This is a genomic window from Bacillus sp. RC252 (assembly GCF_044909215.1).
Taxonomy (GTDB): domain Bacteria; phylum Bacillota; class Bacilli; order Bacillales; family Bacillaceae_G; genus Bacillus_A; species Bacillus_A mycoides.
On the sequence record NZ_JBIYDV010000005.1, the window covers coordinates 230,686 to 288,356 of the forward strand.

Annotated in this window: 58 protein-coding genes, 1 pseudogene and 1 riboswitch (2 of these 60 only partly in view); of the genes and pseudogenes, 18 read left to right on the top strand and 41 right to left on the bottom strand. The window is 34.8% G+C overall.

The annotated features are described in order from the left end of the window. From fliF to ABH960_RS09590, 11 genes are all read right to left on the bottom strand, one after another. Positions 1–1,256 carry the 5' portion of a flagellar basal-body MS-ring/collar protein FliF gene (fliF, locus tag ABH960_RS09540; RefSeq protein ID WP_201055944.1) on the bottom strand. Its footprint begins 325 nt before the window's first position, so the window shows 1,256 of its 1,581 coding nt (coding positions 1–1,256); it begins with the start codon at positions 1,254–1,256; the stop codon falls past the left edge of the window. A gap of 22 nt (positions 1,257–1,278) precedes the next feature. Continuing rightward, positions 1,279–1,578 (bottom strand): flagellar hook-basal body complex protein FliE, encoded by a 300-nt coding sequence (gene fliE / locus ABH960_RS09545; RefSeq protein ID WP_002064631.1) that lies wholly within the window; start codon positions 1,576–1,578, stop codon positions 1,279–1,281. Between the two features lie 17 nt (positions 1,579–1,595). Continuing rightward, a complete protein-coding gene (flgC, locus tag ABH960_RS09550) occupies positions 1,596–2,009 on the bottom strand; it encodes a flagellar basal body rod protein FlgC (RefSeq protein WP_002030933.1) in 414 nt (137 codons plus the stop codon). A 20-nt stretch (positions 2,010–2,029) separates the two neighbouring features. Then, positions 2,030–2,515 (bottom strand): flagellar basal body rod protein FlgB, encoded by a 486-nt coding sequence (gene flgB, locus ABH960_RS09555; protein ID WP_050551290.1) that lies wholly within the window; start codon positions 2,513–2,515, stop codon positions 2,030–2,032. A gap of 344 nt (positions 2,516–2,859) precedes the next feature. Further along, positions 2,860–3,132, bottom strand: coding sequence for a hypothetical protein (locus tag ABH960_RS09560; protein ID WP_002126578.1), 273 nt, complete (start codon positions 3,130–3,132; stop codon positions 2,860–2,862). Beyond that, on the bottom strand, positions 3,122–3,490 hold the full coding sequence (locus ABH960_RS09565) for a flagellar export chaperone FliS (protein ID WP_002012050.1): 369 nt from the start codon (positions 3,488–3,490) through the stop codon (positions 3,122–3,124). The genes ABH960_RS09560 and ABH960_RS09565 overlap by 11 nt, the downstream gene beginning before the upstream one ends. Before the next feature lie 22 nt (positions 3,491–3,512). Next, positions 3,513–4,892, bottom strand: coding sequence for a flagellar hook-associated protein 2 (locus ABH960_RS09570; protein ID WP_063226106.1), 1,380 nt, complete (start codon positions 4,890–4,892; stop codon positions 3,513–3,515). A 19-nt stretch (positions 4,893–4,911) separates the two neighbouring features. Then, complete coding sequence (locus ABH960_RS09575; protein ID WP_002168743.1) at positions 4,912–5,775, bottom strand: flagellar hook-associated protein 3; 864 nt, start codon at positions 5,773–5,775, stop codon at positions 4,912–4,914. A gap of 280 nt (positions 5,776–6,055) precedes the next feature. Then, positions 6,056–7,354 (bottom strand): flagellar hook-associated protein FlgK, encoded by a 1,299-nt coding sequence (flgK, locus tag ABH960_RS09580; RefSeq protein ID WP_002168744.1) that lies wholly within the window; start codon positions 7,352–7,354, stop codon positions 6,056–6,058. A gap of 17 nt (positions 7,355–7,371) precedes the next feature. Beyond that, entirely contained in the window at positions 7,372–7,824 is a 453-nt protein-coding gene (locus tag ABH960_RS09585; RefSeq protein ID WP_002064619.1) for a flagellar export chaperone FlgN, read from the bottom strand. 15 nt (positions 7,825–7,839) lie between these two features. Beyond that, positions 7,840–8,304, bottom strand: coding sequence for a YaaR family protein (locus ABH960_RS09590; protein ID WP_002086502.1), 465 nt, complete (start codon positions 8,302–8,304; stop codon positions 7,840–7,842). Between the two features lie 143 nt (positions 8,305–8,447). On the opposite strand from ABH960_RS09590, the gene ABH960_RS09595 reads away from it, so the two are divergent. Continuing rightward, positions 8,448–8,945, top strand: a complete 498-nt coding sequence (locus ABH960_RS09595) for a flagellar motor switch protein FliG (protein ID WP_002086503.1) — start codon at positions 8,448–8,450, stop codon at positions 8,943–8,945. Positions 8,946–8,984: 39 nt separating this feature from the next. Then, on the top strand, positions 8,985–9,767 hold the full coding sequence (locus tag ABH960_RS09600; protein WP_002086504.1) for a CheR family methyltransferase: 783 nt from the start codon (positions 8,985–8,987) through the stop codon (positions 9,765–9,767). Positions 9,768–9,805: 38 nt separating this feature from the next. Here the strand turns inward: ABH960_RS09600 and ABH960_RS09605 are convergent, their stop codons facing one another. From ABH960_RS09605 to ABH960_RS09635, 7 genes are all read right to left on the bottom strand, one after another. Further along, entirely contained in the window at positions 9,806–10,522 is a 717-nt protein-coding gene (locus tag ABH960_RS09605; protein WP_002086506.1) for a hypothetical protein, read from the bottom strand. Positions 10,523–10,549: 27 nt separating this feature from the next. Beyond that, entirely contained in the window at positions 10,550–11,914 is a 1,365-nt protein-coding gene (locus tag ABH960_RS09610) for a hypothetical protein (RefSeq protein ID WP_016362074.1), read from the bottom strand. A gap of 29 nt (positions 11,915–11,943) precedes the next feature. After that, a complete protein-coding gene (locus ABH960_RS09615; RefSeq protein WP_002168747.1) occupies positions 11,944–13,590 on the bottom strand; it encodes a flagellar motor switch protein in 1,647 nt (548 codons plus the stop codon). Positions 13,591–13,798: 208 nt separating this feature from the next. Beyond that, on the bottom strand, positions 13,799–15,769 hold the full coding sequence (locus ABH960_RS09620; RefSeq protein ID WP_002012065.1) for a chemotaxis protein CheA: 1,971 nt from the start codon (positions 15,767–15,769) through the stop codon (positions 13,799–13,801). Positions 15,770–15,898: 129 nt separating this feature from the next. Next, positions 15,899–16,267, bottom strand: a complete 369-nt coding sequence (locus ABH960_RS09625) for a response regulator (protein WP_000940577.1) — start codon at positions 16,265–16,267, stop codon at positions 15,899–15,901. A gap of 150 nt (positions 16,268–16,417) precedes the next feature. Then, positions 16,418–17,095, bottom strand: a complete 678-nt coding sequence (locus tag ABH960_RS09630) for an OmpA family protein (RefSeq protein WP_050000156.1) — start codon at positions 17,093–17,095, stop codon at positions 16,418–16,420. A gap of 22 nt (positions 17,096–17,117) precedes the next feature. Continuing rightward, entirely contained in the window at positions 17,118–17,951 is an 834-nt protein-coding gene (locus ABH960_RS09635; RefSeq protein ID WP_002012069.1) for a flagellar motor protein MotP, read from the bottom strand. A gap of 172 nt (positions 17,952–18,123) precedes the next feature. On the opposite strand from ABH960_RS09635, the gene ABH960_RS09640 reads away from it, so the two are divergent. Next, positions 18,124–18,726, top strand: a complete 603-nt coding sequence (locus tag ABH960_RS09640; protein ID WP_404444702.1) for an HD domain-containing protein — start codon at positions 18,124–18,126, stop codon at positions 18,724–18,726. 38 nt (positions 18,727–18,764) lie between these two features. Here the strand turns inward: ABH960_RS09640 and hfq are convergent, their stop codons facing one another. Both hfq and ABH960_RS09650 read right to left on the bottom strand, forming a co-directional pair. Then, positions 18,765–18,953 (bottom strand): RNA chaperone Hfq, encoded by a 189-nt coding sequence (gene hfq / locus ABH960_RS09645; RefSeq protein ID WP_002012071.1) that lies wholly within the window; start codon positions 18,951–18,953, stop codon positions 18,765–18,767. Between the two features lie 55 nt (positions 18,954–19,008). Then, positions 19,009–19,227 carry an aspartyl-phosphate phosphatase Spo0E family protein gene (locus tag ABH960_RS09650; protein ID WP_002141097.1) on the bottom strand — a complete coding sequence of 73 codons (219 nt, stop codon included), beginning with the start codon at positions 19,225–19,227 and terminating at the stop codon, positions 19,009–19,011. Positions 19,228–19,531: 304 nt separating this feature from the next. Between ABH960_RS09650 and ABH960_RS09655 the strand changes: the two genes are divergently transcribed. The 6 genes and pseudogenes from ABH960_RS09655 to ABH960_RS09680 all read left to right on the top strand — a co-directional run bounded on the left by ABH960_RS09655 (position 19,532) and on the right by ABH960_RS09680 (position 24,230). Beyond that, positions 19,532–19,648 (top strand): YjcZ family sporulation protein, encoded by a 117-nt coding sequence (locus ABH960_RS09655; protein ID WP_000007805.1) that lies wholly within the window; start codon positions 19,532–19,534, stop codon positions 19,646–19,648. Positions 19,649–19,840: 192 nt separating this feature from the next. After that, on the top strand, positions 19,841–20,308 hold the full coding sequence (locus ABH960_RS09660; protein ID WP_033730498.1) for a VOC family protein: 468 nt from the start codon (positions 19,841–19,843) through the stop codon (positions 20,306–20,308). Positions 20,309–20,313: 5 nt separating this feature from the next. Continuing rightward, positions 20,314–21,537 (top strand): annotated as a pseudogene (locus tag ABH960_RS09665) (MFS transporter). 128 nt (positions 21,538–21,665) lie between these two features. After that, a complete protein-coding gene (locus ABH960_RS09670; RefSeq protein ID WP_113938438.1) occupies positions 21,666–22,115 on the top strand; it encodes an ArsR/SmtB family transcription factor in 450 nt (149 codons plus the stop codon). 19 nt (positions 22,116–22,134) lie between these two features. After that, complete coding sequence (locus tag ABH960_RS09675; RefSeq protein WP_000791669.1) at positions 22,135–23,355, top strand: MFS transporter; 1,221 nt, start codon at positions 22,135–22,137, stop codon at positions 23,353–23,355. 149 nt (positions 23,356–23,504) lie between these two features. Continuing rightward, the gene (locus ABH960_RS09680; protein WP_404444708.1) at positions 23,505–24,230 is read left to right on the top strand and encodes a sulfite exporter TauE/SafE family protein; all 726 of its coding nucleotides are present in this window, start codon (positions 23,505–23,507) and stop codon (positions 24,228–24,230) included. 310 nt (positions 24,231–24,540) lie between these two features. Here ABH960_RS09680 and ABH960_RS09685 read toward each other — a convergent pair whose 3' ends face one another. The 6 genes from ABH960_RS09685 to ABH960_RS09710 form a co-directional block, all read right to left on the bottom strand. Further along, positions 24,541–25,152 (bottom strand): flagellar motor switch protein FliG, encoded by a 612-nt coding sequence (locus tag ABH960_RS09685; RefSeq protein WP_404444711.1) that lies wholly within the window; start codon positions 25,150–25,152, stop codon positions 24,541–24,543. A 1-nt stretch (position 25,153) separates the two neighbouring features. Beyond that, positions 25,154–25,699 (bottom strand): sigma-70 family RNA polymerase sigma factor, encoded by a 546-nt coding sequence (locus tag ABH960_RS09690; RefSeq protein ID WP_404444714.1) that lies wholly within the window; start codon positions 25,697–25,699, stop codon positions 25,154–25,156. Positions 25,700–25,885: 186 nt separating this feature from the next. Continuing rightward, entirely contained in the window at positions 25,886–26,470 is a 585-nt protein-coding gene (locus ABH960_RS09695; protein WP_404444717.1) for a type 1 glutamine amidotransferase family protein, read from the bottom strand. An 86-nt stretch (positions 26,471–26,556) separates the two neighbouring features. Beyond that, the gene (gene nfsA, locus ABH960_RS09700) at positions 26,557–27,291 is read right to left on the bottom strand and encodes an oxygen-insensitive NADPH nitroreductase (protein ID WP_063217923.1); all 735 of its coding nucleotides are present in this window, start codon (positions 27,289–27,291) and stop codon (positions 26,557–26,559) included. Positions 27,292–27,480: 189 nt separating this feature from the next. Then, positions 27,481–27,798: a magnetosome magnetite crystal formation protein family gene (locus ABH960_RS09705; protein ID WP_002064599.1), complete on the bottom strand. Its 318-nt coding sequence runs from the start codon at positions 27,796–27,798 to the stop codon at positions 27,481–27,483. Positions 27,799–27,945: 147 nt separating this feature from the next. Next, on the bottom strand, positions 27,946–28,524 hold the full coding sequence (locus ABH960_RS09710; protein ID WP_033708135.1) for a YdcF family protein: 579 nt from the start codon (positions 28,522–28,524) through the stop codon (positions 27,946–27,948). Between the two features lie 160 nt (positions 28,525–28,684). Between ABH960_RS09710 and ABH960_RS09715 the strand changes: the two genes are divergently transcribed. Further along, positions 28,685–29,350 carry a DUF421 domain-containing protein gene (locus ABH960_RS09715; RefSeq protein WP_219301895.1) on the top strand — a complete coding sequence of 222 codons (666 nt, stop codon included), beginning with the start codon at positions 28,685–28,687 and terminating at the stop codon, positions 29,348–29,350. Positions 29,351–29,387: 37 nt separating this feature from the next. Here the strand turns inward: ABH960_RS09715 and ABH960_RS09720 are convergent, their stop codons facing one another. Next, the gene (locus tag ABH960_RS09720) at positions 29,388–30,743 is read right to left on the bottom strand and encodes an MATE family efflux transporter (RefSeq protein WP_219303702.1); all 1,356 of its coding nucleotides are present in this window, start codon (positions 30,741–30,743) and stop codon (positions 29,388–29,390) included. A gap of 89 nt (positions 30,744–30,832) precedes the next feature. Beyond that, positions 30,833–31,663 carry a MerR family transcriptional regulator gene (locus tag ABH960_RS09725; RefSeq protein ID WP_002086530.1) on the bottom strand — a complete coding sequence of 277 codons (831 nt, stop codon included), beginning with the start codon at positions 31,661–31,663 and terminating at the stop codon, positions 30,833–30,835. Positions 31,664–31,931: 268 nt separating this feature from the next. Between ABH960_RS09725 and ABH960_RS09730 the strand changes: the two genes are divergently transcribed. Next, on the top strand, positions 31,932–33,095 hold the full coding sequence (locus ABH960_RS09730) for a cation:proton antiporter (protein WP_002011888.1): 1,164 nt from the start codon (positions 31,932–31,934) through the stop codon (positions 33,093–33,095). 63 nt (positions 33,096–33,158) lie between these two features. On the opposite strand, the gene ABH960_RS09735 is transcribed toward ABH960_RS09730, so the two are convergent. From ABH960_RS09735 to ABH960_RS09770, 8 genes are all read right to left on the bottom strand, one after another. Then, positions 33,159–33,437: a DUF3986 family protein gene (locus tag ABH960_RS09735; protein ID WP_404444724.1), complete on the bottom strand. Its 279-nt coding sequence runs from the start codon at positions 33,435–33,437 to the stop codon at positions 33,159–33,161. Positions 33,438–33,502: 65 nt separating this feature from the next. Beyond that, a complete protein-coding gene (locus ABH960_RS09740) occupies positions 33,503–34,852 on the bottom strand; it encodes an aspartate aminotransferase family protein (protein ID WP_404444727.1) in 1,350 nt (449 codons plus the stop codon). Positions 34,853–35,041: 189 nt separating this feature from the next. Beyond that, positions 35,042–36,592, bottom strand: coding sequence for a solute symporter family protein (locus tag ABH960_RS09745; protein ID WP_113937089.1), 1,551 nt, complete (start codon positions 36,590–36,592; stop codon positions 35,042–35,044). A gap of 2 nt (positions 36,593–36,594) precedes the next feature. Beyond that, positions 36,595–36,936, bottom strand: a complete 342-nt coding sequence (locus ABH960_RS09750; RefSeq protein WP_404444730.1) for a DUF485 domain-containing protein — start codon at positions 36,934–36,936, stop codon at positions 36,595–36,597. Between the two features lie 225 nt (positions 36,937–37,161). Continuing rightward, on the bottom strand, positions 37,162–37,791 hold the full coding sequence (locus ABH960_RS09755; protein WP_219301847.1) for a sterol desaturase family protein: 630 nt from the start codon (positions 37,789–37,791) through the stop codon (positions 37,162–37,164). 76 nt (positions 37,792–37,867) lie between these two features. Then, the gene (locus tag ABH960_RS09760) at positions 37,868–38,161 is read right to left on the bottom strand and encodes a hypothetical protein (RefSeq protein ID WP_002086539.1); all 294 of its coding nucleotides are present in this window, start codon (positions 38,159–38,161) and stop codon (positions 37,868–37,870) included. Positions 38,162–38,180: 19 nt separating this feature from the next. Continuing rightward, complete coding sequence (locus ABH960_RS09765) at positions 38,181–38,813, bottom strand: LysE family transporter (protein ID WP_002086541.1); 633 nt, start codon at positions 38,811–38,813, stop codon at positions 38,181–38,183. Between the two features lie 138 nt (positions 38,814–38,951). Beyond that, the gene (locus ABH960_RS09770; protein ID WP_404444734.1) at positions 38,952–39,680 is read right to left on the bottom strand and encodes a YqcI/YcgG family protein; all 729 of its coding nucleotides are present in this window, start codon (positions 39,678–39,680) and stop codon (positions 38,952–38,954) included. Positions 39,681–39,940: 260 nt separating this feature from the next. Between ABH960_RS09770 and cspB the strand changes: the two genes are divergently transcribed. Continuing rightward, positions 39,941–40,138: a cold shock-like protein CspB gene (cspB, locus tag ABH960_RS09775; RefSeq protein WP_002011904.1), complete on the top strand. Its 198-nt coding sequence runs from the start codon at positions 39,941–39,943 to the stop codon at positions 40,136–40,138. Between the two features lie 119 nt (positions 40,139–40,257). Continuing rightward, a complete protein-coding gene (locus ABH960_RS09780; protein ID WP_002011905.1) occupies positions 40,258–40,506 on the top strand; it encodes a DUF2564 family protein in 249 nt (82 codons plus the stop codon). Positions 40,507–40,539: 33 nt separating this feature from the next. On the opposite strand, the gene ABH960_RS09785 is transcribed toward ABH960_RS09780, so the two are convergent. The 3 genes from ABH960_RS09785 to ABH960_RS09795 all read right to left on the bottom strand — a co-directional run bounded on the left by ABH960_RS09785 (position 40,540) and on the right by ABH960_RS09795 (position 42,025). Then, positions 40,540–40,716, bottom strand: a complete 177-nt coding sequence (locus tag ABH960_RS09785) for a zinc-finger domain-containing protein (protein ID WP_002011906.1) — start codon at positions 40,714–40,716, stop codon at positions 40,540–40,542. Between the two features lie 12 nt (positions 40,717–40,728). Continuing rightward, entirely contained in the window at positions 40,729–41,388 is a 660-nt protein-coding gene (locus ABH960_RS09790; RefSeq protein ID WP_404444739.1) for a ribonuclease H family protein, read from the bottom strand. 148 nt (positions 41,389–41,536) lie between these two features. Then, positions 41,537–42,025: a QueT transporter family protein gene (locus tag ABH960_RS09795; protein WP_002011909.1), complete on the bottom strand. Its 489-nt coding sequence runs from the start codon at positions 42,023–42,025 to the stop codon at positions 41,537–41,539. A gap of 6 nt (positions 42,026–42,031) precedes the next feature. Beyond that, positions 42,032–42,076: riboswitch (PreQ1 riboswitch) on the bottom strand. 131 nt (positions 42,077–42,207) lie between these two features. Between ABH960_RS09795 and ABH960_RS09800 the strand changes: the two genes are divergently transcribed. The 3 genes from ABH960_RS09800 (at position 42,208) to ABH960_RS09810 (ending at position 44,456) form a co-directional block, all read left to right on the top strand. After that, on the top strand, positions 42,208–43,080 hold the full coding sequence (locus ABH960_RS09800) for an aldose 1-epimerase family protein (RefSeq protein ID WP_404444742.1): 873 nt from the start codon (positions 42,208–42,210) through the stop codon (positions 43,078–43,080). A 70-nt stretch (positions 43,081–43,150) separates the two neighbouring features. After that, positions 43,151–43,537: a reverse transcriptase-like protein gene (locus ABH960_RS09805; protein WP_002011911.1), complete on the top strand. Its 387-nt coding sequence runs from the start codon at positions 43,151–43,153 to the stop codon at positions 43,535–43,537. Between the two features lie 13 nt (positions 43,538–43,550). Beyond that, entirely contained in the window at positions 43,551–44,456 is a 906-nt protein-coding gene (locus ABH960_RS09810) for a DMT family transporter (RefSeq protein WP_158664725.1), read from the top strand. A gap of 2 nt (positions 44,457–44,458) precedes the next feature. Here the strand turns inward: ABH960_RS09810 and ABH960_RS09815 are convergent, their stop codons facing one another. Further along, the gene (locus ABH960_RS09815; RefSeq protein WP_001195213.1) at positions 44,459–44,719 is read right to left on the bottom strand and encodes a DUF6123 family protein; all 261 of its coding nucleotides are present in this window, start codon (positions 44,717–44,719) and stop codon (positions 44,459–44,461) included. Between the two features lie 182 nt (positions 44,720–44,901). Here ABH960_RS09815 and ABH960_RS09820 point away from each other — a divergent pair, with 182 nt between their 5' ends. Further along, positions 44,902–45,462 (top strand): cysteine hydrolase family protein, encoded by a 561-nt coding sequence (locus ABH960_RS09820; protein ID WP_002186259.1) that lies wholly within the window; start codon positions 44,902–44,904, stop codon positions 45,460–45,462. 42 nt (positions 45,463–45,504) lie between these two features. Here the strand turns inward: ABH960_RS09820 and ABH960_RS09825 are convergent, their stop codons facing one another. Beyond that, the gene (locus ABH960_RS09825) at positions 45,505–46,365 is read right to left on the bottom strand and encodes a GNAT family N-acetyltransferase (RefSeq protein WP_404444747.1); all 861 of its coding nucleotides are present in this window, start codon (positions 46,363–46,365) and stop codon (positions 45,505–45,507) included. A gap of 122 nt (positions 46,366–46,487) precedes the next feature. On the opposite strand from ABH960_RS09825, the gene ABH960_RS09830 reads away from it, so the two are divergent. Continuing rightward, positions 46,488–57,671: the 5' portion of a DUF7507 domain-containing protein gene (locus ABH960_RS09830; RefSeq protein WP_404444750.1), read on the top strand. 3,849 nt of this gene lie beyond the right edge of the window; 11,184 of the gene's 15,033 nt are visible here — the first part of the coding sequence; the start codon lies at positions 46,488–46,490; its stop codon lies beyond the right edge, outside the window.

Sequence of the window (57,671 nt, forward strand, 5' to 3'; positions counted from 1 at the left end):
TCTGGCTCTTTCTCTTTTTCAACTTTCGGCTGGTCGAACTGAACAGTTACAACGTTAACTTGACCGTTTGTAAAGTTTCCATTCGGATCAGCTTGAAGCCCAGCTGCTGTGCCAATCGCTTCTTTAAATGTTGTCATATCAATTTTTCGTTTTACTAACGTATCGTTATCTACCCATACAACAACATTTGTTTTTGTTAATTCCGGATGTTTCTTAATTGTTTCAACTGTTTTATCTATTTCATAGTTTTCAATTTTGTTACCATTTTTATTATCGTAGACAACTTTACCGTTTTGATTATTGTTCGTACCGTAGTTCGGCACTTCACCGTTCGCTGTAATACCCGCACCTTGCTTCGTATCTGCTCCTTCTTGCGCAGTAGAACTTTCCTCTTGCTCTTGTTTACTGCGAAGTACACCTTTATCGCCATATTTTTCTGACTGACGTGTAACTTCATCGTAGTTTACAGACACTTTCGTATTCACTTTATATTCATTTGATTTAAACATCGTCATTAACGTTGCGTCAATATCTTGCTTTAATTTACCTTCAATTTGATGCTGCATCTCTACTTCTTTTTCATAAGAAGAGGAACTGTTAGAATGCGCTTCATCTGTTCCTTTTGAGATGATACCTTTTTTACTATCAATAACACTTACTTCTTCTGCTTTCACGCCAGGAACTGCCGCACTAATCATTTGCTGTATACCAGCAACTTGATCAGCTGTTAATAATTGTCCACGCTTCACACCAACAGTTATCGCCGCTGTTCCTTTTGCTTTTTCTTCATCAAAAATTGTTTCTTTTTCAGGTAATGTAATTTGCACATTTGCCGTTTCAACTGTCGCGAAGTTTCGTACAATATCTTGCTCCAATTGCTTTTTCGTGCCGACAATCTGCTTCATTTTCTTATCTTGTTCACTTGAACCGAGTGAGCTTTCTAATAGAATTTCCTCACCGCTTTTTGAATTAAACGGCAAGCCCATTCCATTCATTTCTTTTCGAACCCATGGAGCATCGTTCTTTTGCACTCGAATCGAACCATCGGCTGCTAATTGGTAATCAACACCTAGCTTCGATAATTCTGCTGTAATCTCTTGCTTATCTGTATCATTTAAATTTTGATATACAACAACATATTTATCTGGCAAGGTGAAGTATAAAAGTGCTCCTGTTGCAATCGCTAAAAGCGCAGCACCAATCACTAACTTATGCCACGTTTTCAGCGATTGGAAAACATTTTTTATCTTTTCCATTTAAATACACCCGTCCATTTTCCTAAATTTGCATATTAATTAGTGACTTATAATTTTCAATAAGATTATCGCGTACGAGAGCAGCTGTTTTCATTTGTGATTCAGCTTTCTTCTGCTGAATTAAAACGTCATGCGTTTCCCCTACCCCTTTTGTCAGTAAATCATATACTGCTGTTTGGGCATTATTTTGCGTTTGATTCATATCTTCCAATAAATCAATAAACTTTTTGCCTTCAACTACAGATGTTTCTGAAGTTTTCTGTGTGCCAATCGGCTGAATCGCTCCAAATGGCTGTGTATTTAACATTGGTTGAATTTTCATATTTCCCCTCTTCCCCCTTATCCTCGGCCGATTTCTAAATCTTTATCGAGCATTTTTTTGTTCGCATTTAATACGCTTGTATTTGCTTCATACATTTTTTGAGCAACCATTACATTCGTCATCTCAGCTGTCACATCAATGTTCGGATAACGTACATATCCTTCTTCATTTGCATGCGGATGCGTCGGATCATACACAAGGTTTTCATTTCGATCCGTTTCAATACTTTTTATTTTCACTCCGTTAGTAGGAGCTCCATCTAGCATGCTTGCAAAACTATTATTTGATTCCAACACCACACTTCGGCGGTGATACGGCTCTGCGCCCGGTGCTCCCGTCGTATTTGCATTTACGATATTGTTAGAAGTAACTTCCATCCATTTTCTCGCTGTAGTTAGCCCTGAGCCACTTGCATTAATTGCCTGAAACATCGTTGTCTCCCCTTTTACTATTAACGTCCACGTGCTGCTTGGTTAATAGCGTATTGCGTATTAATTGCATTAATTGAAACACCGTATAATTGGTTTGTTTTCATTAAATCTAGCATTTCTGTCGTTACATCAACACTGTTTCCATCTTTATTCGTTTGCATTGATTTCGTTTGAATCTTTGCGTATGTATTTTTCGTATTTGCTGTCGGTAAGTGCATTACATTCGTTTGATATAAATCTGGATTACTCTTTAAATCCGCAGCATTTTTTTTATATAATGCACTGCTCATATTCATTTGCTCAGCAAATGTTACATCTTGTGCTTTATAGCCAGGTGTATTCGCATTTGCAATATTACTAGAAACGGTATTTCGCTTCGTTACTAAATAGTTCATATAATGACTTACATCACTAACTAAATCTGGCATATTCCACACCCTTCCTTTTCCATCATGCTTGTTTAGCGCATGATCATCCACTGATGGAAGTTTCACTTTATTATTCATTTTCCTATATGTATTTATTTATTAAAATATTATCTATTTTGTACCCTTACATATTTTATTCCATTTTTCCATTGTTGTCTTTAGAAAAATACAAAAATATAAAAAAGAATATAAAAAACTGTATACGCGTAGTAATCCATGTAACATTTTGATATATAAACAATAAAAAAAGAGCCTCCATACACTTCTCTCCATAAAATAAAGACATCTTATTTTTCATTGTTTGGATTATTACCATTCTTTTTATTACAGTCATAAAGTGAAACCTCAATCAGCGGAACGCCTTATTCAAACAATGGAATGGATCCCCTTTTAAAAGGGGTATCCATTTCCATATTTCCCCATTAAAATTTACCGTAAAACGAATTCGCTTTCATTCGTCCATCATTTGTCATAATCATTTCTTCCAAAATCTTTTGCTTATCTCGAATATGCTGTGCTGCCTTAATTATTAATGGACTCACTTCCGCTGCAACATCTGCGCGCGTCTTTTCATCCAAGGTCATCATCCAGCGATTTAACATAGCACTTTTCTCAGCAAATTCTTCATCTGACACTTGCAATTCACCGATTTCATTAAAACAGCCGACAAACGCTCGATAAATATCATTGTTCATTTTCGAGTGCTCCGCGGTAACCGTCTATTAAATCTTGTAACACTTGTACAATCGCATCCATGTCTTTTGCTTCACGCGTTACTTTCATCGTCTGAATTTGAATGCTAATCCAATCATATAAACCGAATAGACTATCATATAAATCTTTCGTAATCTCAGGATTTAATTGAAGCTTTAACTCTTCAAAAATACGTTCTAATTTTTCAAGAAGCGCATCTCCTTCTTGTAGTTTAAAAGTATTTAAAAGCTCTTCTAAATTACGAAACTCAACGATACATCTTTCATAAATAAAAATTGTATTTTTAATCGGATTACTCGTCATAATATCATTTTGCATATAACGTTGCCATGCTTGCATACAATCACTTCCTTAACTTTCATTAATCATCACTTTTTTGTTTTGTCATTGCTTTAATAGTTTTCAATTGGCTATCAAGCTCCGCTAGTGTACTTTCTAGTTTTTGATACTTCTTCACGATTTCATCTTGTTTTTGCAGATTTTGTGTTTCAATATCTTTAATCTTTTTATCTAAATCACTTACACGAGAATCGATGTTTTTTACTCGCTCTCCAACTACACCTTTATCACCAAATAGTTTATCAAGTGGCTCTTCCATCATCTTCCCTAAACCGTTAGAACCAAAGAAAAATTGCTTCGCTGCATCCGGCTTGTCTTTTAACGCTTTTGTTAATTGTTCATCATTAACTTCCATCGTCCCGTCTTGCTTTAATTGAATTCCAAATGAAAACAAATAATTACCGTCTTGAGAAAATGTTACGACATTATTCATCGCTTGACGTACACTTTGCATAATAGCTTGACCTTGGAAAGCTCCACCTTTTCCAGCAAAAATATCTATTGTAGAAACAGCTTTATTATAATCAGCCACCATCTTTTTAATAATATTTGATGCGTCTGTTACATTTGAATCACTTACTGTAAACTTCAGATCTATACCTTTTGCTTTTGGATCTGTTGTTGTACCTGCATCTGGTGTTCCTTCTGCTTTTGACTCCGTCACTTTTAGTAATTCAATTTTCACACCAGGAAGAGCTTCAATTGTATTGGTAGAACTTTTACCTGGGATACCGTTTATACTATATATGGCATTTTGCGCTTCATTAATTGTATTGACTGCTGTGCCATCCGCCTTAGCTAAACCAATATCTTGAAACAGTGTAGATGTGTTCTCCTTAAAATTAATTTCTCCATCTGTTCCTTCTTTTTTCGAGGACATAAAAATTTTATCTCCAAGTGTATAAGCCGATACGCCATAATCTCCATCATTAATTTTATTTATTAAATCTTTATATGTCATATCAGTTGTTACTTTTAGATCTTTACCGCCTAGTTTTAATGTTTCATCTTTAGGAAGTTTTGCATTTATATCAGTAATAGGATTAGAAGCTATTTGATGACGCTGTGCAAGCTGTGTAATCGTCATATTAAAAGTTCCTGCAATCGCGCCACCATCAGCTTTTACATTAATATAACCGTCTTGTGTTGTTGTAACTTTTTTCTCATTCCCTTTAAAAGCCGCTAAGTTTTTAAAAGTTTGTGTGAAAGAACTAAATTCTGATTTTAAGCTTGTATATAATAGTTTATCTTGTGAAAGTTGGTTCTTTTCATTAGTATATGGTGTTTTTCTCATATCTAACGCTTGCATTTCTAATTCTACAAAGTTAGAAGTATCGATCATATTATTTCCGAGGTTCCAAATCTGTTGTCTACCACCAATACCTGTTAACGTCCCTGCCATATTTCTCACTCCTTATTGTTTACATATAATCTAAAATACTCGTTTTACTCATCGTGCTAACTGCTTTAAGCGTTGCTTCATAAGTTGCATTAATATACGCTAGGTCTGAAATTGCTACCGCTAAATCAACATCTTCAATTTCTTTACGATTTTCTTGAAGCGCTAAATTTTGCTCACTTAAAATTGTTTTAAATGTCTCCATTGTATTCATTGTTGAACCAACTTCAGTTGTACGGTTAATGATGCCATCTAAGTTTTTCTTATTTTCTCCTAATAATGGTTGCAAAGCTTTTTGATCACCGTTATTCAGCGCTTCACTCATCTGTTTTAACGTTTTTATAACTGGTGATAATAATTCTTCTCCGTTACGAAATGCTTTTAATTGATAACCGTCATTTAGTTGCCAGTTCACATCATTTTTTCCACCTTGATACGTACCGTCCTCTGTAAATGGGGCTTGTTCAGCACTATCCCCACCGAAAATATAACGGCCTTGCTCTTTCGTATTCGCTAAATATACAACTTGTTTTAAAATTTGATCAATCTCTGCACCGATTGCCTTCAATTCTTTTTCACTATTCGTCCCATTTAGCGCTTGTACTGTTAATTGATCCGCTCTTGTTAAAGATTTAAAAACACCTTGTAAAGTATTTTCAGTTTGTGTTAGTACATTTTTCGAATCCGCTAAATCTTTTTGCATTTGTTCAATATTTGCTAGCGAATGTTGAATCGCAAATGATTTACTTGCCGCCAGCGGATCTTCACTCATAAGAAGGTTTTTCTTCCCAGAAGTTACTTGATTTCGGTGGTATTGCTGTTGCACATTCAAATCCATCATCTGATTCTTTGCCCAATTTGCATTTTGAAACGTAGATACTCTCATCTCTATCTTCTCCTTTATCTATATTTGAATTGGCGTGAAGAAGAAACCGCAACTATATACGGCTCTCCTCTTCCCTCATAAAAAAGACTTTTCGTTTTCATTTAATTTATATAGGGGGGACGCTTGCTAAACATGGCTATTCTCTCCCTTAACTTCCCCTTCACCCATCTCATATCTCTGGTCTAACATGGCTTGGTCCACTAAAAGGCTCTGTCCGCTTCTACCTTGCGCCGGATCCTCTCTTCCCTCATAAAAAAAGCTTTTTCGATCCTTCTACATGCTATCTAATAATCGAAAACAAACTATCAAACACTTCATTCATCGTCGTAATAGCTTTAGAGTTTGCAACAAAATATTTTTGGAAAGCCATTAAATTAACCATTTCCTCTTCCATATTAACGCCTTCTATACTCATCTTTTCTTCCTGAATACCTTCTAATAAATCTTTATGAATGTTTTGATAAGCATTCACTGCACTTTTATCAGAAGCTACACCAACTATAAATTGGTCTAATGCTTGTTTATAAGAAAGACCTTCTTTATAATCTCCCTCTGTAATTCCTGCTAGTTTATTTGCTGTTTCAGCAGAGATTTTCATTTTCGAAACATCTTTTGCGAATTCAGGGTTTAACTGAATATCTTTCGCATGATCTCCAACGAAGAAATCTTTTCCCATCACTGTATTCACTTGACCTTTTACAGAACTCATTAATTCTTCAAGGTTTTTCTTATAACTAGCAATCTTCGCTTTCGTATCTATCGCTGATTGAATTGCTCCACCATTTAAAGGAATATCCGATCCATAAATCGCAACAGACATTGGTTCTTTTTCTTTATTTAATTGAAGTGGATATGTATCTTGTCCATTTACTGTTAAAACACCATTCATTCTAACACTCGCGATATTAGGATTCATAGATTCATAAGATACTTCAATATTGGCATACTTAGACATCTCTGTAACGATGCGATCACGTTCGTCTAATAGTTGATTAGGTACTTGTGTCCCTGCTTGTCCAATTTTTTTATTCGCCTCTGCTAAACTAGCACCAAGACGATTAAATTCATTCACATGTGCTTCAATATCTTCTGTCGTCTGTGCTTCTGCTGTATCTAAGTTTTTCGCAAGACGATTTATCTGACTTGTGAACTTCCCAGTTTCAGAAACTAATGTATCGTAGTAGTTTGGTTGTTCTGGATTTTTTGCAACTTCACGAAAAGCATTGAAGAATCCATCCATTAAACTAGATAATGAATTTTTCCCTGTCGTTCCTACCATAGACTCTACTCGTGATAAAGTAGAATTCATATATGCGTAGTAAGAGAACTGTGACAACTGATCATTAAATTGCTTCGTTTTCACTTCATCTGTAATACGGTCAACTCCTAATGTTTGTACACCATAACCGATTCTCTGTTCAGGCGTATGACCGTTACTTGCTCCAACAGATCCGTAATTTACCATTTGACGAACATAACCCGGCGTATGAATGTTAGATAAGTTTTGTTTTGTCGTTTGTAATCCCATTTGGGCCGCTAGCATACCAGATAACGGCGTATTATAATCAGATAATCTCATAATGCTTCACTTCTCCTTTACAATAGTTCATTCATAAAGATTTGCGAATTATTGTTTTTCTCCAAATTGTATTCAGAAACGGAATCCACAATACTTTCTGTAGTTTTTAATAGTACGTTTAAGTAATATTGATTTTTCAAAAGAATCATTTTTACATTTTCTTCTAATTCATTTAAACTTTTTTGTAATTCTTCCATTTTTTCATTTTCTTCCTGTGAAAAATACGAAAATAGCGAACGCATACGCAGCGGTTCAACTTGTTTTTCTTTACAAAGCTGAACAACCATTTCCTCAAAAGATCGCGATAATCCTTTAACACCTTCTATGTACTGCAATTGCTCTACTTGCAACTTTTGAACTGCATTTACATTTTTATTTTTTAAATTCTCATATATTTGTTCCCCAAGCGTTTGAATATTTTCATATGCCTTTTGAATAATAACGAGCTTTTCATATAATTGTATGTACATATAGCTTCCTTTCCTTTACAAGACTAAATTTACAATCAAACCATGAATTTCTCCAATTTGATTTAACATTTCTAAATGCCCTGTTTTCGTATTAATTAAATTCATAACATCTTCTAACTCAGTTAATCCCATTTCAGCTTGTTTTACGATCGTCATTTTCTGCGAATATCCGTAACGCGGATGACGAGACATAACATCTTTATACTGCAATACGTTATCAACGTAAAAATTCAAAAATGATTTTACAGTATTTTTGTATTCCATTACATTATCGAGCGTTAACTCTAATTCGATTTTCTCTTTAATTTCTCCAATGTTATCAACAAGTGCTTCCATTTGTTCTAACAATTTATCTTTTTTCGGATCTGCATGCAAATTATCCGAAAAAGCAAGTCCTGTCCTGACATTTGCTTCTTTCGGCATTTGAGTAGCAGGCGGTATATGCGATAAAATTGGATTATGCGAGATAGAACGCAGCATATATATCACCTATTTATTTTTTTATTTCCTTCCAAACTTAATCGTAAAATCCAGTTATTTATAATTATACTCTGTACAATGATATTTTGCAGTTATTTTTTATAGAAGATATGTTACAATTTAGCATGAGGTGGCACAAATCTATGAATATTTTTCTTTGTGGTTCAAATCAATTAACAGCATTAGATCAGGAAGAAATAAAAAAATTTTTAATTGACTATGCTCACAAACATAAAATTTACATATTATGTTATAAATCTATTGAAAATGAAGTTCTTCGTTTTTTCATTGAAAATGAAAGGCTCGCTCAAAATTTATGCCTTTACACACTGCAACCGTTACATGTATTAACAGACGAATTTCAAGAAGTCGTTGATTATTTAAAAAAACACGGAGCAGAGTATATTGCTTTTGATCATCCTTCCGACTCCATTTATCGATCAGATTATATGTTTTTTGTAAAGCAAATTATCGAAGATACCGATTTAGTTCTCTGTTTTTATAACGGAGATAAACATACGTCTGTCATTCCCGTTGACGTTGCAAAAGAAGCAGGAATTGATGCTGTTATTTATGATTTACCAGGCTTACATGAAAAGCAGCTGAAAAAAAGCTTTGAACAAAAAATTCGTATGATGTAAAGGGGGAGGCACAATATCGTTATTGTGCCTATTGTAAATATGATAACTGAACAAGATTATAATCAATTTGTCGTAAGTTTTAAACAGCACTTTAATATGGATATCGCTTCCTATAAGCAAGATAGAATGCGCCGAAGAATCGACGCTTTCATTTCGAGAAAAGGTTTTGAAAATTACACAAATTTTTTAAATAATTTACGCACCGATCAAACGTTATTTTTAAGTTTTATTGACTATATTACAATTAACGTATCAGAGTTTTTCAGAAATAAAGAGCGCTGGCAAACGTTAGAGACGAAAGCTCTACCAAAGCTACTTGAACAAAATAACGGTAAATTAAAAATTTGGAGTGCTGCTTGCGCTGCCGGTGAAGAACCATATACACTTTCTTTAATATTATCGAAGCATCTAGCTCCGTTTCGTTATGACATTCAAGCAACGGATCTTGATTTTCATGTTTTAGCAACTGCAAAACGTGGTCAATATACAGAACGCTCTTTGAAAGAATTACCTAATGATTTAAAACAACGTCATTTCACAAAAGAAGATGATACATATATATTGCATCAAAATATTAAACAGCAAGTTACATTTAAACAACATGATTTATTAATGCAGACATTTGATACGAACTACGATTTAATCATTTGCCGAAATGTAATGATTTACTTTACAGAAGAAGCAAGAATAAAGCTTTATGAAAAGTTTAGTCGTTCTTTACGAAAAGGCGGCGTACTATTCGTTGGTAGCACAGAACAAATTTTAACACCCGAACGCTACAATCTTCAGCGCTTTGATACATTCTTTTACGAAAAAGTATAAAAGAAGGTCGTCATAATTAAAATGACGACCTTTTTTTATTATATAATACGAATCAATATGATACCTATAACCCACATGAAGAGAAATAGAGCCGTAACAGACCATTTATGCTCTTGAATCGTATGTTTCAACGCATGAGATAATTGCGTCATATTCATTTCTGCAAGTGCTCTCCACACGCTCACATCACGTTCTTTAGAAATACGATCCGTACCGCTAATTAAAATTGTTTCGTTAGACAATTTTGTCATGTAAGCTGTAATAACTGTTATCATTAAATTCGTATTTCCTTCTGATGTATCTTGTTCCACTCTAGAAATGAGCGCACTTACATCAAGTAACGGAATATGCACTTTTCTTCCAAACGAAAGCTGCACTTCAGCGAAATCATATGTTCCGTCTAATAACGGAACTCCCTTTATATGAGCTTGTTTAATAAGCCCCTGCAAACTTTTAACAATTTGTTCATATATTTTTTCCGATTGCTTTCCTTCCTCAGACAACATATGTAGCTTTGAAAACAACTGCAACACCGTATCCATTTCCTTAGAAAGCATATCTTTTACAATCTTTCCATCACCTAAACTCGCAAGTAGAATCCCTATTTCATTATTTTTCGAAATGATTTGGGACCGCCCGGTAAACACAAGATTACTCCGTTTTCGCTCTTTTTGAATTTCATGTTCTGAAATAGCTGCAGGCTGTTTTAATGGGTGTAGCGTCTTATTTTCAATTGTAGTACGTTTAATTTCCATCTAAGCGCCTCCACTACTATCAAATTATTAGCCCCACTCTTTATTACTCTTTAAAACTAAAAATAGTACAAATAATCCTGACATAACAGCAAACACATTAGAAGCCTGTACTCCCTGCTCACTTTTTTCCTCTTTCTTTTCTTGTTGTTCTTCTATTTTCTCTTTCTTTTTAGAAACGACTTGATTGTCATTTCCGCTTTTTTTCTCTTTATGAACCTTCACATTATTTACTTCCTTGTTGTCTGTTAACGACTCTTTTATAACGTAGTTGATTTCCTCTTTTTCTTTCAACGGCTCTTTTATATAAGAGTTCACTTTCTCTTCTTGCTTTGGAATTTGAACAACTGGAAGTTTTTCTTCTGGAAGCGGCATCTCTATTTTCGGATCTTCCTGCTTCTCAATTTCTTTCTTATCTTCTACTTCATTTTGATTCTCTTGCTCTTCTATCTTTTCATCATCTTTCACTTTTTGTTCGATGATAGAAACGATATATTCACTCTCTGTCACAAGTTTGTTACCTGCCCCATCTGTTACTTCCACAATAAGTTGATGCGGCCCAACAGGTAAAGCTTCTGTTATTTCAAATATTTTCTGCCAATCCATGTCGCGTTTATTATAGTCTAATAAAAAAGTAATATCGTTACCGTCTTCTTTTCCTTTTAATATAACGCGCACTTCTTTAACAACCGATTCTATATCCACCGTTTGTACTCGTATATGAACGGATTCTCCCTTTTTCCGTTCAATTAAGTTCCCTTTTGCCTCATCAATACTAACTTTCTCTAACTTTGGCAATTCTTTATCTATAGTTGGTGCTTCATTGTTTATACGAATGAGCGGGACATTTAATTCGTTCTCTATTACTTCTTCCTTCTCATCTTCTTTATAGCTTTCAACGAGCCTAAGGTTCCAATCACCTTGTAAATCATATATTCCGGCCTTATAATTAGCGATCCATCGCTTCGTTTCTTCTTCATACTCAAAAGATATTATTCTCTCTTGTCTGTACTGCTCACCATTTTTTTGTAATTGTAATATGCCTTTTACACTTTGAATGTTTTTTTCATTTGATTCTACAGCAATCCGCACTTCTTCGCCAACCTTTAGCTCCTGCTTATTAACTGTAATAACCCCTCGGTCTGTTTCTATCGTTCTTTCTTCTTTTTTTTCTTTCCCTTGCTCATTTTCTACTGCTTTTTTTTCATCTTCAACCGAGGGCATTTCCACTTGTTCCGGCTGTTCCTGAACTTCTTTATTTTTTCCCTCTTGGTCATTCATTTCGCTTATATTTTGATCTTGTACACTTTTTTCTTCTGCCTGCCCTTGCGATGGTAAAAATATACATATATGTAAGAATAGCCAACTAACTAGAAAAAACTTTACGTTTTTCATCTATTTGTTCAAACTCCTATTTTGACGCCTTATAGCGATTTCGTCATTTTTACTCCGAAAAACCCATCTACATTTACAAGTTCTCCATACGCCACTAATACATCGTTCACATAAATTTGAATCGGTTCATCAATATCTTCATCAAGTACGACCGCTTCATTTTCTTGTAGACTTAAAATATCTTGAATTGTTCTCACTGTACTTCCAAATACAAATTTAACATTCATTTCTACATTTTGTAGAATAGATGTATCCATATATACTGGCTCAACTTGCTTGACTTCTTTATATTCAATTGGCTGTACGACTGGTGCAGGAATTTCTTCCTCTTCAACAACTTCCTCAACTATTTCTTCTTGCTCTTCCACCATCGGATATAGAAGTCTTCTAACCATTTCTTTCGCTTCTGATATCGGTAGTATTTGATACATCTTTGATTGAAGGAGATCACCAATTTCAAGATTAAAAGTAATTTGAACGAGTTCGTCAACTGCCATCGACTCTCCCAAATATTCCATTTCTTCTTTTAAAGAAACAAATTTAACGTCTGGTGGTGTCATATCCATTTTTTCTTTAAACATTTCTGACATCGCTGTTGCAGCATGCCCCATCATTTGGTTCATAATTTCTTTAATGCCACTTAACTCTAATTCACTTAGCTCTTTCTCCGGATCAATTTCACCCGTTCCCATCATCATTAAATCTACCATTGTTAAAGCAACATCTTTCGTAAATACGAATACATTCTCATTTTTTAGTCCTTCAACAAAATCGACATTTAAAATAACAAACGGAACCGGTACTCCTTCATAATGACGAACATTAATCGCCTCTACATTTGGTGTACTAATAGTGACAGGCTGATTTAAAAGCGTCGATAGTACTGTTGAAGCCGAACCGATTGAAATATTCGCAATTTCACCAAGCACATCTTTCTCTTCTTGTGTTAATTGCTCTTTTTCTACATGCTCTTCTACAATCTCAGTTTCCTGCACTTCCGCCGGCTCATCTATTTCTTCTTCCACACCACCAGATAATTGTAACAATTTATTTATCATTCGCTTCGCATGTTCAACTGAAACAACCTGTACAAGCTGAGAATTCACAAGATTATCTATTTTTAATTCAAACGATACTTTAACAACCATATTATTCCCATTAATACCAGAAATCTTCTCCATCTCTTCTGTAAGTTGCACAACTTTAATTGTTGGCGGAGACATGTCTACCGTATCTTGGAAGAATTCTGACATAGATGTTGCTGCGAATCCCATCATTTGATTCATAGCTTCTTGTACTGCACTTAGCTCTAATTCACCAAGCTCTTTTCCCTCTTCAACTTCACCTGTTCCCATCATCATTAAATCAGCAATAGATAAAGCAACATCTTGCTTTAAGACAAGAAGATTTTCCATATCTAATCCTTTTGTGAAATGGATATTTAATACAACATGTGGAATTTCAACATCACTTGTATCATATAAATCTACCAATTCTACTTGAGGAGCAGTAATACTTACTTGCCTATTTAAAATTGTTGATAATACAGTCGAAGCTGAACCAAATGATATATTAGCGATTTCACCAAGAATATCGCATTCTTGAGGCGTTAAATGTTCATTTTCTTTTTCTAGCACAATTGTGCCAGTATCCCCTTTTGTGTGTTGCTCAGGCATTTTTCCTGCCTCCTCATTTTTGTTTTTCTATCAAATGATTTAAACTCTCTATTACACTCGTTATATTTTACCAAACTTATCATCCGAATTGTGAACATGTATTTATTTCCACAATATGTGTAAACGACGGTTTTCATATACTTATATTATTAGTTCTACCCAAAAAGCTCCCCAATTGTATACAAGTGGGGAGCTTCCTTCATTCCTATTATAAACCTTCTGGGTTTAAAATGAGGACCACTCGTCCATCACCGAGAATTGTCGCACCAGAGAAATAGTTAGAGCTCTCTGCAAAGAAATCACCTAATGACTTTAAAACTATTTCTCTTTGACCGATAATTGTGTTTACGATAAGTCCATAGCTACGATGTGTATTACGAACAATTAACACAGGAACCATTTGACTATCATATGATGCGAACGCCTCATCTACTGTTTTTTCACCAAATACAGTACTTAAATGTTTCACTTCAATAATTTGATTGCGATAGTTTAAAACGTCTTTCCCTTGTAACGATTGTATGTCTTCTTTCTTAATTCGAATGGCTTCAGCAATATTGCCAAGAGGCAAGGCATAACGCTTATCATTTGTTTGAACAAGCATTGATTGAATAATAGACAATGTTAAAGGAAGTTCAATTCTGAATGTACTTCCTTTTCCTTCTTCAGAATCAATAATTAAATGCCCACCTAAACTATGAATCGTATGTTTAACAACATCTAATCCAACCCCACGTCCAGAAAGGTCAGATACAACTTCCGCTGTACTAAATCCCGGTTGGAAGATAAGATCAAAAACTTCACGATCCGTTAATTTATTTGCCTCTGATTCCGTTACAACACCATTTTTTATCGCTTTTTCTAATACTTTTCCTTTATGAATACCATTTCCATCATCAGTAATTTGAATTACGACATGATTTCCACTATGAAACGCCTCTAATTTAATAGTACCTGTCTCATTTTTCCCGGCATCACGTCGGTTTTCGACAGTTTCAATACCATGATCAATTGCATTACGAATTAAATGAACGAGTGGATCACCAATTTCGTCAATAACAATTTTATCAACTTCAGTATCTTCACCTTTAATTTGTAAATCGATTTTTTTACCTAAATCTTTCGCTAACATACGTACCATACGCGGAAAACGATTGAAGACCGTTTCAATCGGTACCATACGCATATTTAATAATACATTTTGGATATCTTTTGAAATATCCCCTAATCGATTTAAATGCTCGATTAACTCTTTATTTTGAATCGTTTCTGCTAATTCATCAATTCGTCCACGCTCAATTACACTTTCTTCAAACATATTCATTAATCTTTCGATTTTTTCTAACTGAACACGAATAGAACGATTCTCTACTTTAGCATTTTTCGTTTTTGTATTACTTTTAGCCGGTGTAGTACTAGCTGTTGGAGTTCGTGCCTCTAGAGATGGATCCAGCTGCGTTGCTGCAATAGATTGTACGATTCCTTCTTCAGCTATATTTCCTTGCTTCACTTCTACTTTCTCAATTTCAGAAACGTGAAGCACCACCTGTTTCAATTCTTCAACACTACGATCAGTATCCATATATACTGTAAACTCAAATCCAAAAGCATCCGCTTCGATTTCTTCAATGCTTGGAACCGTTTTTTGTATATCCCCTACATTTTGTAATGCTTCAATACACATAATGGCACGTACTGCTTTTAAAATGGCTTGTTGTTCGACGGTTATATATACTTCATGTGAAACTGTATCATCATTGTTTATACTACTTTGCTCTACTTGTTCCATAGAAGCTTCTACATTCCCATTTAATAATGCTTCTAATTTATGCTTTGTAGATACAACATCAATATTACCCATTCCGCCCTGCTGCACATCTGTAACCATCTTTTCTAAATTATCAATGCACTCAAAAATAACATCAATAATATTAGCATTCACCATCATATTTCCATGACGGATTTCGTCTAAAACATTTTCCATCTTATGAGTTAAATCTGCCATTTCTGCAAATTCCATACTCGCAGACATACCTTTAAATGTATGAGCTGAGCGGAATATTTCCCCTACAACACCCATATCGGCAGGATTCTGTTCTAAATTTAGCACATTTTCATTTAGCGACTGTAAATGTTCTTCTGCTTCTTCAAAAAATATATTTAATAGATCTGTTTGCATTTTAATCCCCTACCTGTCTAACAAACATTTCATTTATGTATAACAATTTAGTGTTTTATAACGAGAAAAAAGGGGGCCACACGTCTATCCGCTATCATTGATTTGATTCTTTGTGGCACCCCTTCTATATTAGCTATTTGCTACTTTTGTTAAAGCTTCGATAACACGATCGGCTTGGAATGGCTTTACAATAAAGTCTTTTGCCCCGCCTTTAATTGCATCTAATACCATACCTTGTTGTCCCATTGCGGAACAAATGACAACCTTTGCACTCGAATCAATTTTCATAATTTCTTTTAATGCTTCAAGTCCGTCCATTTCAGGCATCGTAATATCTAGTGTTACAATATCAGGTTGAAGCTCTTTATACTTTTGAATCGCTTCTACCCCATTCTCTGCTTCACCGATAACTTCAAATTCTGAATTACTTTTTAATAAGTTTTTAATCATTGTTCGCATAAACATCGCATCGTCTACAACTAAAATTTTATGTGCCATTCTTTTTGGTTCTCTCCCTCTATGTATAAATATATCTTAATATTTCACCTTATCATTCTCACTCATTATACAAAATAAAACGAGAAAATTTAATATTTTTTTAAAAGAATTTCTGTATTTTTATTATTTTATTAATAAAATGGAAATATATTATTCTTTAATATATATTACAACGCGCCGGTTTTTCTCCCAATTTTGCGGTGAATCATTTGATGCTACTGGTTTTGTGTCCGCATATCCTACCGCTGCTAATCGTTTATCATCTACATTATACACTTCAATTAAGTGGTGAATCATATTAGCTGCTCGTGCTGAAGATAATTCCCAGTTGGAAGGAAATTTTTCATTATGAATCGGTCTACTATCCGTATGTCCTTCTACAACAATTGGATTTGGTACCGATTGGAAGAACCCTACTAATTGACTAATTACTTCTTTCGCTTCCACCTTAACATTCGCATCACCTGTATCGAATATTAAGTTATCTACTATAACGATGCTAACACCTGTATCTTCTCGATATACATTCACTTGACTAACACCATTATTATCTACATATGCTTTTAACTTTTTATACAATTCATCCATTCGTTTTTTTGAAACTGCTTTTTCATCATTTTTTTCATGTGAAATATCTGGTATTGTACCTTCCATTACTTTCGCATCCACTTGTTCTGCATCACTAAACTTTTCAAGCATCTTCGATAATTTTACTGTATCTTGTTTTGATGTAGCAACTAATAGTACAAAAAAAGTCAATAACAACATCGTTAAATCAGTAAAAGTCGTCATCCAACGAGGCGATCCTTTTTGCGGTCGTTTTATCATCACCATACCACTCCTTGAAATATTAGGCTGCTCGTTTTTCTTTTTTTATCTTCGTTTCATATACGTATGTATCAAGTTTTAACTTTAACTTAGAAGGAATTTGTCCTCGGTAAAGCTCTGTGATTGCTTCTATTACAAACTTCTTCTCTGTATACAAATCTTCAATGCCACGATACACTTTTTCAGATAACGGTATTGCAATCATGTTTGCAATAACAGATCCATACAATGTCGTCAACATAGCAACTGCCATTCCTGTACCAATTTGCGATGTATCTTGCAAGTTTTGAAGCATAATAATAAGACCAATTAAAGTTCCTATCATACCCCACGCTGGAGCGAAATCACCAATCTTATCTAATAATGTTGCTCCTTTTCTTAACTCATATACTTCTGTTTCAACATCTCTCATTAATACTTCTTTTAATTCTGCTTCATCATATCCACTTAACATTAAACGAATCCCCTTTTGAATAAAAGGATTGTCTACTTGCTCTCCATCAACTTCTAACGAGAGTAAACCATGTTTTTTAGACTTCTTTGAAAAATCAACGAACAAATCCGTTAACTGTTCTAGATTTTCCTCTCTTCTATGTAAAACAGTAAAAATACTTTTCGTATATTTTTTTATTTCTCCAAATCTATATGCCACAATAATTGTCGCTGTTGTTCCCCCTATAACGATCAAAATAGATGAAACATCTAAGAAATTTTTAAAAGCTTTTATTCCACCACCGCCAAGCATGATCGCTGCAATTAAAATAACGAAACCTACTACAATGCCAAAGGGGCTAGAAATATCAAACTTCCTTTTTTTCCTTTGCGGTCTAGCTAATCCTTGATTTTCGTCTCCCATATTCCTGCCCTTTCTTTTTCTTTTTCGTAAAACATTTTTTTATTTTAATAATGCGTTTTCACATATAACAATCATTATACGCGTATCATCTATTTATCGCAATATACTCATTAAATTGACACATTTCATTTCTATATTAGAATTACAGTATGGAAATATGAGGAGGATCACGATGGAACATAACATTTTACAAGTCATTGCATTAGCAGAAAAACTAAAATATGAAATGCGACATAGTTGGCTTTCTAACGGACGTCAAGAAAGTGTTGCTGAACATACGTGGCGTATGTCCCTAATGGCTATCTTAGTTGAGCCTTATTTGGATCAAAAAGTAAATATAGAAAAATTACTTAAAATGGTTATTATTCATGACCTTGTCGAAGCAGAAGCTGGTGATATTCCTGCCTTTGATACGATGAATAGCCGTGAATTACAATTACAAAAACAGAAAAATGAGCTAGAGGCCATTTTAAATATTAAACGTACACTAGAAGGTCCTCTCGGCGTGGAATTATACGATTTATGGATGGAGTTCGAAGCGAAAGAAACGTATGAAGCAAAAGTTGCTAATGCACTTGATAAACTTGAAGTAAAAATTCAGCATAACGAAGCTGATATTGATACTTGGCTACCAATTGAGCATAAAATGACTTTCCAAGTTGGTAAACATACAGATTTTGACTCTTTCTTATCTAGATTACAAAAACTCATTGAACAAGACGGAGAAAAAAAATTACTAGCTGCTGGCATTGACGTTGAAGCATGTAAACAATAACCATTTAATTATGAAATAAGACACTCAAAATGAGTGTCTTATTTCATAATTGTTGATATTGCCTGCTTATAAATAAGTTGTTGTTTTCCATCTACTAATATTAATACTGTAAATCTATCTACTCCAACTACTTCCCCTACTATTCTTACTCCGCTCTTTAAAAATATAGTAACTGCACCTTTTTCTTCTTTTATTTGTTTATACAACTCTTCTTGTAAATGTTCCAATAACTGTTCTCTCCTTTATCAGTAAATAATCCTAATATAAAAAATTAAAGATTAATCACTTACATACTTTGCCTTTTATATTCATAAACTTATTAATTAGTATATCTAAATCTCGACTAAATAACAAAACTTTATCATGATCTAATCCATGCCTAGCAACAAGTTGAATTAACTCTTTCTTTTTGTGTTCTATTTTATTGTGTAATTGTCCCATCTCCATCTCTATACTAAAACTCCCTTTTCCCATAATATTACTTGTAAAATTATAGTACATTTCCACTCATAAAAAAATAAAAAAATGGCTTTTTTTACAAATTTTATATTTATGAAAAGAAATTTTAATGTAATTGTAAGTTACATACCCCTTTCATTTGCAATACATTCACCTAGTATACACTTCCATATTGTTTTACCATTTTAAAAAAAGCGCTATGAAACAAAGTAAATATCACATTTAAATCCGATCACAGGCTCTTGTCTAATTAGAAGTAAGACTTGCTCCTTTTCTAAATAAAAACATATCTTATAAAGTAATCCATTAGTTATATAGATTAATTTCCTAAAAAGGAGGAAAAAACATGAGCTTTGGTGGTAGTTGCGCTGGTTTCGGCGGTGGATTTGCTTTACTCATCGTGCTATTCATCCTTCTAATCATTATCGGATGTAGCTGTTGGGGTGGCGGCGGAGGGTTTTAAATATAATACGTATCCTTTTTGCTAAACCCTAAATGAATAAAATATGTTAACTAAAAACTATACGAAAACAGCTCATATTTGAGCTGTTTTTTCATACTTTCGTATGAATTTATGTCCATCTTTTTTGTGATTTCAACTAACAAGAAATCGTTTACTATGGAATAAGAAACATTTTTATTAAGGAGGATTATAATGATTAAAGGTCTTTATGAAGCACATTTACCTGTCTGTAATTTAGAAATTTCGATACCTTTTTATGAATCACTGGGGTTAAAATTATATAAAAGAGACAACGATATCGCCTTCTTTTGGATTGTAGAAAATGAAAGTTGGATTGGTCTTTGGGAAGGAAAAGAATACAAAGTCAATTATCATCCATCCTTACGACATATCGCTTTCCAAGTAAGCTTACACGATTTAGAAAACGCAATACACTGGCTCAAACAGAAAGGAATTCCAGCGCGAAAAGACTTTGGAATGGAGCCAATTGAGCCAATCGTTTTTCCAGAATTAGCACACGCCTCCGTATATTTTAACGATCCTGATGGAAATAGTTTAGAATTCATTGCACAATTACCTGTTGGACTACCTAAAGCAGAGAAAATGTATTTAAGTGAATGGAAAAAGCATGTACAAACATCGCCAATAGATAGGGATTAATTTTTATGTCAGTGCAATCAGTTTCTTATTCCACACTTCTTAGAACAAATAAAAACTTTAAAAAACTATTTTATGGTCAAACATTAAGTGTACTTGGGGATTGGTTTCATACTGTCGCTTTATTAACACTCGTCTATAGCATAACAGAATCTTCATTTATGTTAGCACTCACCTTTATGAGCAAAGGGTTACCTCAACTTCTTCTGAGCCCATTCATAGGCGGAATTGTAGACCGTTTTTCAAAAAAGAAAATTATGATTTTTACCGATAGTTTACGAGGAATTATCGTCCTCACTTATTTATTAGCATTCTACAAAATTGAAATTATTTTAGTTTCTAACATATGCTTATCAGTACTCTCTTGCTTATTCGAGCCTGCTAAGCAATCAACTCTAAAAAATATCGTACATCAAAAGCATTTCGTAACCGCTAACTCTCTTTCTAGTACAATCAATGGTTTTATGTCTATTATGGGAGCTTCTTTAGGTGGGCTCATTGCACAATCTTTAAGTATCGAGATTGCCTTTTTTATTAATAGCCTATCATACTTTATTTCAGCCTATATTATTTATAAAATAAAGATCCCTTCTCGTGACACTTTTAGCAAGAAAAAAGCGTTTTTCACTGATATAAAAGATGGTTATACATACATATTACAAAGCAAAATTATTTTAACATTAATTCTTGTCGGTATTTCATGGGGCATTATCGGAGGTGCCTATCAGTTACTTCTAACAATCTATGCCGAAAGAATCTTCCACACTAACATTGGTATTTTATATGCGGTTCAAGGGGCTGGACTTATGATTGGCAGTCTCCTCGTTAATCTTTATATGTCTAAAAATGAAGACAACATGAAAAGATCATTTGGCTTGGCCTATTTACTACAAGGAATTTTCTTTCTCGGATTCATTCTATCCGATCAACTTATTATCGGTATCATTACTCTATTTTGTATGCGCATAGCAGGAGGAATCATCGTTCCACTTGATACGACATTGCTTCAAACTTACACGAAGGAAAATATGATGGGTAAAGTCTTTTCATTCCATTATTCCATTTACGGATCTCTTATTTAGTTATCTATGTTTATTACAGGATGGCTTTTAGAAATCCTTTCTCCTCAAGTAATTGGTAGCTTGTTAGCTATATGCTGTATTTTTGTTAGTTTTATATGGCTTTTCTTGTTTTATGGCGGGGAACTTAGTGAAGAATCTACTATCACTTAATGGCATGTATATGTACATGCCATTTTTATTTTTGTCGAAATTCACAAGAAAAAGGCGATTTATTTCTCTTACGTTCTATTTTTTTAGAATGTACAATAAATTTAGATTATAAGAAAGGGGCTAAAATAATGTTTGAGGATCGACTTACCATTTCAGCAGAACAACAAAAGCTAATTTCCAATGCAACTCGCATTCAAATTCTTCACCTTTTAAAAGACGAAACACTCACTGCAAAACAAGTATCTACTAAACTAAATAAATCTGCTGGTAGCGTTCACTATCACATCCAAATTTTATTTGACGGAGGCTTACTTGAATTAGTAGATACAAAGGAAAAACGAGGGATTATTGAAAAGTACTATAAAGCAAAATCTGCTCACTTCTATATTGAAGAAGCAGGAACGGAAGGAACAAATACAGGGAGCCATATTGTATCTCATTTATTTTTAACTCCAGAGGAATTACAACAACTCACTTGGGAGCTCTCACAAGTTTTATTACGCTGGGAAAGCAAAACCGCTCGTCAATCAGCCTCAGAAGAAGAATACGCTATTTCCTGCCGGATTAAAAAACAATGAAAGAAAGGTCCAATTGTTTATGAAAAATAAATTATTATTATTGTCGGGAACAGGAATTTCTCGTTTAGGTGATTTTATGTATCTCATCGCTCTAAACTTAATGGTGTTAAATAGCACAAACTCCCCTGCTGCTGTAGCAGGATTATGGATTGTAGGTCCAATTGCCACCGTTGTTACAAAAATATGGTCTGGTAGTATTGTAGATCGATTAAATAAACGGTCAATTATGCTCATCGCAGATATTATTCGAGCAGTTCTCATCGGCTGTATTCCACTATTTGATTCTATTTGGGCCATTTATATTTTTATCTTTTTGACTCGCATTGCTACATCATTTTTCGATCCAGCTTCATTCACTTATAAAACAATGCTCATACGAGCTGAAGAGCGCGCTCAATTCAACGCTTGGAATAGCTTATGTACAAACGGGGCTTTTATTATCGGTCCAGCTCTTTCTGGAATACTTCTCACTACTTACTCGGCAGACTTTGTTATTTACTGCAATTCACTTTCATTTCTACTTTCTACAATTCTCATTTACTTCTTGCCAAACATTACATTACAAACAAAGCAAAACGAAGAGGTTGCAAATACTTTCGTACAAACATTACGAAGTGATTGGAAACAAGTTTTTTCATTCGCTCGAACGGAAACTTACATTATTCTCATATTCGTTTTATTTCAATCCACTATGCTTGTTTCTATGGCACTCGATTCACAAGAAGTTGTTTTCACAAATCAAGTACTGTTTTTATCCGATATAGAATATAGCATGCTTGTTAGTATAACTGGTGCTGCTTACGTTTGCGGTTCATTTCTCGTCTCTCTCTTTGCCAAACGATTAGCAATTCAACATTGTATCGGATTAGGTATGATTTTCACAGCAATAGGTTATGTGATTTTTGCCTTTTCAAATTCATTTATAGTCGCAGCGAGCGGTTTCATTTTACTTGGCATTTCTTCATCATTTGCTGGTACTGGCTTTATAACATTTTATCAAAATAACATCCCTGTACATATGATAGGACGTATCGATAGCGTGTTTGATTCAATAAAAAATTTCATCCAAATCTTTTTCATTTTAGCAATTGGAGCATCCGCACAATTTCTTTCCGTTCAAATTACTGTAATCAGTAGTTCATTACTCATTCTTTTCCTTTCCTGTTTATTAGCAATCCGGGTAATGACGCCTTCACGAGAAAAATATTTTAAAGCTACAGGATCATCTTTGGAATATTAACCGCAACATAAAAAGCGGCTATTTGCCGGGCAGTAAGATCCCAATTGGTGTGGGCTAATAATCAGTGGGGGATGAACAAAACCCCCACTGATTAAAATTTCACTTTATGTTAAAATATTTATTGGATCTGATTATATAGGGGGGCTATTTTGGAGATTATATTCATTTTCATATGTATTATATTAGTAGCTTCTATTTTACAAACAAGTACAGGTTTTGGCTTTTCTATTATGGCAACACCTTTCTTACTCATGCTATTTCTACCACAAGAAGCTATACAAATAAATATCATTTTATCATTAATTATTTCCATATCACTCATTTGGAAAATAAGAATGGACATTGATTTTATTCTACTGAAAAGATTAATTTTCGGAAGTATAGTTGGTGTTCCTTTTGGTATTTTAATTTTCATTTCCATTAACATCAACACATTTAAATTAGCAATTAGCATCCTGCTCTTACTATTAACGTTGATGCTAATATGCAACTTTAAGATTAAATCAACAAAATCTAGAGATTTCTTAGTGGGTGGATTATCCGGTCTTTTAACGACAAGTATCGGTATGCCAGGACCACCCCTGTTACTTTACTTTACAGGAACTGATACGAAAAAAGAGAAGTTGAGAGCAACTACTTTGGCTTTTTATCTGTTTATATATTTCATTAGTCTAGTAACTCAAATACTCTTTACTGGCACAAACAAAACAATTTGGGAATCAAGTTTTTATGCTATTCCAATCGTATTTCTAGGTTTGTATATAGGTCAAATTATTTTCAAATGGCTTAATCAACGGATTTTTAAATTTTTTACATATACCCTTTTGAGTTGTACAGGCATTTATCTTCTCATTGAAAGTTTGAATTTGTTATAAATAAGTTTTTTAAATTAGAAGGTGCTTTAGAGTGTGCAATAACACATAGATCTAAACGAATTTATTGGTTTGGTGTATTTTTAAGTGCAGTGGAGTATTTCACATCAAAAATTAAACAAATTTATTTTAACCCCGTCTTAAAATCGGAACGGGGTTATACGTGTTTTAAGTTTTTAAATTAAATAACTTTATTGTCAGTTTACAATTAGTAGTCCCACTGATGATTCTTTCATGAGAAGAATATTTTAAAGCTACAAGATCATCAATAGAATACTAACTAAACCATAAAAAGCGGCTATTATGCCGCTTTTTACATTAAATATTTTAAAAATAAAAGACCGGATGTTACTATGACAAGAACATTGAAATAAATCATCCAGCCTTTCTCAAAATCTTTATATTTCTCTTCTTTTACTCCATGCTGTTTTAATTTCATAATAATCATAGCTAGTTCTTGTTCGTGCTCTATACTTCCAAATTGTATATATTTTTTATTATATTTAATCCCGTATACGTTTTTCATTTTTTTATGTTGTGAAATTGCTTGAATATCTTCTATTAACATACTGTATTCATTTACCTTTTTAAAATAACAATCTAATCCTTTCATCAGCAACCTTTTATTTGTTAAAACGATATAATAGTAAAAAGTTGCACCTACAGTATAAATATTCGGTATTACTTTTGTATTTACCATGCATCCCTCTTCTACTAACAGTTCATCCTCAATTTCTTCATTTTTTTGTAACTCTTCGCGAATTGATTCTTCTAACATTTGTAAAGTTAATTTTTTTAGCAGTTCACCATTTCTCACATAATACTTATCTATATTTATAGAATCATTCGCTTCTTTCTCTAAACGTGTAATTTCTTCTTCTGAATATTGGAGCTCATTTAACATCGATAATAATCTTTTATCCATATTACACACTCCCTTTCCACAGTTTTTGAAGTTTTTTCTTTCCACGAGAAATTCGATTGTATATATAGTCAGCCGTTACTTTTAATTCTTTCGCAATATCGTCAATGGAATACCCATCAATATACCTCTTTAAAAAGATATACCGATCCTTTGTATTTAAATCTTGTACGAGTTCCATAATCTCTTCTTCTTGTTCTATTTCATACCTATCATGGATACTTGTATCTATTTCTACGTCTTTATCGATTTTATTCTCTTTATATACTTTCTTTTTATATTCCAATGCCTTTAATTTAGTAATACCAATCATCCAAGATTTTAAGTTTCCCTTTTCTATATCAAATTGTTCGATATTAAACCAAATGACAGTAAATACATCATTATAACAATCATCTACATATTGTTTTTCAATAGGGGTACTTAATGATTTATGAATAATGTACAAAATTAATTTTCCATATTGATCAATTACTTCTTTCAAAGCATCTTGATCGCGTTTTTTCATAGCTATAATTAAATCCTCTTCAGAATCGAAAATCATAAACATCTTCCTTCCTCAGTTCCCCTTTAGCAGCTGCTTTTACTTACTATTGGCATTTCATTCTCATTTTCTATCACTTTTGTAAAAATTTATTAATTTTTATTTCTATGTATATGATAACAAATAAAATACCTAAGTTCAGAAAGTAGTATCTACATTCTGAACTTAGGTATTAACAATCAAACTATTCACTTAAACTAACGTTTTATCACAAAGCTCTGTTACATTTTTAAAGTATTGCAAGTTCTCCTTCGCTTCAGCTTCGTTAAATAAATTGAGCTGCTTCATTATTTCAGCGGCAAATTCAACGTACGCAGACCCTACCGCTGTTATGATTTTTCCATCAACGGTTACATCTTTATTTTGTTTATATTCCCATTCATGTAAATGCGCTAATTGTTTTTCATCTGATGTTAATGATGTTGAGAATTTCTTCTTATTAAGCACTCCTGCTGCATGTAGTAAAGATGTCCCTGCACAAATACCCGCTATCCATTTATTTTCCTTATGTAATTCGTTCACGATAGATAACAACTTTTCATTTTCTAAATGCTCAAAAATATGTCCTCCCGGTACGATAAAAACTTCATAGTCCGCTACTTCAATATGCTCGATAGAGACATGTGGTTGACACAAAAAACCACCCTCTCCTGTAACTGTTTTTCCGTCTACTGTTGCCGTTATTATTTCGAATTCCTTACTTATCAAAAATAAACTCGCTACATTCACTTCAAATTCTGCAAATCCATCAAATAAAAAGATTAAAGCTTTCTTCATGTTATCGCCTCCTCTATAACTATTCGAAAACAATCACATTTCTCCTCCAAAAAAGACAAACCCGCATTACAGGTTTGCCTTTTTACTTATTTCTTATTTAATCCTTTTTCATTTAAAAACTCTTTCATATGCATTCTTTTCTCTTTGGACATAAATGAACTCATTGATTCTGTCCATGTTACGTTTTTTTGATTTGACGATCTTTCCTTGTAATACGCACTCATCGTTTCATCATATTCGTTTAATAATTCATCATATTTCTTTTCATCGTATCCATTTTCATGAAGAATTGCTGCTACCGGTAATCGTGGTTTTACTCCATGCTCTTCATCTGGTACTCCGACTGTCATTCCGAATACCGGATATACTTTATCCGGTAAATGAAGCAATTCACTCACTTCTTTCGGGTTATTACGAATTCCGCCAATATAACAAATACCGTATCCTAAAGATTCAGCTGCAAGTGCTAAGTTTTGTGCAAATAATGAGGCATCTACTGTTGCTACAATAAAGTCCTCTACTCCCTCATGTTTAATCTCTGTTCCATGTTTTTCACATGCCATTTCAAGTCGCTTTAAGTCTGCACAACAAACAAAGAATGCTGCGCAGTCTTTCACGTGACGATTCCCGGATAACTCAGCTAGTTTACCCTTGAGTTCTTGATCTGTTACATATATAAGAGAATACGCCTGTACAAAATGTGAGGAAGCCGCATGTTGTGCAGCTTGCACCATTCTTTCTACTATCTCTTTTGAAATTGGTTCTTCTTTATATTTACGAACTGAAACGTGTTTCTCCATTTTATGTATCATCTCATTCATGAAAATCACTCCTTTTTTCTCTTCATAATGAAAAATTACCATATCTTTTTCATTATTCACAACTTATAAGCACAAAAAGAGCAATTCTTTTCGAATTGCTCTTTTTTAATGTTTATTAATACGGTATATGAAATTATATCGACGTTTTGGCAAATAACGACGAATTTATATGCTGTTATGCAATGCTTGTTAAGCTGCTTTCAACACTTTAATACCTTTTACGATATTCCAAATGAAGTAATAAATCCCTACAAGAATGAACACTGCATATGTGATCATCATTCCAATTCCAGCACCATCAGATTGATTGAAGCTTAAACCGTATACGCCCGACACTGCTAATCCTCCAAATAAAATTGCGTATGGGAAAACATGTGACCAAAATGCTTTTTTTGCGTGGTATTTCACTTCATCTTCCGCAACGAAGTACACGATAATTGGTAGTAAAAATGGTGCAAAAAAGATACTAAAGTAACATAACGAAGATAAAATATTATTTCCTTTCATCCGATTCACCTCTAAAGTTTTTTGTTACCTTCATTATGTCAGGAAACCTTTCCAGAAACTATCGCTTTACCTTTCATGAACATGACATTTTTGTAAGATTTCCCTCGAAATAAATCCCGCCTCAAATTTCGGGCGGGATTACTTTCACTATATTCGATTCATAAACCAATATTGCGTAATCGCTAAATATTCTCGTACATTCGATGGAATGATAATTGGCTTCGGTGTTTTGGCCGGAAGCCCTTCTAATTGCAAACCTTGTTTTGCAGCTATTTTTTTCGCTCTAAACATATGGAAATCGTTTGTTACGATCATACCTTTTTTCATATTGGCTGGAATTAACGGTTTTGAGAATTTAATATTTTCATCTGTGCTCGTCGACTTATCTTCCATTATAATGCGGTCTTCTGCAATATTTTGTTTCATTAATCCTTGTTTCATCGCTAATGCTTCTGTAATATCTTCACCTTTTCCTTGGCCTCCAGATACAATAGCAATTGTTTTATCATGTAATTTTAAATACTCAGCTGCTTTATCAATACGATATTGCAATGAATAAGAAGGTTTTGTTCCATTTACTTTCGATCCTAGTACAATTATATAATCCGCATCATCAATTGCATTCATATGCCCATGCTTATAAATGTTATATTGTAAAAAACCCGCATATACGGCGCAAATCATTATAACAACTAAAATATACTTGATTATTTTCTTCTTTCTCATATCCATATACCCCTATTTCCTTTACTTCCTTCATCATAATATCCATTTATTCGTTTGTATACAGACAAATTCCAATTAACCCTAATTTATCCTCCAAAAGGTAATATTTCTATTAATTTCGGGAATAGTAAGTACAACTTCGCACGAAGGAGTGTCCCTATTGCTTCTCTTTTTATGTAACGTATCATTCTTTTTTATCTTATTTTTACTATCACTTAAGCTACTTGGTAAATCTGCATTAGCACAACTAACTCCTCATGATTTTGGGGCTATTATCTTTTTATCCTATTTAGCTTTTCAAGCCATACCAGTCGCTGGTGCTTTACAAGCATTTCTCGGTATGGTCGTTATTACATGTTTGCATTTGCTTCTTACAAAATTAAGCCTACTCAACAAACTAAATCGTTTTATTCTCGGACACCCCATTATTTTAATTAAACATGGTGATATTATTTTTGAGAACTTACAAAAAAGTAGATATCCGATCCCTGAATTGCTTTCTAATCTTCGCGTCGCAGGATATCCAAGTGTTCATGAAATTGAGTATGCGATATTAGAAGCGAATGGAGCTATTAGTATTTTACCAAAAAGAGAACTTGTGCCTCTGACTCCAAAAGATATGAATATAGATGTTAAGTATGCAGGCTTACCAATTGCTCTTATCGTTGATTCACAAATTCAATACGATAACTTAAAATTAATCCATAAAAATGAAAAGTGGTTACATGCAGAGTTAATGGAGAAAGGCGTTACAAATATTAAAAATGTGGCTTTCGCTTCTGTTCAGGAGACAGATGGATCTTTTGCGATTAGTTTAAAAGAATAAAAAAATCCCCTTGACTTGTTCAAGGGGATTTTCTTCACTATATTGCTTCCTTCTCTCTCGCCATGTTTAACGGAACAGGATGTTTCATGCGATTCATCGTAAATACGATAATTGCTGTCAATACTTCCGCTACTGGCATAACGAGCCAAATTCCAGTTATACCAAATACTTTTGGCATAATCCATAACAATGGGATAACAAATAGTAAACCTCGGCTCATTATTATAAGTACTGATTTTTTCGTTTGTCGCACTGATTGGAAGTATTCTCCGTATACAATGTTATAGCCTAAAAATACATATTGAATAAAGAATAAACTAATACCTGTTAACGTTAACTCCAGTAGTTCTGGCGATTGAACATCAAATAAACCAATAATATATTTCCCGAAGAATAAACCGATGACAATTGCAATACCTCCGAGTACTACCGCAATTTTTACAGCGAACTGCAATCCTTCACGTAATCTTTCTGATAAATTTGCACCGTAATGGAAACTAGCGATTGGTTGTAACGCTGCACCAACACCGAAGAATAATAGCAATGTCATTGCATGAATACTATTCACCATCGCATAAGAAGCTACACCTAGTTCTCCTGCATATTGAACGAACGCAATATTAAAACCGATCGTTACGATTGCAACTGTACTTTCTGCTGTAAAGCTTGGGAAACCGATCACCATAATTTGTTTAACCGTATCCCATTCAAAATGGAATTTCGTCCACTTTAAAACACTATTTTTTCTAAAGAAGTGAGTTAATAATACAAGGAAACCAATTGCTGCCGAAAGAATAGTCGCTGAAGCAGCACCAGTTACACCCCATCCAAAGATGAAAATAAAAATATAGTCGAACACTATATTTAATACAGCCGTTACAACAAGACCTGCCATTGCTAAATTAGGATTTCCGTCATTTCGTATAAATGTACTTAAAATATTTTCTAAAACGTATATCATTCCAAATGTTAATAACACCTGTAAATAGTCTAATGCGTATGGTAAAATCACTTCATTCGCACCAAATAAATATGCTAAATCTTCTATTCTCCATAAGCAAATAGCTGCTAAAACGCCAACGATAACAACTGCTACTGTCATAGATTGAGTAAAGATAGACCTTGCTCTTTCCAGTTTATTTTCACCTAGTGCAATGGAATATAGCGTTGCTCCGCCCATTCCAATCCATAATGAAATAGAGAAGAAAATTGAAAATGCTGGAATAGCTACGTTTACTCCGGCTAAACCGTTCGCTCCAACTCCTCTACTAATCATGACTGCATCAATCACAATATTAACCGACATTAATACCATCCCAAGAACAGCTGGTATTAAATACGTAATAAATAAACTTTTAATTGGTTTTTCTCTTAATTTTTCTGTTGTTTCCATCATATAAATGCTCCTTTTTCAATGCTCTGTTCACAGTTTAAACCTTCAAGTTACTTGAAGGTCAATAGAGAATCGAAAAATATATAAACCTATTTTTTAACAACAGGTATTTGAATTTCCGTTACTTGCTCCTTCGGATTTTCTGTTACGGACCAATCAATTAATGCAAGTTCCAGTGCATCTCCGCACACTTCATATCCTTCGTTATCAATGTGCTTTAATAATTCCGTATACGTTGCGTCTGTTTCTTCATATGGTCCATGGTGATAAGAACAGGCAAATATCCCTTCTTTTATTTCATCTGAAGTATGCGCTTCAAAAGGCATGTAATCCAATAAAATAAACACACTGTTATATGCTTGAAACTCATTTTGCATTAATGCTTTTTTTGAAACTGTTACACCGATATCACCTGAAAATAAACTATTATCAATTTGCTTCATATTTTTTTGCAACGAATGGATATAATATTCAAACATATCATCCGTTGTATTTGGTGCAACTGCAATTGCTGTAATTTTTCGTTTCGGTATCTTTTTATAAATAATTTGATTTGCTTCAGATTTCGTCGCTTTCTTCATTAAATGGATTTTATGTTCCATTTTTGCCAAAGCATACTCGATTTCTCTTTGTTTTTTCAGCATCATTTCTTGTTGTTTTTCAAGTAAATTCAGCGCATAAGATGGATTTCGTTCATCAATATATTTCTTTATTTCCTTTAACGGGATGTTCAATTGGCGTAAAAATTTAATCGTATCTAATAGTGAAAACTGATCAATTGTGTAATAACGATAATTGGTTTGAGGGTCAACAATTGACGGATGAAAAATCCCTTTTTCATCATAATAACGTAATGTAGATTCCGCTATATTATGCATTTTCGCCATTTCCCCAATTGTAAAACGTTGATTTAATAACATTTTTCTTTCTCCATTCATTATATGTAAACTTTATTACTTCCTATTATATATCTATATCCCCCGTTTCTAAAACGAATCCTCTCATGAAAATCTGCTATTTTTTCATTGATTTTTAATAAATTTTATTATATATTAATTACAGGTTCAAATTACAAGTTCAAAAGAACTCGTAAATAGACCCTTTGTTTAATGGATCTTTACATATTATCATTAGGCAAATTCCGAGAAATCGTATGATAAAAATAAAAAATGATGAGGAGAGGATCAAATGGAATTCGAATTTTTCTTTCAGATTGCACTTATTTTATTAAGTACAAAGCTCGCTGGTGACCTTAGTGTTAGATTAGGTCAACCTTCTGTACTCGGTAAATTAATCGTTGGTATCGTTATCGGTCCAGCTATATTCGGATGGATTGAAAATTCAGAGCTTCTAACACAATTAAGTAATGTCGGAGTTATTCTTTTAATGTTTATGGCAGGACTTGAAACAGATTTAGAAGAATTAAACGCAAATCGTAATTCTTCTTTAGCTGTTGCACTTGGAGGTATCGTTCTTCCATTCGTAGGTGGTTACGTTGCCGGTCTTGTTGTCGGTATGGAACAAGGGAATGCTGTCTTTTTAGGATTACTTCTATGTGCAACAAGTGTTAGTATTTCCGTTCAAACACTTCGTGATTTAGGTAAAATGAAAACACGTGAAAGTACGACGATGCTTGGAGCCGCTGTATTTGATGACATTCTTGTTGTTATTTTATTAGCATTTGCAATGAGCTTCTTAGGCACAGATGACGTTAACTTAACAATGATTATCTTGAAGAAAGTAGTATTCTTTGCTTCTATCATTTTAATTGGCTGGAAAGGTGTTCCAGCAATCATGCGTTGGTTATCACCACTTCGCGTATCTGAGTCTATCGTTAGTGCTGCGCTTATCATCTGTTTCTCATTCGCATACTTCGGCGAACTATTAGGAATTGCTGGTATTATCGGTGCTTTCGCAGCTGGTATCGCTATTTCTCAAACGAACTACAAACATGAAGTAGAAAAGAAAGTAGAACCAATTGCTTACGCTATGTTCGTTCCAGTATTCTTTGTTAGTATCGGTATGAATATTACATTTGACGGTATTGGCGATCAAATTTGGTTCATCTTAGCATTAACAGTTATCGCTGTATTCACAAAACTAATCGGTTGTGGATTCGGTGCACGAATCACTGGATTTGATGCAAAGTCTTCTGCAATTATCGGTGCTGGTATGGTTTCTCGTGGTGAAGTTGCACTTATCATCGCAGGAACAGGACTTTCTTCTGGCCTATTAGCACAAGATTACTTTACAGCAATCGTTATCGTAGTTATTTTAACAACGATGATTACACCACCAATGTTAAAATACACTTTTGGTGCAAAAGATAAAGCAATGAAAGCAAGTAAATAAGTTTACTATAATAAAAGGAGATTGCTATCTTAAAAGATAGCAATCTCCTTTTTCATTTTCTCTTTAAACAATTCCATTCATTTTTAACCATTTTTCAAAAATGGAGCGTGCTTCTTCATCATCGATATCATCACGAAATGAATAGACTTTAATGCCGTAATCATCTATATATTCACCTAGCTTCATTTCACTTACTTTCTCATAAAGACTCCCTGCTTCATATTCTGGAATATATGCATCCCAAACTGCCTCATTTATTCTTTTGTACGCTGTCACTTCTAAATCATAACCATCTTCATAATATCCGATGTGATAATGTTTGTTAGGATCATATTTCTCCATTAAAAGCTCCTCCTAATAAACAAAAGCGAGCCTTATATTACAGCTCGCTCCTCTCGTTCTATTTATTAAATACGTTCCATCGCTGTCTTCAACGTTCCGACAATAAAAGCAATTTCTTCACCTGAAATAACGAGCGGCGGTGCTAATGTTAATACGTTATTATACCCTGCTGTTGTCATACCGTTGCGTCCGATAATGAGCCCTTTTTCTTTACAAGCATTTACAACACTTGCAATTTTGTCATTATCAATTGGTTCTTTCGTCGCTTTATCATTTACTAGTTCGATTCCAACTAATAGCCCTTTCCCTCTAATATTTCCAACAAGCGGATGTGCCCCAATTTCTTCTTTTAATTGATTTAATAAAAGTGAACCCATTTGTGCAGAGCGCTCAATTAAATTTTCATTTTCCATAATCTCTAAGTTTTTAAGTGCTAATGCACAAGCCGCTGGATTTCCACCAAATGTATTAATATGACGGAAGAATTCATATTCTCCCTTCCCTTTAAACGCTTCATATATTTCTTTTTTCACAGCTGTCGCTGATAACGGTAAATAAGCACTCGTAATCCCTTTTGCCATCGTGATAATATCAGGCTTAACGTCATAATTCATAAATCCAAATGCTTTTCCTGTACGTCCGAAACCGCAAATCACTTCATCGCTAATGAGTAGTGCACCGTGTTTTTGACACGTTTCATGAACAGCTTTCATATAGTCTTTTGGCGGCATTAAAATGCCTCCGCCCGTAATAATTGGTTCCATAATAAAAGCTGCAATCGTTTCACTTAATTCCCATGTCATAACGCGATCTACTTCTTTTACACATTCTACATCATAAATATTTTGCGATTCCATTTCTGGCATGCGGTAACAATCTGGAGGCGTTACGTGTAAAAAACCTGAAGCAAATGGCTCATATTGGTATCTACGCTGTGCTTGGCCAGTTGCCGCCATCGTTGCCATTGTGTTTCCGTGATAACCACGATAACGTGACATAAATTTATAACGATGCGGTTCACCTTTTTGAGCATAGTATTGCCTTGCTATTTTAAAAGCTGTTTCGTTCGCTTCCGAACCACTATTAGAGAAGAATATAACATACTCTCCTCCAAGCCACTCGTTTAACTTTTCAGCGAGCTTAATTGCTGGTTCATGTGATTGTGACATCGGAAAGTACGATAATGTTTGCAATTGCTTATAAGCTGCCTCTGCGAGCTCTTTTCTTCCATACCCACTATTTACACACCAAAGGCCACTCATACCGTCTAAATATCTTTTCCCCTGTATATCTTCAACCCAGCACCCTTCTGCTTTCGCCCCTACCATTGTACTACTCGGGCTAAAGGGACGCATTCCGTGCCACACATATTGCTCATCTTTTGCTAATAATTCATCGGTTTGTTTTGTCTTCATCATTTCTTCCACCTTCCATAACAACTTATTTTTCACAAAGCTGCGCTGGTACCATGATGAGTTAAATTTCTCCCTGCCTATTTTCATTCCACAAAATTAAGACAAATCCTACTTACAAAGCAGTATTATTTACAATAAAATGACAAAAGAAAAAGGAGCTTTTCTTATATATCGAAAAGCCCCTCTTTTTTAATGTGAAGACGCATCGCTAATACCATGACCAGTATTAGATTTCACAAGAATTTCATCAAATTTCGCTGCATCTTCTTTCTTACTAGATAAAACTGTCCCTAAATATGCTGCAAGGAATCCAAGCGGAATTGAAATAATTCCAGGTGTCGTATATGGGAAAATCGCTTCCCCAACAAATATAGCTTTTCCAGCTACTGGGTTCCAAACGTTTGGACTTAACGCTACGAGAACAATCGCTGATACAAGACCAACAATCATACCAGAAATTGCTCCTGTTGTATTAAAACGCTTCCAATAGATTGTAAATAATATAACCGGTAAGTTTGCACTCGCTGCAACTGCAAATGCTAGTGATACTAAAAATGCTACGTTTAATGTTTGAGCAAATAAAGCAAGTATAATAGATACTATCGCCACCCCAATAGACGCATAACGCGCCATTGACACTTGCTCTTTTTCCGTTGATTTTCCTTTACGAATAATCTCATTATAAAAATCATGCGCGAATGCTGATGCTGCTGTTAACACAAGCCCTGCTACTACAGCTAAAATAGTTGCAAAAGCAATTGCTGATACGAAAGCAAATAAGAAATCTCCGCCTAATGCTTTTGCTAATAAAGGTGCTGCCATATTACCAGCAGGGTTTGCTTTAATAATCGCCTCATTTCCTACAAACGCTGCTGCTCCAAACCCTAAGAAAATTGTCATAATATAAAACGCGCCAATTAACCACGTCGCATATACAACAGATTGACGTGCAGTTTTTGCATCACGTACTGTAAAAAAGCGGACAAGAATATGTGGTAATCCCGCTGTACCAAGGACTAGTCCTAAATTTAAAGAAAGTGTATCAAGACCATCCTTATACTTTACTCCTGGATTTAAAAACGAATCTTTTAATGGAGTAGCTGTTTTCATGTGAGCGAACATTTCAGTCACACTGAAATTAAATTTGGAGAAAACGATAACAGAAATAATAAATGTCCCTGCCATAAGTAGTACAGCCTTTACAATTTGAACCCAGCTCGTAGCTGTCATTCCTCCGAAAATAACATACACAGTCATAAGTGTACCTACGATTAATACAGATGTCGTATATTCAATACCTAATAATAGTTTAATAAGTGCACCCGCACCAACTAATTGTGCAATCATATAAAAAATTGAAATCGTCATCGTATTAAGCGCTGCTATACCACGAACTTTTTTCGCATCAAAACGTGCCGCAATCATATCCGCTAACGTGTACTTCCCTAAATTTCTAAGCGGTTCTGCGACAAGATATAGAACAACTAAATAAGCAACTAAAAAGCCGATACTATAAAAGAACCCATCAAACCCAGTTAACGCTATCGCTCCGGCTATACCAAGAAATGACGCAGCAGACATGTAATCCCCAGCAATAGCCAGACCATTTTGCCAGCCAGTTAATCCCCCTCCAGCCGTATAAAATTCACTCGCATTTTTCGTTTTTTTCGATGCGAAATACGTGATAACGAGCGTACCAAGGACAATAATTAAAAATAGTGCAAACGCAGTAGTATTCAAATTCAGCCCCTCCCTTTTTGCATATCTTGCAGAATTTTTTGCGAAATTTGATCAAAGGATTCGGCTTTCTTGCTGTAAATCATACATAATGACCATGTCATAATAAATTGCGCAAAAGCAAATACCCATGCCCATGTCACATCACCAAACGCCGGTGTATTAAGCACCTTTGAATAGGATGTTAAAATAGGTAGTGCTATAAAAAAACTTAAAAAGAAAATACTCATCGGAATGATAAACTTCTTTTTCGTATTTAATAACAATTGAAACTCTTCAGACTGAACAACTTCTGTATAATTCACCTCATTTTTTAACTTACGTGCTGACGTATCATCTCGTTTCATTCTCTGGTCCCCTCTCTTACTTGAAATGCACTTCCCCCTTGCATACCTAAAAACTAAATTTTATAAATATTCAGAAACTTATTTTCATTTTAGACAATCCGTACATTCCTGCAAAGATTTTTCGATAGACATTTTTCGGCATTTTCCCCTAAGTTTTTAATATACTTTTTCACCATAAAATTCGAGTACTTCAATCCACACCAATCGGGATAAAAAAAGTAGTGCTTATCGCACCACTTCTGTCTTTTTCTCTTTTTCTAAATTACGGGCTGTTTCGCTTAATTCAACTTCTTTTCCATCTTTAAGCGTTCCAAATATAAAATCGAATACTGGATTTGAAACACCAAACCAAAACTTTTCATTTTTATAATGGTGTAATATATGCTGTTTTTTTAGCCATCTTCCAAACTTAGTGAAGGGACGAATCGGTTTATGTGCAATATAATGTTTCCATTCATAAACGAGGAGCATGATAATCATTCCGATTCCGAATGAAAGTGTAACAGTAACACTTTTTGTAATACCATACGTTATAAGTAAATATATAGTAAAGCTAGGTATACTAAACCATACAGGCAAAAATAAAAGCTTTAAATCATCTGGATATACGTGATGATCATAATGTAATCTTCTTAACATTTTTAATAAAAATGCGTTTTTAGGCGGCTTTAGATGGAATAAAAAACGGTGTGTCATATATTCGTTAAACGTATAAAAAACAATCCCAAACATACACGCTAACATACCAATCCATGTGAAAAATTGCATTTTTAAAATAATGATAAAAATTAATAAAATACTATACATAATAACAATATCATGTTGCAAAAAGAACTCTTTTACCACTCTCTTCATCGTTCTTCCCCCTTTTCCAAAAAAACAGCCGTAACATATCGTTACGACTATTTTTTTCTATTTTATTCTATTCACTTTACAAATTTGCCTGCTGTTCTATTGCCGAGAAAAAAGTGTTCGGACCAAATATATTTTGCTTCGGAATAATGTGTTCTACTGCAAACACTGTTACTTCTCCTCTTTGTACTTCTCCAATAATGAGACCAAATACTTCATGATTTACCGCAAACGTTGGTTGTTTCGTTTGCAGTAACCTTGCTGCATTTTTAAATACCGCTTCATATAATGGGTTCCTGTCAGTAATTTCTTTTCGGATTTTTGGTGCTAACGTGATGATAATTTCTTTTCCGTCAATAGTGGTTCGATACATAAAAATCTCCCCTTCAATCTTATGTGAACAACTGTAAAGCTTTGTATGCAAAATGGATGGAATATCCTACTAAAATAATACCTGCTCCGGCTGTAATATAGCCAAGTGCTTTTGGTTTTAATAAAGTTCTTCCAAAATGTACAGAAAAAGCAATATTTAAGTTCCACAAAATAATACCAACAATAATGCAAAGACTGTACAAAAAAGCTTCTTGTTTCGTTACCTTTGTAAGCAATGAGCTAAGTGTACTTCCGTATATACCAAACCAAAAAACGAGATTTAATGGGTTGGATATCGCAATTAAAAATCCCGCCATAAAAGATTGTTTAAGTCCACCTACCTCTTCTTTGTTATATTCCATATTCGAGTGGGAGATTCCTTGTTTTACACTTTGAAATCCTAAATAAAATAACAGGAAAAACCCAGTGCAGTACATAAAAGCTTGTACATATGTATACATAAACACAGAAGATAAACCAAAATAAATAAGAAGCATAAACAAAATATCAGCAGTCATTCCTCCGATTCCAACAATCCACGCATGCCAAAATCCACGTTCAATTCCACGTTTTAACATTTCAATATTAATTGGACCTACCGGCGCAGCTAATGAAATACCCAATACTATTTGTTGTATAATTGCTCCAAACATCGCTCTATCCTTTCTACTTCTTTTACTATTAAGTAATGATGCAAATATAGAAAATAGACTAGCTTTCATAAAAATTATTCACTAATACAATACCCTTTTTTATCCAAAATATACAAAAGAGCCATCAGTTGATGGCTCTTATTTCTCTACTCTATGATGAAAAGGACATTTACCTTTAACCGGCTCAATATCATCCCCTATGAAATATTGTTTCCATTCACGATGATTAGGATCGCCGTAGTGACTAATGTTAGGGTGCTTCGGCAACTGATCCCACTTTTCAACTCGTTCACGGACCATTTGTCTTGAATACGACCCTTTAGGACGATCTCCTTCTAATCCCTCGAAAATAGTTCGTGGCTGGAATCCAATAACGAGAGAATTTCCTAAATGCCTAGTCTTTCGCTGTTTATAAGCCGGCGCATTTCCAAACGCAAATATCGGTTCACCACCAAATGAAAATTCCCATAAATAATGATCTGGATCTTCAGGAATTTGCTTCGGCCATGTTTGATCATCGTTTTCATGTAAATATTGTAGTACTTTCCAAAAATAATCTCGATAATATTCGATTGATTTCTCTTCACATTCCGGCTCTACAAAAAGAAAAAAGCCTCTTCTTACAATTGGCCGTTCTTTCATTAACTCCAAAAAAGATAACATTGTATTGGGTAAATGCCCCCAATCATTATGAGAGAGAAATGAATAACGAAGTTCATTCTTTTTCAAAGCTGTTAAACCGAAATAACACGGAAAAGTTGGTTCTAGCACGACATTCGAAAAATCATGAAATTCTTTTGCAACCCAATTCGGTATGTCGGCTCTATTTTTCATCCCTTCATTATCTAATAAATAAGACTCATCCATTCTTTCACCTCATTATGTACAGCATTCACTTAAGAATATTACATACTCGGCTTGTCCTATACCTTTTTAAAAATTCGAGAAAAAATTAATTCAAAATACAAAATTTTAAAAACGCTTACTTGACTAAATTCTACCAATTCATGTATATTTAAATTAATCATTTGGCAGAATATTCGAGAATATAGCATTTTTTATTTATATTATTTTTTAATGAATTTCACTAAATGAAAAAAGGAATCGTTTTTAGGAGGAATTGTGACATGCAAGGAAAAGTAAAATGGTTTAACAATGAAAAAGGTTTTGGATTTATCGAAATGGAAGGCTCTGAAGATGTATTCGTACATTTCTCTGCTATTCAAAGCGACGGCTACAAAGCTTTAGAGGAAGGTCAAGAGGTATCTTTCGACATTACTGAAGGAAACCGTGGACCTCAAGCTGCTAACGTAGCAAAACTTTAATCCCACATATGACAGGAGGTTACCTTACTTGGTAACCTCCTTTGTTATTCCTTTGTATATTTCCGTTTTCCAGAGCAAAAACTATGTGAAATGCGCAAAATACAAAGGAGGCAATAACAATGGGGTCACATGTAAATGATTTTGAAGAAGTAAAATTCCGTGTAGAAACTGCACAAAAAATGGTAGGTTCTGCAACAATTTCAATGGATCCAGACACATTAGAGCATGCCACTACTGCAGTAGAATCGGCTCGTTCTCAGCTTGAAATCATGAAATCCGTTGCAACGGATTTAGATGAGCCATTTCTAATGAATGAAGAAAAAAAATTAAGTAAATGCGAGCATCAATTACACGAAGCAAAGCACTAAAAAACATCCAGAGAAAATTCTCTGGATGTTTTTTTATGACAATTGCTCCCCATACTTTTTCAACTTCTCTCCAACCGTACATTGCCGTATACAAAAAGAATGGGCATAGTATTTACTATGATTTTTCCGATTATGTTCCTGCAGGAAACATCCTCCGCAATACGTTTCTAATAAGTCATTTACCTCTGTAATGAGTTGCTTCTTCTTCACGTGTGCACCTCTCTATTCGGTTATTTCTTTATGACTATCAATTGTCGTCCCTTCTAATGCTTGCGCTGCTAATTGATGTGCCTCTTTATTTTGTTTTCTAGATATCGGTTCACAAATAAGCTTTAATTTCAGTTGCTTCGCTTTTTGTTCAATTTGGTCTAAGTAATGATTTAAATGTTCATCATAGCAAGGCCATTCACCAGCTAATTGCTGCAGTACAACTTGAGAATCTCCACGAAGTGTAACTGCTTCATATTTAATTCCTAATTCCTCGAGTGTATTCATCCCGTATAATAATGCTGCATACTCCGCTTCATTATTATCATATATGCCTTCTATGTATGCATTGCGACGAATTCGGTAATTTGTATTTCCTTTTTTATAGTATACACATATACCAACCCCAGCTTCTTTCGTCTGCACATCATAACCACCATCAAAATAAACTTGAATTTCTTGCGGATCTTCCTCCACTTGCTTACTCAGTTTTTTCATTTCTTTTAATGACCATTCCGCGTCCATTTCATCGAAAAATAAAAGTTCTTTCACCCTACCTGTTTTCTCAAAATCCTCTGCAAATTGCAGTACATCTTCTATGTTCATATAATCTGTCGTTAATTCCGTCTGCAAACCGCGCTTCGTTTTATACAACCAATGAATTTTATATTTCATACTAGATTCCCCTTTTATAAGACTTCTTATATGTAGCCAGCTAATGAAAGCCTCACTTTATTTTATTATATTGTATCAAGAGTCACAGCATTATATTCAATGTGATTACATACAAAAAGAGCTATCCCTATAGGAATAGCTCTTTCATCTATTGCATAAATCTTTCAAATTGCACTCGCTTATTAATCCAGTACATTACAGGCATACCAATTGCCATTACAACAAATTCACCAACTGCACAAGTTAGCCATGTCAATAAAAATGGCAGATCAAACGCAAGATGAAGTTCAATTGCAATCATAAACATTGTGACTGTAAAAATAACTGTATTAAAAATCATACGAGCCCAAACACCTTTAATGAAGCGCATAGAAATAATAGTTGCAAGTAATGCAAGAATGGATTGCCCTACTCCAAATACTAAATCATAAGCGATCATAGGTGAGAAAAAGAGATTCGTTAAAAATACCCCTAATACAATCCCGTAAATTGCTTTCTTATTGAATACAACGAGATGATTAAACATCTCTGAAATACGAAACTGTACACTGGTAAAGCCAAATGGCTGAATAAGCATAGAAACAGCAATATATAATGCCGCTAAAATACCATTACCGACTAATGTCCTTATATTCATGACAAAATCTCCTTAGTTTTTTTACGTGGGATGGTTTCGAACCACGTTATTCGTTTTTAAGCAACAAGATTATATTTTACGCAATAGGCACTCTTTCGTCAATAGATTCCTATCATTTACTACCTTTTTTCTTTTGGACAACGTATAATAAAACATATGAAAGATTTAGGAGGTTTCACTTCATGACAGCAACAATTCAAAATGAAAAAGTGATCGTTTCCATTTCTGACAAAGGTGCAGAATTACAAAGCGTTCGCTTAAAAGAAGATAACACTGAATACTTATGGCAAGGCGATTCTACTTATTGGGGGCGCCGCGCACCAATTTTATTCCCAATTGTCGGCCGATTAGTAGATAATACATACTACGTAGATGGTAAACCATATTCTTTAACACAACACGGCTTTGCTCGTGATCTTACATTCTCTGTAAAAGAACAAAGTGAAACGAATATTACTTATATTGTTACTAGTAATGAAGAAACATTAAAAAAATACCCATACGAATTCGAATTACTCGTTTCTTATGAGCTAGATGGACAAATCGTTCATGTAACATATAAAGTAAATAACCCTACTTCAAAAGAGATGTTTTTCTCAATCGGAGCACATCCTGGTTTCAACTTCCCCTTATTAGAGGGCGAATCATTTACAGATTATCATTTATCATTTAATGGTTCTGAACGCTTAAAAACAAGCGTATTAGAAGGACCTTATCTTTCAAGTAAAAAGCAATTAATCGCTGAAAATGCGAATGAATTACCACTTACATACGATTTATTCAAAAATGATGCACTTATTTTTGAAAATATGAATACGGATGAAATCTCTATTCGTTCTCATAAACATAATAAATTTGTAAAAGTAGAATTTGACGGATTCCCATTTGTGGGTGTATGGACACCAGGCGAGAACGCACCTTTCTTATGTATTGAACCTTGGTACGGGATTGCTGATGAAGTAAATCCGGCAAAAGATTTCAAGGAAAAAAAAGGAATTCAATCTTTACAAACGAATGAAACATTTACATGTCGTTATAGTATTACAATCGGCTAAGTCACTCTATCCCCTACTTCAAAGAAACATATAAGTAGGGGATCATCTTATAATTTGGAGGTTTCTCATTTTGATTGAAGTATATATTGATGGTGCATCAAAAGGAAATCCTGGTCCTTCTGGTGCAGGAGTGTTTATTAAAGGGGTGCAACCAGCTGTACAGTTATCATTGCCCCTTGGGACAATGTCCAATCATGAAGCAGAATACCACGCTTTACTTGCGGCATTAAAATATTGCACGGAGCATAATTATAACATTGTCTCTTTTCGTACCGATTCGCAGCTTGTCGAGCGAGCTGTCGAAAAAGAATACGCAAAAAATAAAATATTTGCACCACTATTAGAGGAAGCACTGCAGTACATAAAAAGTTTCGATCTCTTTTTTATTAAGTGGATTCCAAGTAGTCAAAATAAAGTTGCTGATGAATTAGCTAGAAAAGCTATCTTACAAAATTAACGGGGGTATGAGTGTGAAAAAAGATTGGGTTGCTCCTCTTGCTTTATTATTCGTCTCTTTTATTTGGGGAGCTACGTTTGTTGTCGTTCAAAATGCTATGTCTTTCGTTGGTCCATTTACTTTTAATGGTATTCGCTTTTTATTCGCTGGAATTATTTTATTATTCGTTCAAATGATTTTCTCAAAAAGAGCTTCAAAACAAGATATAAAACAGAGTAGCTTCGCTGGATTAATTGTTGGATTCTTTTTATGTATTGGCTATGTATTACAAACATTCGGCTTACTTTATACAACTTCTTCAAAAGCTGGTTTCTTAACAGGGCTTAGTATCGTTATGGTACCAATTTTGTCTTTTATCTTTTTAAAACAAAAAGCTACCATTTTTATCGTAATGGGCATTGCTGTAGCAACAGCAGGTTTATACTTATTAACGGCTGGTGATTCTTTTCAATTAAACATTGGAGATATACTCGTTCTCGGTTGTGCAGTTGCTTTTGCTGCCCATATTCTTGTTAACGGTTTCTTTTCTAAGAAAATATCACCTTTATTACTAAGCACCTCTCAAGTATTAGCTGTCGGTATATTTTCTTCTATTTGCGCTTTTTTGTTTGAAGATTGGGAAAAATTATTTTCAGTTTCACTATGGACGAATCAATCCTTTTTATTCGCTCTATTTCTAACTTCCCTATTTGCGACATCCATTGCTTTTTTCATTCAAACATCGGCACAAAAACACACTTCTCCAACGAGAGTAGCAATAATCTTCGCAATGGAGCCTGTTTTTGCAGCATTAACAGGCGTTCTAGTTGCAAACGAACAACTTTCTATTTCTGCCATTATCGGTTGTTTATGTATTTTCCTAGGCATGGTTTTTGTTGAGCTACCTTCCAAAACAAAAAAAGAAGCGCAGGCTGCGTGAAGTTATGCTTGTAACTTCCGCATAAAAGCCTTAGCGCTTTTTTTATCTGTAATTTCTTCCTCTTTCAATCGTTCTAATAACGCAACAAAATAACTGCCATCAAACTGTAATTGATGTTTAATCGTCGCTTCTATTGCTACGTTCACAATCCCATCAGATGCACCAGTATATCCTTGTCCGAACATAATAAATCCTTGTGCTTCCTCTGATAATTTAAATCCTTTCGTATGTAAGAATGAAAGATAATCTTCTACTGTTTGCATGATATTCCCACCTACTCAAAAATTCTCCACTTCCTATCATACATGTTTTTATACTCTATGAGAATGAAATTTATTTGACAACTTTGTAAATCTATCGTCTACTTCTTAGAAAAAAGAGGAGTTCCTTACAATATAAAAGAATATGTAAAGTGGAATTTATTTTATATTAAAGGGGATATCGAATGAAACAAGCACTATTAATTATCGATGCTCAGCAAGAATTAATGGATGGAAATGAACAAGAAAATGAAGTTTTTCGTAAAACCGAGCTATTATCTACACTAAATACAGCCGTACAGAAAGCAATAGATTCAAATGCCCTTATTGTTTTCGTAAGAGATATCGATGTTGCTTCTGGTAGCGGAGAAGGATTTGAAGTACATAATCAAATTAAAGTACCTCAGTCTGCAATCCTTATTAATAAAGCAGCAACAAACGCTTTCTATGGCACTTCTTTACTTGAACTTTTAAAAGAAGAGAAGATTAGCCATATCGTTATCGGTGGATGTAAAACAGAACATTGCATCGATACCGCCGTTAGAACAGCAACTGTACAAGGATTTGACGTTACATTAATTAAAAATGGTCATTCCACAACTGATTCTAACGTGTTATCTGCAGAGCAAATTATTGGTCATCATAATAAAACTCTACATGGACATTATAACGTTGATCATTTTTCAATGGTTAGAGATGTCGAGGAAGACCTTTTTCAACCTATTCATGATCAATATCGCGATTAATATGGCTATAAAAAAGAATCCTTTTCACAAAAGGATTCTTTTTTATCCAAAAATTTGCGCTGCAATACTGTATAGTTCTCCATTTCTTTTCAAAATTTGATCACTATTTTTTATCATAATTGGTGGGGTATTAACCTTTTGAAAACCAGTAATCTCTAATTCTTTCATGAAACCTTTCTTTCCTTCTGGTACATCAATTCTTAATTTACCATGATGCTCTCTTGCTAAATAATGTACCATTCTCATTGCCATCGCATCATTTTTAGCAACGACCGGCCCTATTATTTTATTTTCTGGCGTTTGTATACTTAAACCGTAACCTAATACATTTTGTTGTGCATCCTTTGTAACAATACATTGTTCACTTTGAATAATTCGATACTTTAAAAACTCTTCTCTATTTGTTCCAAATGCATCTTTATCTATTTGTATTATTTCTTCTAAATCACGTTCTTCATAATTCACAATATCCTCTTCATTTCCTACACAATGGTAATTCGCATTGTACGAGTTACATATGTATTTAGAAACATAACTAACAGCCCTGAATCCTAGTTTTTCATATAAAATTTTCCCCTCATCCGTGGCAATAAGCATAATGGGGGTTTGAGTTAATACGCTTTTAACACATAAATCCGTTATTATCTTTCCAATCCCTCTTCCTTTATAATCTGGATGTACAATTACCATTCCAATTGAGGCTAATGTCTCCCCGTATAGTATAATTGCTGCGCTAGCAATAAGCTCTTCTCTCTCATTTACTACACCATATACTATACCCGTATTCAAAATCATCTCAATTTCCTCTCTGTTGTAATCCCAGCCAATATGAGAAGATAATGCTACAATATCCTCTCTTTTCCCTTTCCTAAGACGCTCCACCCTAATCTCCACTTCAATCATTCCCCATCTCCTTCTTTAGACGTTTGAACCATTCTGCATGAATCAACTTGTACATGTTTCCCTTTATCACTCACACACATATCCTATTTTGACCAAGACTATATTGTAAATGAGGTGACAACATGCCCATTACGAATCGATTTTCTACCACCACTAACGGCGCACTCGCTATTACAGGAAACACACTAGGTTTAAGTAAAATTAGCAATCTAAACCGTGCTGGTACAATCGGTGCAATTGGTGCATTCGTAACTACGAATACCGCTTTACAAGTAACTACTTTTCCTGCAGGTACAACGTTAAACTATACACAAAATAGTTCTACCGCTATTTTGAATATCCCTGCTGGTAGTACTATTCTTTACGCAGAACTCGTTTGGGGTGGAAACTATTTATCTCGGGATCAAAACATTACGAGTGTATTAGGAAACCCCGTTTCTTTTACAACACCTGTGTCAACATACTCAATTACCCCTTCGGCTGTTACAGCTTCAAATCAAACATTCGTTTCTGGATCTGTCACATTTGGATTTTACACACGATCAGCGGATGTAACGTCACTCGTTCAAGCTGCTGGATCTGGATCTTATACAACAGGTTCTGTTCCTGGACTTGTAGATCCTTTAGACGCTTCTAATGGAGCCATTAATTCTGCAGGATGGACGCTTATTGTCGCTTATCAAAACGGTTCCTTACCCGCAAGAAATTTAACAATTTACGTAGCTGGTAACCGCGTTTCTGTAGAAACCGGTAGTGCAGATGTATCTGTCTCAGGGTTTTTAACACCTGCCGGGGGACCTGTAAGCGGGAGATTATTTTTAAGTTCTACTGAAGGGGATGCTGATTTAACTGGGGATCAAGCTTTATTTGGACCAAATTTCAGTTCATTAAATGCATTATCTGGGCCAAATAATGCTGTTAATAATTTCTTCGGTTCTCAAATTAATAATGCTGCAGGGAACTTAGATACAACTGGTACATTTGGAACGCGAAACCAGAGTGCCTCTACAAGTACAAATATCTCCGCTGGAAGACAAGGATGGGACATTACTTCCATTGATATTTCTCCTTATTTAACAAATTCCCAAGTATCTGCCTCAATTCGTTTAACTACTAACGGGGATGCATATATGTTAAATACAGTCGGTTTACAAATCAATATAAACTCACCTAATATACAAGCAACTAAAAGCGTGAATAAAAGTGTCGCTACAATTGGAGATATTCTAACCTATACAGTTACTGTTCCTAACACCGGGCTTCTTCCTGCAAATAACGTTACTTTTACAGATGTTCTCCCTAACGGTACTTCCTTTATACCTGGAAGCGTAACGATAGATAACGTACCACAAACAAACGCAAATCCGGTCGCCGGTATATCTCTGGGGACAATTAATAATGGCTCTTCTCGTACAGTAGCTTTCCAAGCGACTGTCGTTTCTCTTCCAAGTCAAAATCCTATCTCTAACACTGCGAATATTACATTTCAATATACACCGATTGCCGGAGGAACGACTTTTAACGGTCTTGCAACAAGTAACTCTGCAGGAACACAAATTAACCTCGCAGATATTAATGGCACAAAATCAGTTAACAAACTTTTTACCGATATTGGTGAAACATTAACTTACAGTATTGCCTTAGCTAATATAGGAAATATCGCTGCAACTAATGTTATATATACAGATCCGATTCCTAGCGGGACTACTTTCATTCCAGGGAGTGTAACTGTTAACGGAGTTACTCAAGCTGGAGCAAATCCCGCTAATGGTATATCAATTGGATCTATTGCTGCAAATTCTACTACTACTATTTCCTTTCAAGTATTCGTTCCTTCTATCCCCCAAACAAATCCAATATTAAATAGTGGTACAACAACATATCAATACATTCCTGTACCAAATCAGCCGGCAGTAAGTGGAACTGATACGACAAATATTGTCTCCACTCAAGTGAATAATGCTACTGTAACAATGACGAAAGCAGTAGATAAAAACTATGCAGATATTGGCGATACCCTGACTTACACTGTTGCCTTTACAGGTACAGGTAATACGAATGCGAACAATGTTATTTTTACAGATGTCATTCCTACAGGAACAACTTTTGTCCTAAACAGTTTAACAATAGATGGCTCGACACAAGTTGGCGCTAATCCCGCTAATGGTGTGAACATAGGATCCATCCCAACTGGCACAACCAAAAGTGTTTCATTTCAAGTAGTAGTAAACACAATACCCGCGTCAAATGCCATATCTAACGGATCAAGCGCTTCTTATCAGTACACCGTTAACCCTAGCCAATCACCCATTATGAAAAACATTTCTTCTAACGTCGTTACTACTCAAATTAACAATGCGAATTTAACATTAACAAAGTCTACAAATAAACAATTTGCCACAATTGGCGAAACGATAAGTTATACAATCCTTATTACAAACAATGGAAATACGGCCGCCAATAACGTTCAACTAACAGATCCACTTCCAAATGGAACGATATTAACATTAGGTTCTGTAACGCTCAACGGAGTTTTGCAAAATGTAGATTCTCTCGTTGCTTTACCTATCGGCACAATTCCTGGTGGAGCTACTTTCACCTTATCCTTCCAAGTAACAGTCATTAACATTACTGCACAAAACCCTATCATTAATAACGCTTTCTCCTCTTATATTTACACTGTAAATCCAAGCCTGCCACCAACTTCAAAAACAGCAAATTCTAATTCTGTTACATCAACAATTAGACTAGCAAATCTTCATGCTAATAAATCTGTAAGTCAAACGTTTGCGGAAGTTGGAGATGTATTAACTTACACCTTTGCTCTTACAAACGATGGAAATGTTACAGCGAACAATGTATTACTATCCGATTCCATTGCGAATGGCACTTCCTTTGTACCGAACAGTGTTATAGTTAACGGTGTTACTCAGCCGGGCGCAACACCGGCTAGCATCAATATTGGTAGCATCAATGCTAATACTACAATTACAGCTTCATTCCAAATATTAATAACTAGTATTCCAAATCCTAATCCTATTTTGAATAGCGCTTCCATCTCCTATAACTTTATCGTTGATCCAAACGCTTCTCCTGTAAGTACAAACACAACTACAAACACTACATTTATCCAAGTTAATGATGCAAATGTAATTTCGGCAAAATCAGTGGATCGAGAGTTCGCTACTGTTGGAGATATATTAACTTATACCGTTATTTTAACGAATGCAGGAAGCGTTTCTGCTGATAATCCTACTTTCATAGATATAAATCCAGATGGTACTACCTTTATTCCAAATACTTTTCTTATTAATGGCGTTTTGCAAAACAATGCAGATCCAAATATCGGTGTCCTGTTACCTTCTATTCCTGCTAGCGGATTAATTACCGTTTCTTATCAAGTAACTGTCACTGCTTTACCAGCCCAAAATCCAACAACTAATTCATCGAGTACACAGTATAGTTTCGTTCTAAATCCAGGTGATCCACCAATTATAGAAACATCTTTAAGTAATACTGTAAGTACACAAATTAATTTAGCAAATGTAGTTATTGTCAAAGAGGTAGATTTAACTATTGCCGATGTCGGGCAACCAATCACATATACAATTTCCTTAGCTAACCTTGGCAATACTACAGCAAACAATGTTGTTGTTACCGATATAATCCCTCTCGGCACCACTATCGTACCAAATAGTATTTTTATAGGTGGCGCTTTACAGCTAGGTGCAGACCCAAGTACCGGCCTTCAAGTCGGCTCCATTCCTGCAGGTGGTTTTACAACGATTGTTTTTCAAATAAGTGCAAATGGGCTACCTTCACCAAATCCAATTCAAAATAGCGCTTCACTTCAATATAACTTTATCGCTGATCCAAATTTACCTGTTGTTGTGAAAAACGCTACTAGTAATATAGTAACTACACAAATTAATACTGCTAATATTGTTGCTACAAAACTAACGAGCACAAATTTCGCTGATGTTGGTGATGTCATATTATATGCGACTATTTTAACAAATAACGGGAATATCCCTGCTTCTAATGTAACGTTTACAGATATCATTCCAGCGGGTACCCTGTTCATTCCTAATACTGTAACGATTAACAATGTCCCTATAGCAAATGCAAATCCTGCTAACGGTATTTTTATCGGTACGATAGGAGCGAATTCATCACGAACCGTTGCATTCCAGGTTCTTGTACCAACTATCCCTGCTGTAAATCCGATTACAAATCAATCAGGCACAACATTCCAATATACGTACGATCCATCCAAGCCAGCTGTAATGCAGATGGTGGCTTCTAACACGGTACAGACAACTATTAATAACGCCTCAATTGCCGCTACAAAATCTGCAGATAAACAGTTTGCTAACGTAAATGATATTATTACGTACACGACTACTTTAACAAATAACGGGAATACACTTGCATCAAATATAGTATTTACAGATGCCATTCCAAGTGGGACTTCATTTATTCCAAATAGTGTAACAGTAAATGGTACTACACTCCCTAATATAAATCCAGCAAATGGCGTAGCAATTGATCCAATAAACCCCAATACAAATACAACAATCTCATTTCAAGTAATAGTAAATTCCATCCCTAGTCCAAATCCAATCCCGAACCAAAGTAATACAACGTACCAATATGTCGTAAATCCTAACTTACCTCCAGCATCCGCCAATGCGTTAAGTAACGTAATAACAACTCAAATTAATAACGCTACGATCGTCGCTACTAAATCAGTGAATACACCGACAGCTGCAATTGGAGATATCGTTACCTATACGATTGCAGTTACAAACACAGGTAATATCCCTGCTAGTGCAAATGTTTTAACGGATGGGCTTGGCGCAGGAGCTTCATTTATCCAAAACTCCGTAACTATCAATAATGTTCCACAACCAGGATTAGATCCATCACTTGGTATTCACTTAGCAGATATTCCACCAGGTAATACTGTATTTATTGCTTTTCAAGCACAAATTTTAGCGATACCGCCTAGTGGCACATTAACAAATAATGCCCTTGTAAATTATGAATATACAGTGAACCCAAACCAATCACCTGCTGTTGGTAGTACAATTACAAACACAACGGTTACTCCAATTATTGATGCTACTCTATCTATAAATAAAACTGTCAATTCAACATTCGCTACTATTGGAGATACACTTACTTTCACTTCTACCATTACTAATTCCGGTAACACTACCGCAAACAATGTTATTTTTACAGATTTAATTCCAGATGGTACAACGTTTATTCCAAATAGTTTTACAGTAAATGGAACAACCATTCCTAATGCAAATCCACAAAATGGTATCAATATCGGTAACATAAATTCAAATGCATCAGTTATACTCAGCTTTCAAGTAAACATTACAACGATTCCAAATCCTAATCCAATCCCTAATAAATCATCGCTTCAATATAGTTTTATTGTAGATATTAATGAACCACCTGTTTCACGAACAGTTAAATCCAATAAAACTTTTACACAAGTAAATACTGCTTCCGTTATCGCAACAAAAACTGCGAGCAGTGCATTTGCTGCTGTTGGCGATACAATTACGTATACAACTACTCTCACTAATAACGGAAATACAACTGCAAACACACCTGTTTTTATCGATATATTACCACCTGAACTTTCATTCGTTCCTGATAGCATACAAATTAATACCACCCCACAACTCGGATTTAGGCCAGATAACGGGGTTCCTTTAGACCCCATTCCAGTTGGAGGAACGACAACCATCAGCTTCCAAGCTATTGTCGGTTCAATACCAGATTCAAACCCTACGATGAACCAATCTAGTACAACATACTCTATCATTATTGACCCTACCGAGCCGCCTGTTACAGAAACGGCTACTAGTAATCCGGTCTTAGTTCAAATAAATGAAGCAATCATTCAAGCAACGAAAAGCGTGGATCGTATCTTTTCTGACGTAGCACCTGGAAATTCATTTTTAACGTATACTGTTTTATTAGAAAATATAGGGAACACGACTGCTATTAATATCATTTTTACAGATCCGATTCCAAATAATACAGTATTTATAGAAGATAGCGTTCGAGTAGGTGGGGTTTTATTACCTGGAGTAAATCCAGCGAATGGGATACCAATTGGAGATATTATTGCAGGAGATTTTATAAACGTCACCTTCCGCGTGCAAGTAGTTAGTATTCCAAATCCAATTTTCACAATTGGGCCTGGGGGACCAAACTCACCGGTTGTAAACGGTGCTTCTATTAATTATCAATTTATGACAGGACCTAATTTACCACTCGTTTCACGAAGTACAACATCCAATTCTGTTTCGACACAAATAAATTCCGGGGAAATTGTAGCGGTTACATCCGCGGATAAAAATTTCGCAACGATCGGCGATACAATTTCTTATACAATTACATTAAATAACCCTGGAAATGTCACTTCACAAAATATAATTTTCACGGATATTTTGCCTGATGGAACGACATTTATTTCCGGGACTCTTACAAGCGATTCTGGTACACAGCAAATTGGAAATCCGGCAAACGGGATTCAGATTGGAAATATAAATCCAGGTGGTACGGCTACTATTACGATAAATGTCCTTGTGACAAACATTCCAAGTATAAATCCAATCTCTAATTCTAGTTCTGTACAATTTCAGCATATTGTCGATCCAAGTCAACCCGCTATAACACAAACCGTTTCATCTAATACCGTGACTACGACAATAAATAGTGCAATATTAACTACAACAAAAAGTGCTGATAAATCTATAGTGTCTGTTGGAGATACGATTACGTATACCACTACTATTACAAATACAGGGAATACAGCAGCAACGAATATAACATTCACAAGCGCTATTCCAGCTAGCACTACATTCATACCAAATTCAGTTACAGTAAATGGAGTTCAGCAACCTGGTGCGCAACCAGCACTTGGAGTAAATTTACCAAATATCGCACCCGGTGAAACAGTAACTGTTACTTTCCAAGTAAATGTTATTTCTATTCCCCCTTCAAGCTCGATTATGGATAATGACACAATTTTATATTCTTATACTGTTGATCCAAGCGGAGCTCCTATTACAACTTCTACTTCAACGAATATCGTTACAAATCCTGTACTAGATGCCATGATAACGATGGTAAAATCAGTCGATCAAACGCTTGTAACACTAGGTGATACCATTACCTATACGACCATTTTAAAGAATAGTGGTAATACAAATGCAACTAACATTACTTTCACTGACCTTATTCCAGATGGTACAACGTTTATTACTGATAGCATTACAATAGATGGCATCACACAAATTGGTCTTAATCCTAATACAGGTATAACGATTGGATCAATTGCTCCTAACAGCTCAATATCTATAGCATTTCAAGTTACCGCTACTTCCACCCCTGTTCAAAATCCCATTGCCAACTCCGCTACTGCTTCTTACACATTTATCGCTGATCCAAATGCACCTATTGTTTCAAGAAATGTTACTTCAAACACAACGTTTACTACAATTAATACAGCTACCATTCTTTCATCAAAGCAAGTTGATAAAGCCTATAGCCACATCGGAGATACACTCACTTATACTGTCACTTTAACAAACAACGGAAATTCCTCCGCACAAAATGTTATTTTCACAGATACAATGCCGAGCGGAACTACATTTATCACAAACACATTTTCTATCAATGGAATTCCTCAAAGCGGTGCGAATCCAACGAATGGTGTAAATATTGGTCCTATAACAGCTGGGGCTACAGTAAATGTTTCATTCCAAGTAAACGTGACCTCATTACCAACCGCAAATCCAATTGTAAATTTCTCATCGACATCGTATCAATTAGTCTCACCACCTGATGCAGAAACTTCAATTAGTAATCCTGTTTCAACGCAAATTAGAGAAGCTATATTATCTATGACGAAAAATAAAAGTGTATCCTTTGCAGATACCGGGCAAACTGCCTTTTATACTACTTCTATTATCAATGTAGGCAATACCGATGCAACTAACATTGTATTCACAGACGTATTACCAAGTGGACTCACATTTGTTCCTAGCACGTTAACTGTCGATGGCGTTTTACAACCTAATGCGAATCCAAATACAGGTGTATTACTCGCAGCACTTCCACCAAATGAAATATATAGTATCGTCTTTCAAGTTACAGTGAACAGCATCCCACCGAGTAATCCAGCACCAAATACAGCATCAACGACGTATGAGTTTACTGTTGATCCAGGTAATCCGCCGGTATCGAATACAGCTAGCTCCAACACTACACTTCTTCAAATAAACAACGCAAATATTATTAGTACAAAAACAGCAAATCTTACTTTTGCGGATGTTGGTAATACAATAACATTTACACTTAGCCTTCCTAATACAGGGAATGTGGCTGCAACTGATGTAACTATTATCGATATTCTTGATAGCAATTTAAGTTTCATTCCAAACAGTTTCACAGTTAATGGGCAAACCATTCCAAACGCTGATTTGTCTACTGGTGTAAACATAGGTTCAATTAATGGGGGTAATACGGCAATCGTTACATTCCAAGCAACTGTTACTACACTTCCAACACTTAATCCAATTTCTAATTTTACTTCTACCACATATCATTATGTCGTTGATCCTAGCCAGTCACCTATTACAACTTCCAATCAATCGAATACAACGACAACCCAAATTAATAGCGCTATCCTTACTGCACAAAAAAATTCAAATGCGGAAACGGTAGATATCGGGCAGGATATCGTCTACTCCGTTACAATTACAAATAGCGGAAATGTTAGTGCAACGAATGTTATTTTTACCGACCTTATTCCAGCCGGAACTTCCTTTGAACCGAATAGTTTTACACTTAACGGAATTAGCATCCCAAATGCAAATATAATTACAGGTGTTCCAATTGGTGATATCGCGCCAAACCAATCTGTCATCGTAGCATTTCATATTAATGCCAATGAAATTCCGCCTATAAATCCAATTTCCAACCAAGCTAGCGTTAGCTTCCACCATATCGTTAATCCAGCAAATCCTCCAGTTTCAAAAAATATTACTTCTAACAGCGTTACAACAAAAATTGAAAGTGCTATTTTAAACACTATTAAAATAGGAGATAAAGCTTTTGCAACTATCGGTGATACGATTACGTATACAACTACTATTACGAACACAGGAAATATCTCTGCTAACAACGTTGTTTTCTCAGACCCTATACCGACATGGACACAATTTGTTGCAGGATCAGTCATTGTTGATGGCACTTCATTACCATCCGCTTCTATCATTGACGGTGTTGGCATAAATACAATAACTCCAAATCAAATCGTAACAATTATGTTCCAAGTGCAAATCGTAAGCAATCCAACAACGTTCACACCTGAACTCCAAAACTTAGGATTTGTTAACTTCCAATATAACGTAGGCAATTCATTACAAGCCCAGCCTGGCAATGTGGAAACGAACGTCTTCGTTACTTCTATTAATTCAGCAATACTTTCAGCTGTAAAAACTGCTAATACAGCCTTTGCAAATATCGGAGACACAATCACTTATACAGTTTTGATTCAAAACAGCGGCAATACAAACGCTACGAATTTAAATTTCTCAGATCTTATTCCAGCTGGAACGACCTTTGTTGAAAATAGTTTTTCTGTAAATGGAAGTATCATTCTAGGGGCAGATCCAAATAACGGGGTTAATATCGGAACCGTTAGTACGAACAGTTCCTTAACTGTTACTTTCCAAGTCATGGTTGCATCTACTCCACCTTCAAACCCAATTACAAACGTTGGATCTATTCAATTCACATTCATTGTTGACCCGGCAGCTCCTCCTGTTACAAGCACAATAAATTCTAATGGCGCTTCAACACAAATTAATAACGCTACCGTTACTACTGTTTTAGAAGCAAATCGATCAATCGTATCCATCGGAGATATAATTACGTATACAGCAACATTAACAAATACCGGAAATTTCCCTGCAAATTCTGTATTGCTCATAAACGGAGTTCCTGTAGGTGCAGTATTCGTTCCAAATAGCGTTACGTTAAATGGAATGTCACTTCCAAATGCAAGTCCAACTCTCGGTATTCCAGTTGGTATTATCGCACCAGGTGATTTTGCTACTATTACGTTCCAATTTCTTGCAAGTTCTATTCCACCGCAAGGGGCGATTATAAATCAAGCCATTACAAGTTACACGTATATTGTCGATCCAAGTCAACCTCCAGTTACAGCAACATCCTCATCTAATACGGTTAATACAGCTGTCGTTGATGCATCGTTATCCGTAATTAAAAATACAGATTCTCTCGTACAATCTACTAACGGTACAATCACTTACACAGTAGTCGTTCAAAATAACGGAAATACAACTGCAAATACAGTTAATTTAACAGATTTGGTCCCAGAAGGAACTGCATTTATTCCTAATAGCGTGACCATTAATAGCGTTTCCGTTCCAGGTTCCGATCCAAACGTAGGGATACCATTAAACGCCATCGCGCCGTCAGAAATCGTCACCGTCACATTCCAAGTTATCGTTCAATCCATTCCAAGCGTGAATCCAATTTCTAATACAGCCCGTATTGACTATACTTTTATCGCCGATCCAACCTCTCCTATCATCTCTCGTACAATTACTTCTAATCCAGCATCCACACAAATTTCAGATGCGACTATCATTTCTTTAAAAGCAGTCAATGCACAACAAGCAACAACTAGCGATATTTTGACCTACACGATAACATTAGAAAATAACGGAAATATCTCAGCAACTAATCTCTCATTTTTAGATTCTACTCCAAATGGGACTACATTCGTAGAAAATAGTTTTACACTTAACGGAACAGCTATACCTGGTGCCAATCCAAACGTAGGTGTTACTTTGCCTAACCTTGCAGCAAACGCTACTCACCTTATTTCGTTTCAAATTCTTATTAATAATTCATTCTCGCAAGATTCTATTACAAATCAATCCAATACAACATATACAATTCAACCAGATCCAAGCCAGCCGCCTATTACTGAAACATCTACAAGTAATATTGTCATTACAAATTTTGTGCAAGCACAATTGACAATTACAAAAACGTCCAATCCAATAACTGTAGATATTGGCGGAACTATACTTTATATTTCTGAAGTGAAAAATATCGGCAATGTTGACGCAATAAATATTATTTTTACAGATTCTATTCCAGCTGGGACTACATTCGTTCCCGATAGTGTCACAATTAACGGTGTCCTGCAGCCAGGTGTAAATCCAGAAAACGGAATA

Bases quoted from the DNA above. Each gene is read 5' to 3' on its own strand.
- fliE (WP_002064631.1), bottom strand. From the start codon at position 1,578: ATGAAAATTCAACCAATGTTAAATACACAGCCATTTGGAGCGATTCAG.
- flgC (WP_002030933.1), bottom strand. From the start codon at position 2,009: ATGTTTCAGGCAATTAATGCAAGTGGCTCAGGGCTAACTACAGCGAGA.
- flgB (WP_050551290.1), bottom strand. From the start codon at position 2,515: ATGAATAATAAAGTGAAACTTCCATCAGTGGATGATCATGCGCTAAAC.
- ABH960_RS09560 (WP_002126578.1), bottom strand. From the start codon at position 3,132: ATGAACAATGATATTTATCGAGCGTTTGTCGGCTGTTTTAATGAAATC.
- ABH960_RS09565 (WP_002012050.1), bottom strand. From the start codon at position 3,490: ATGCAAGCATGGCAACGTTATATGCAAAATGATATTATGACGAGTAAT.
- ABH960_RS09570 (WP_063226106.1), bottom strand. From the start codon at position 4,892: ATGGCAGGGACGTTAACAGGTATTGGTGGTAGACAACAGATTTGGAAC.
- ABH960_RS09575 (WP_002168743.1), bottom strand. From the start codon at position 5,775: ATGAGAGTATCTACGTTTCAAAATGCAAATTGGGCAAAGAATCAGATG.
- flgK (WP_002168744.1), bottom strand. From the start codon at position 7,354: ATGAGATTATCTGATTATAATACGCCGTTATCTGGTATGCTAGCGGCC.
- ABH960_RS09585 (WP_002064619.1), bottom strand. From the start codon at position 7,824: ATGTACATACAATTATATGAAAAGCTCGTTATTATTCAAAAGGCATAT.
- ABH960_RS09590 (WP_002086502.1), bottom strand. From the start codon at position 8,304: ATGCTGCGTTCTATCTCGCATAATCCAATTTTATCGCATATACCGCCT.
- ABH960_RS09595 (WP_002086503.1), top strand. From the start codon at position 8,448: ATGAATATTTTTCTTTGTGGTTCAAATCAATTAACAGCATTAGATCAG.
- ABH960_RS09600 (WP_002086504.1), top strand. From the start codon at position 8,985: ATGATAACTGAACAAGATTATAATCAATTTGTCGTAAGTTTTAAACAG.
- ABH960_RS09605 (WP_002086506.1), bottom strand. From the start codon at position 10,522: ATGGAAATTAAACGTACTACAATTGAAAATAAGACGCTACACCCATTA.
- ABH960_RS09610 (WP_016362074.1), bottom strand. From the start codon at position 11,914: ATGAAAAACGTAAAGTTTTTTCTAGTTAGTTGGCTATTCTTACATATA.
- ABH960_RS09615 (WP_002168747.1), bottom strand. From the start codon at position 13,590: ATGCCTGAGCAACACACAAAAGGGGATACTGGCACAATTGTGCTAGAA.
- ABH960_RS09620 (WP_002012065.1), bottom strand. From the start codon at position 15,769: ATGCAAACAGATCTATTAAATATATTTTTTGAAGAAGCAGAAGAACAT.
- ABH960_RS09625 (WP_000940577.1), bottom strand. From the start codon at position 16,267: ATGGCACATAAAATTTTAGTTGTAGACGATGCGATGTTTATGCGAACA.
- ABH960_RS09630 (WP_050000156.1), bottom strand. From the start codon at position 17,095: ATGATAAAACGACCGCAAAAAGGATCGCCTCGTTGGATGACGACTTTT.
- ABH960_RS09635 (WP_002012069.1), bottom strand. From the start codon at position 17,951: ATGGGAGACGAAAATCAAGGATTAGCTAGACCGCAAAGGAAAAAAAGG.
- ABH960_RS09640 (WP_404444702.1), top strand. From the start codon at position 18,124: ATGGAACATAACATTTTACAAGTCATTGCATTAGCAGAAAAACTAAAA.
- ABH960_RS09650 (WP_002141097.1), bottom strand. From the start codon at position 19,227: ATGTACTATAATTTTACAAGTAATATTATGGGAAAAGGGAGTTTTAGT.
- ABH960_RS09655 (WP_000007805.1), top strand. From the start codon at position 19,532: ATGAGCTTTGGTGGTAGTTGCGCTGGTTTCGGCGGTGGATTTGCTTTA.
- ABH960_RS09660 (WP_033730498.1), top strand. From the start codon at position 19,841: ATGATTAAAGGTCTTTATGAAGCACATTTACCTGTCTGTAATTTAGAA.
- ABH960_RS09670 (WP_113938438.1), top strand. From the start codon at position 21,666: ATGTTTGAGGATCGACTTACCATTTCAGCAGAACAACAAAAGCTAATT.
- ABH960_RS09675 (WP_000791669.1), top strand. From the start codon at position 22,135: ATGAAAAATAAATTATTATTATTGTCGGGAACAGGAATTTCTCGTTTA.
- ABH960_RS09685 (WP_404444711.1), bottom strand. From the start codon at position 25,152: ATGGATAAAAGATTATTATCGATGTTAAATGAGCTCCAATATTCAGAA.
- ABH960_RS09690 (WP_404444714.1), bottom strand. From the start codon at position 25,699: ATGTTTATGATTTTCGATTCTGAAGAGGATTTAATTATAGCTATGAAA.
- ABH960_RS09695 (WP_404444717.1), bottom strand. From the start codon at position 26,470: ATGAAGAAAGCTTTAATCTTTTTATTTGATGGATTTGCAGAATTTGAA.
- nfsA (WP_063217923.1), bottom strand. From the start codon at position 27,291: ATGAATGAGATGATACATAAAATGGAGAAACACGTTTCAGTTCGTAAA.
- ABH960_RS09705 (WP_002064599.1), bottom strand. From the start codon at position 27,798: ATGAAAGGAAATAATATTTTATCTTCGTTATGTTACTTTAGTATCTTT.
- ABH960_RS09710 (WP_033708135.1), bottom strand. From the start codon at position 28,524: ATGAGAAAGAAGAAAATAATCAAGTATATTTTAGTTGTTATAATGATT.
- ABH960_RS09720 (WP_219303702.1), bottom strand. From the start codon at position 30,743: ATGGAAACAACAGAAAAATTAAGAGAAAAACCAATTAAAAGTTTATTT.
- ABH960_RS09725 (WP_002086530.1), bottom strand. From the start codon at position 31,663: ATGTTATTAAATCAACGTTTTACAATTGGGGAAATGGCGAAAATGCAT.
- ABH960_RS09730 (WP_002011888.1), top strand. From the start codon at position 31,932: ATGGAATTCGAATTTTTCTTTCAGATTGCACTTATTTTATTAAGTACA.
- ABH960_RS09735 (WP_404444724.1), bottom strand. From the start codon at position 33,437: ATGGAGAAATATGATCCTAACAAACATTATCACATCGGATATTATGAA.
- ABH960_RS09740 (WP_404444727.1), bottom strand. From the start codon at position 34,852: ATGAAGACAAAACAAACCGATGAATTATTAGCAAAAGATGAGCAATAT.
- ABH960_RS09750 (WP_404444730.1), bottom strand. From the start codon at position 36,936: ATGAAACGAGATGATACGTCAGCACGTAAGTTAAAAAATGAGGTGAAT.
- ABH960_RS09755 (WP_219301847.1), bottom strand. From the start codon at position 37,791: ATGAAGAGAGTGGTAAAAGAGTTCTTTTTGCAACATGATATTGTTATT.
- ABH960_RS09760 (WP_002086539.1), bottom strand. From the start codon at position 38,161: ATGTATCGAACCACTATTGACGGAAAAGAAATTATCATCACGTTAGCA.
- ABH960_RS09765 (WP_002086541.1), bottom strand. From the start codon at position 38,813: ATGTTTGGAGCAATTATACAACAAATAGTATTGGGTATTTCATTAGCT.
- ABH960_RS09770 (WP_404444734.1), bottom strand. From the start codon at position 39,680: ATGGATGAGTCTTATTTATTAGATAATGAAGGGATGAAAAATAGAGCC.
- cspB (WP_002011904.1), top strand. From the start codon at position 39,941: ATGCAAGGAAAAGTAAAATGGTTTAACAATGAAAAAGGTTTTGGATTT.
- ABH960_RS09780 (WP_002011905.1), top strand. From the start codon at position 40,258: ATGGGGTCACATGTAAATGATTTTGAAGAAGTAAAATTCCGTGTAGAA.
- ABH960_RS09790 (WP_404444739.1), bottom strand. From the start codon at position 41,388: ATGAAATATAAAATTCATTGGTTGTATAAAACGAAGCGCGGTTTGCAG.
- ABH960_RS09795 (WP_002011909.1), bottom strand. From the start codon at position 42,025: ATGAATATAAGGACATTAGTCGGTAATGGTATTTTAGCGGCATTATAT.
- ABH960_RS09800 (WP_404444742.1), top strand. From the start codon at position 42,208: ATGACAGCAACAATTCAAAATGAAAAAGTGATCGTTTCCATTTCTGAC.
- ABH960_RS09815 (WP_001195213.1), bottom strand. From the start codon at position 44,719: ATGCAAACAGTAGAAGATTATCTTTCATTCTTACATACGAAAGGATTT.
- ABH960_RS09820 (WP_002186259.1), top strand. From the start codon at position 44,902: ATGAAACAAGCACTATTAATTATCGATGCTCAGCAAGAATTAATGGAT.
- ABH960_RS09825 (WP_404444747.1), bottom strand. From the start codon at position 46,365: ATGATTGAAGTGGAGATTAGGGTGGAGCGTCTTAGGAAAGGGAAAAGA.